A 55,982-nucleotide genomic window follows, 5' to 3' on the forward strand; every position below is an offset into this window, starting at 1 on the left:
GCCTCCTCACTCAGCTCGTCGTCCCGACCGCGTTGCTCGTGGAAGGCGAGGATCTGCAGCTCGGTCGCGAGGTCGACCTTGCGGACCTCGACACCGTCCGGGACGGTGATCACGCAGGGCGCGAAGTTGAGGATGGAACGCACACCGAGCTCGACCACCCGATCGGCCGCCTGCTGCGCCGCGTGCGGCGGCGTGGCGAGCACCGCGATGATGCTCTCCGGCGCCTGGTCCGCGAGTTCGGCGAAGTCGATGACCTGCAGTCCGGCGATCTCGGTGCCGATCACGGCCGGGTCCTCGTCGACCAGCCAGCGGACACTGAAACCGCGCGTCGCGAAACCGCCGTATGCCGCGAGCGCGTGACCCAGGTTTCCCATGCCGATGATCGCGACGGACCAGTCGTGCTGCAGGCCGAGCTCGCGGGAGATCTCGTCGGAGAGACGACTGACGTCATAGCCGACGCCCCGCACGCCATACGAACCGAGATGGGAGAGGTCCTTGCGCAGACCGGTGGACCGGACGCCTGCTGCTTCGGCCAGGGCTTCGGAGGAGACGACCTCGACCCCGCGGGAATTGAGGGACACGAGCGCACGCAGATACAGAGGTAGCCTGGCCACGGTGGCTTCCGGGATCTCCCGGCGGGCGGCCGATGCGGTGCTCACGTGCGCTCCGACTCCTCCATGCGCTGCGGGACAGGCGTATACCAAACGCCGGCCACAGAGGATCAATGACCCCCTGACTGTAGGTCTTTGTGAACGCAGGCACAAAGTCGCTAATTCCGACCAAAAGTGCTAGACGGGGGTGGCGTCACCCGTCGGCGGTGCTCGTGGTAGCGATGTGGCGTTGTTGGCACAGCGTCAATACGTGAGACGGCAACGGTTTCGGTGGTTGACACGCCCGTCTCGCGGACTGAGCGGTCGAGTGGTGGCCGGCATCGAGGGCGAGCCCGCCGTGGCCTGCAAATGGTGCGCGACGTTATCTGCACCATCTGCAGGTCCAGGGTCGGAGTTGAGCGTTGCCCGGATAAGGACCTGCAACAGGTGCGCTCCAGCGCACGTTCTGCTGGCCCTCAAAGCGAGACCTCGCATATCACGTCGAACATGTTCCCGCGGCGGTGAAGCGTGCCCAGGACGCCGGCGCCGAACTGTTAGAGGGTCCGCTCACCACGGATTGGGGAACACAAGCGGCATACCTGCGCGGCCCGGGCAACCTGATCGTCGATGTATGCCGCGATGCCTGACCTCAGCTCGCCGAGAGGTCAGTAGATGTCGTGAGAGGGCGGCCCTCACAGCATCTGGTGACCTCTCGGTGAGTGGCGGGGTGAGTGGCGGGCGGGTCAGCGCCGGCCGAAGACCCGCCGCCGCGCCAGTGCCTTGCGCAGCCGGGCCTCGTCGACCCGCCAGTAGTCGTGCTGCTTGCCGTCGACCAGGGTGACCGGGATCTGCTCGGCGTATGCCGCCATCAGCTCCGGCTCGTCGAGGATGTTCCGCTCGGCGAAGCTCTCCCCCGTCTCGGCACAGACCCGCTCGATGATCGCGCGGGCGTCCTCGCACAGGTGGCAGTCGGGCTTGCCGATGAGGGTGATCCGCGGGCCCGACATCGCTTAGAAGAAGACCGAACGGCGTTGCAGCAGCAGCGAATACAGCGACTGCTGGATGGTCTCGCGCACTTGGTCGGTGAGGTCGAAGACCAGCATCGGGTCGTCCGCGGCCGCGGCGCCGTAGGTGTCGGTGTTGACCGGGGCTCCGAATTCGATGATCCACTTGCTGGGCAGCGGGATCATCCCGGCCAGCCCGAAGAGCGGGAAGAACGGCGTCACCGGGAAGTAGGGGAAGCCGAGCACGCGCGCGAGGCTCTTGACGTTGCCGATCATCGGGAAAATCTCCTCGGCCCCGACGATCGCGCACGGGATGATCGGCACCTCGGCCCGCAGGGCGGCGGACACGAAACCGCCGCGGCCGAAACGCTGCAGCTTGTAGCGCTCGGAGAACGGCTTGCCGACGCCCTTGAACCCCTCGGGGTAGACGGCGGCCAGCTCACCCGCGGCGAACAGCCGCTCGATGTCCGGGTTGGACGCAAGGGTGGTGCCGGACTTGCGGCTGAGCTCACCGATCAGCGGCGACTCGAAGACCAGGTCGGCCCCCAGCATGCGCACGTGCCGGTGCTTCGGGTGCTCGTCGTGTATGGCGACCTGGGTCATCAGGCCGTCGATCGGCAGTGTGCCGGAGTGATTGGCGACCACGAGGGCAGCGCCTTCGTCCGGGATGTTCTCGATGCCGCGGACCTCGACGCGGAACCACCGCTTGTAGAGCGGCCGCAACAGTGGCAACCAGACCTGATCGGTGAACTCCCGGTCGAAGCCGAAGTCGTCGATCTCGTAATCGCCGGTCAGCCGGCGCCGCAGGAACGCGAGCGCCTCGGCGATCCGGCGCTCCAGGTCGTCGCCCTCGATGCCGACCAGGTTGCCGGCCTTGCGCAGCCCTTCGACGATGACGTTGACGATGCCCTCGAAGTCGGCGGCACCGGAACCCTGGAGGCTCGGTGTCTCCGGTGGATCGGGCACCACGCGCAGCGACGGCGCTCCGCCGGATGGCGCCGGGCTGCGATGCCCGGGAGTGCGCCGCGCGGTCGCGCTGATGTTCTTGCGTGACGGGCGGCTGCTCGTGGCAGCAGCGGTATGACGGGGGCTCGCCGCCGGAGCGGGCGTGGCCGGCTTCGGTGCCGACCGCTTCAGCGGCGGCGCGGCCTGCACAGCCGGAGTTGCCTTCTTCGCGGTGGCCTTCTTGGCAGGGGCCGTCTTCTTCGCAGTCTTCTTGGCCGCGGTCTTGGCGGCCGGACCGGACTTCGCGGCCGCGGATTTCGCGGGCGCGGTCTTCTTGGCCCGCGACTTCGCCGCGGCCGAGGTCGTGGACTTCTTCGCTGCGGGTCGGCGCGGGCCGGTGGTCCCACCGGCGCTCGCGGGCTGGTCGTCAGACACGGGCTTCTCCCAGGTTGGCGGCGTGGCGGCGACCGGGCGCGCCGAGAACCTCACGGAACGCGTCGCGAGTGGTGTGCTCCGGCGTGAAGTCGAGCATGGTGCGCATCCGGGTGGTGTCCATGCCGCGACCGAACTGCAGGAACTGCATCTGCTCGGCATCGAAGGCACCGCTGCCGCCGAGCATTCCGGTGAGTTGCTGCATCATCGGCGCGGTCTGTGCCAGCACCGGTATGACGGGCTTGCCTGCGATGCGCGCGGCCTGCCGCACCGTGAGCATCCCGTCACCCGCGACGTTGATGGTGCCGGACAGGTTCTCGGCGCCTGCCGCCCGCTGCAGCACGGCGACGGCATCCTCGATGTGCAGGACCTGGAACCGGCCGTCGAAACCCAACGGCACCGGAAGGGCCGGGAGCGAGAAGTATTCGGAGAAGGTCGTCCGCAGGCCCTGGCCGACGAGGTTCGCCATACGCAGCATGGTGACGTCGATGTCGGGACGGCGCCGGGCGAGCCCGCGCACGTAGGTCTCGACCTCGACCGAGTCGCGGCCGAAGCCGCCGGTCGGGTTGCGCCGGGCGCCCATGTCCTCGGTGAACATCGCCGGGTCGCGCGGCGAGGCACCGTAGACGGACGAGGAGGACTTGACGATCAGTCGCTCGACGGAGTCGGCCTTCTGGCACGCAGCGAGCAGCTGCATCGTGCCGATGACGTTGATCTCCTTCTGCAGGGTGCGCCCGCCGGCCTGCTTCGGGGTCATGATGACGCCGAGGTGCAGGACGGTGTCGACCTTCTCCTGCGCGAGGATCTTGCCCATGATCGGGTTGCGTATGTCGGCCCGGATGAAGTCCGCGCGGCCGAGACTGTGCAACGGCGGCACCGTGTCGACCGCAATGACGCGCTCGAGTGTCGGGTCGGCCGCGAGAGCGCGGCACGTCATACCGCCGACCAGCCGGGACACACCGGTGACCAGCACAACCCGACCCATTGGCCCTCCTCGGTATCGACCTACTGTGCGCCCGATCCTATCCGGCGCAGATGTGCACTTCGTCAACGTCCGGGTATGACGAAGCCCCGGGACCGCTGAGGCTGTCCGGGGCTCCTGACACGTCTGTTGTGGGCGACCTGACGGCCGCGCACAGCGCTTACTTCTTGTTGCGACGCTGGTGACGCGTCTTGCGAAGCAGCTTGCGGTGCTTCTTCTTTGCCATCCGCTTACGGCGCTTCTTGACGACTGAACCCATGCGTACGCTCTTCCTGAATCTGCTGAATGGAACCGGTGGGCTGTAGCGCCGCAACCGGCACGCGAAGCCTCGATGTCATCACATCCGCGGTGGGACGCGATTCGCCGCCCAAGGCTACGCCATCACTGCGACCACCGACGAATCGAGGGCGGCCGGCCCGGGCTGCCGCTGTCAGGCGGTGCCCATGTAGGACTGGCTGAGATATTCGGACACCGCGTCCTCGGGCACCCGGAAGGATCGACCGACCCGCACCGCGGGCAACTCGCCGGAGTGCACCAGCCGGTAGACCGTCATCTTCGAGACCCGCATGATTGCGGCGACCTCGGCGACGGTCATGAAAGTGACCTCGCCCGGCTGACGCTCTTCGGTCATGTCTATTGCCAACCCTTCTATTGGCGACACGTGTGTCGACCCGAGCTGTGGGCCGCTCGAGGCGTCCCACAGGTGTTCTGCTGGGCAACGATAGAGGGTCAGGCGTGTCTGTGGAAAGTCTGAGTGGACGAAAAGTCCACCTGACACGCCGATACGGGTGAGAAAAATGTGGCGTTTCGGCCCTTGAGCCCTGTGTTTCTGGCGTTACCGGTGTGACCGAGCTTCGTCCCGACAGACCGACCGTCGGCACTTAAGGACCGCCCCAACGCGATCCGCCGCCCCGACAGACCGACCGTCGGCACTTGGGGACGGCTTATGGCGGCAGCGCACGACAACGAGTCCGAACGACGAGCCCGCGCAGGCGACAGCGCACGAGAAGCCAACCGCACGACAAGCCGACCGCCGCGAAGACGACGACCGCGGCGGGTGGGCGGCGCGAGCGAGCTCGCGAGCCGCGCCGCCCACCCGCCGCGCGAGGAGTCTGAGCAAACGACTCAGTCGAACCAGACGTCCAGGCCGTGCGACGGGAAAACTGCTTCCCGGGTGGCCAGCACGGACTGGTCGATCGCGTCGTCGGGGTCGACGCCCGACTCCCACGAGCGCCACCAGACGTGGCCGTTCTCGGCCTGCCCGTCCCCCATCCGCGGCGGACCGGGACGGTCGAAGGTGCGCCGGACGTGGTCGCGCCATACGGCAGGGACCTCGGTGTCGAGGTCGATCGGGCGGTGCGCCGCGATCGCCGTCAGGTGGGTCCAGGCGCGCGGAACGACGTCGATGAGTTCGTAACCGCCGCCGCCGAGCGCGACCCACTTGCCGCCGGTCAGTTCGTGGGCGAGCTCGTGCAACGTCTGGTATGCCGTGCGCTGTGCGTCGATCGATAGGGCCATGTGCGCGAGCGGGTCGGCGTAGTGCGAGTCGCAGCCCTGCTGGGTGACCAGCACCTGCGGCTCGAAGGCCCGCAGCAGCGACGGCACCACGGCGTGCAGCGCCCGCAGCCAGCCGGCGTCGCGAGCGCCCGGCGGCAGGGCGATGTTGACGGCACTGCCCTCGGCGTCCGGGCCGCCGGTGTCACCGGGAAAACCGGTGCCGGGGAACAGGACTCGGCCGGTCTCGTGGATCGAGATGGTCAGCACCCGGGGGTCGTTCCAGAACGCCCGCTCGACACCGTCGCCGTGGTGCACGTCGACATCGACGTAGGCGACACGTTCCGCGCCGTTGTCCAGCAGCCACTGGATGCCCAGCGCGGCGTCGTTGTAGATGCAGAACCCGGCCGCCTTGCCGGGCATCGCATGATGCAGGCCGCCGCAGAAGTTCACGCCGTGGTCGATCTCGCCCCGCCATACGTCCTGGGCGACCCGCACCGTCGAGCCGGCGATCAGCGCCGACACATCGTGCATGCCGGCGAACGCAGGGTCGTCCTCGGTGCCCAGCCCGTATGCCGGGTCCGCCGCCGACTGGTCGGCCGACGCAGCACGCACCGCGTCGATGTAGTCCGCGTGATGGACCCAGGACAGAAATGCGTCGCTGTCTTCGGGCATGGACGGCGCCACGATCTCCACACCCGGGGCGTCGAACACGCCCAGCGCACGGCACAGCCGCGCCGTGAGATCGAGTCGGATCGGGTTCATCGGGTGCTGCGGGCCGAAGTTGTAGGCCGACAGCTGCTCACCCCATACGACTCGTACCCGGGGGTCGGCGGCGGTCACTGCGGGACCGATCAGAGCACCGAGCTCGGCACCGCGCCCGGGTCGTCACCCAGCGGGTAGACCATTGCCATTTCGTTCTCGGAGACGTCCTCGTCGTCGGAGGTGGATGTCTGCATCGGGCGACGGCCGTCGGTCGGGCGGAAACCGAAGCTGGACGCGAACGCGACGGCGCGGCCGTTGTCGGTGCCGACCCAGTAGAGGACGAAGTCGAAGTTGTCCTGGCGCGCCTGCCGCACACCGGCGTCGACGAGCTTCCAGGCGACACCCTTGCCGCGCAGCTCCGGGTTGACCCAGAGGCCGAACAGCTCACTGACACGGTCGTCGTCGTTCTTCGGATTGCTACCGACCGAGACGACTCCGACGACCTTCTCGCCGTCCTCCGCGACCAGTCGGCGGGACCGCTTCACACGGGCCTGCCACAACTCGTCGTCGAACTTCTCCTCCTGCGAAACCGAGGCCGCGAAGGCGTCGGGCGCTTCGCGCAGGGCAGTCAGTCGAACGTCCCGGTAAACCTGCCATTCCTCATCCCCGAGGGCGCGCACCGTGATGTCAGTCATGGACACAACTCTCCCATGTATCCCTTCGCGCCGGTCACCAGGTGCGGTGAACGGAGCGCGGGAGCTCGATAACGATTGGTCTTCAGTGCTGTTCTGCCGCAAGCTCCGCCGAGCGCGTGGCGGCCGCTTCCATGGCGGTCACGAACGCCGCCCGCACCTTGTGATCGTCCAGCTGTCGCAGCGCCGCGACCGTGGTGCCACCGGGGCTGGAGACCCGCTCGCGCAGCAGCGTGGGGTGGTCCCCGGTCTCGGTCAGCATGGTGGCTGCGCCATACAACGTCTGGACGACGAGTTCGGTCGCGGTGGCGCGGGTGATGCCGAGCAGCACGCCGGCCTCGACCATCGCCTCCACGACGTAGAAGACGTATGCCGGGCCGCTGCCGCTGATCGCGGTGACCGCGTCCAGTTGGCTCTCCGGCACGGCGAGCACCTTGCCGGACGGACGGAGCAGCTCCTGCGCCGCAGCCAGCTGGTCGTCGCTGCAGTGCGTGCCGGCGGAGACGGCCGTCATACCTTCGCCGACCAGCGCCGGGGTGTTGGGCATGGCACGCACGACGGGTGTGCCGTCGGGCAGCCGCTCCTCCAGGTATGCCGTGGTGAGTCCGGCCGCCACCGAGATGACCACCGTGCCCGGCTGCAGGTGAGCACCGACCTCCCGCAGCAACGCGCCCATGTCCTTCGGTTTGACCGCGAGTATGACGCTGCTCGCGCCGTCCACCGCTTCGACGGCGGTGCCGGCCTGCACGCCGTACTTCTCGGCAACCGCCGCCTGCCGCTCGGCACTGTGGTCGGACACGACGATCCGGACGTTGCTGCCGGCCCGGGCCACACCCGCCAGCAGCGCCTCACCCATCATCCCGACGCCGAGGAACGCGATACGGGAGTCGCTCGGCTGCTCTGCTGCTTCGGACATCTCGATCAACCTTTCGTGGAGCTGGAACGGCGGACGAACATCGTGTCGGCGGGGCGCTCGGCCATCCGGTGCATGGCGTAGCGGTACCAGCGGCGGCGGTCGCCATACGGGACGTAGACGCGTACGGCGACGCCGGCGCGGGTGAGTCGCAACTGTTCGTCGGGACGGATGCCGAAGAACATCTGGAACTCGAAGGACTCCGGAGACCGCAACTCCTTGTCGGCCAGCGAGCGGGTGATGTCGATGAGGTCCGCGTCGTGGGTGGCGAGCATCGGATACCCCTTGCCCTCCAGCAGCACCTTCGCGCAGCGCACGAACGACAGCCGCACCTCCTGCTGTGCCTGGTAGGCAACGGAATCCGGCTGCTGGGCGGTGGACCCCTTGCACAGGCGGACCCGGCTGCCGGCGGTCGCCAGGTCACGGCAGTCCGCCTCGGTGCGGCGCAGGTCGGCCAGCAGCACCGCCCCGACCCACGGGAAATCCGCGCGCAGGTCGCGCACGACGTCCAGGGTCGCGTCGACCGTGGCGCTGTCCTCCGTGTCGATCGTGACGGTGGTTCCGGCGGCAGCTGCCGCCTCGCAGATCTGGCGGGCGTTGTCGAGGGCGATCTTCGCGCCGTCCTCCGGCAGTGCCCGGCCCAGGGCGCCGAGCTTGATGCTCACCTCGGCGGCACCGGCCTGCGTCGCACCAGCCTCCCGCAGCGCGCGCAGCATCGCCAGATGCGCGTCGCGGTTGCGGCTGGCGTGCGCGACGTCGAGGGTGTCCTCACCGAGGAAGCTCAGGGTCGCGAGCCGCCCGGTCGCGAGCAGTTCGGTCGCCGCCGCGACGCCGGCGGCGGTGTCCTCCCCCGCGACGAGGCGCAACAGCGCGGACCGGCTCACCGGCGCACGTTCGACCACCCGCCGCACGGAATCGCTGCGACCGAGGCCGAGCAGTCCCTGTCGCAGCGCTGCGCGGGGGTCGATCACGGGAGGCTCCTTCACGGTCTTGACTGTCGAATCCGAGCGTATGGCGCGCCGGGCGCCCGGGGCCGACCGGCATACCTCCTGCCGGTCAGTGCGCGGCGGGGGCGGCGAAGTGCAACCGCGCGAACGCGAGCGCCTCGGCCAGGTCCAACTCGCGCTGCTCGGCCGAATGCTTGCGGGTGCCGACCTCGAGCACCACGTCGCCGGTGTAACCGCGACCGGCCAGCGACTCCAGCAGGTCGGCGCACGGCTGCGAACCGCGACCGGGCACCAGGTGCTCGTCCTTGAACGATCCGGACCCGTCGGCCAGGTGGATGTGGGCCAGTCGGTCACCGAGACCTTCGGCCATGTCCATGGCGTCCGAGCCGGCGGTCGCCGTGTGTGACAGGTCGAGCGTGACGTGGTCGTAGTCCAGCTCGACCGGGTCCCAGCCGGGCAGGTAGGCCTGCATCTCCCGACCGCGGGCGCGCCACGGGAACATGTTCTCGACCGAGATCCGCACGTCGGTGCGAGCGTTGCGCTGCGCGACGCCCTCGACGAACTCCGCGGCATACTCCCGCTGCCACCGGAACGGCGGATGGACCACCACGGTCTGCGCGCCGACCTCCTCGGCGAGCGCGACCGAGTTGTCGATCTTCGGCCACGGCTCCGGGCCCCAAATGCGTTGGGTGAGAAGGAGCGTCGGCGCGTGGATGGACACGATCGGTATGCCGTAGTGATCGACCAGCTTGCGCAGCGCACCCGACTCCTGACTGACCGGGTCGGTCCAGACCATCACCTCGACGCCGTCATAGCCGAGGCGCTCGGCCATCGCGAAGCCGTCGACGACACCCAGTGGGTAGACCGACGACGTGGACAGGGCGATGCGCCCCTGAGGCACGGTGAGTCCCGGCGCCATCACGCCTCTCCAGAAGCAACGTCCATCAGGCACCCAGCCAGTCGAGTCGTCGCAGGATGACTCCTTCGCGCAGCGCCCACGGGCACAGGTCGAGGGATTCGACGTCCAGGACGTCCATCGCCCCGTGGACGACGATCGCGCCGGCCAACAGCTGACCGGCCCTGCTGGCGGAAACGCCTGGCAGTGCTGCACGTTCGGCGGCCGACATTTCAGCGAGGCGGGAGACCAGGTCACCGAGCGCGTCGCGGTCGAGGACACGCTTCACGCGGGGGCCGTCACCGCGTGGCGCCGCGCCCAGGACGCGTGCCAGCGATCGGATCGTCTTGCTCGTGCCGACCACCAGATCGGGGGTGCCGACCTTGTGCAGGTCGCGTACGACGCGTGCGATGTCGGAGCGCACCTGCTTGCGCAACACCTTCAGGTCGGCGGCCGACGGCGGATCGCCGGGCAGGCTGCGGGTCAGCCGTCCGGCACCGAGCGGCAGGCTGAGCGCGACGTCGGGCTCCTCGTCGATGCCGGCGGCGAACTCCAGGGAACCGCCACCGATGTCGACCACCAGCAGCCGCCCGGCCGACCAGCCGAACCAGCGGCGGACCGCGAGGAAGGTCAGCCGCGACTCGTCGGCGCCGGACAGCACCTCCAGCTTCACTCCCGTCGCCGCGTGCACGTCGGAGAGCACCTGGTCGCCGTTGGGCGCCTCGCGGATCGCGGAGGTGGCGAACGCGAGCAGGTCCTCGCAGCCCTGGTCATCGGCGATGGCGAGGCACTCGTGGACGAAGGTGGTCAGTTGTTCGACGCCGTCGGATGCAATGGAGCCGTCCGGGGACGTGTGCTCCGAGAGGCGCAGTTCCCGCTTGTGCGAGGTCGCCGGGAGCGGGTGGGCGCCGGGGTGCGCGTCGACCACGAGCAGGTGGACCGTGTTGGATCCCACGTCGATCACGCCGAGCCGCATGGTCCCAACGCTATCTGACGTCGAGCTTCGTTCCTCATCTCGACGTCAGCTACTGATGTTTGATAGCCGTCCTTCGGCCGGGCCGTACGAGCTCCGCCTACCATGTGGCGCGTGGTCGAGACAGCACTGGAAACCGCGCGTACCTGGGTCGAGTTCGACAATCCGGACGACGCCGAGGAACGCTTCCGCTGCGACCTGACGTGGTTGACGTCGTCCTGGACCTGCATCTTCGGCGCCGGATGCCAGGGCATCTACGCGGACGCCCCGGACGTCGGCTGCTGCACCCTCGGCGCACACTTCTCGGACAAGGACGACCTGAAGAACGTCAAGGCCGCTGTCAAGGAGCTCGGCCCCGACGAGTGGCAGTACTACGACGAGGGTCACTCGCCGGACGGCTGGCGGGAGAAGGAGGACGGCGACTGGAAGACACGGGTCGTCGACGGCGCCTGCATCTTCCACAACCGGCCGGGTTTCCCCGCCGGTGCGGGATGCGCGCTGCACCAGCACGCGATGCTGACCGGGGTCCCGCCGCACACGATCAAGCCCGACGTGTGCTGGCAGCTGCCGATCCGACGCACCTTCCGGACGGTCGAGCAGCCGGATGAGACGTCATACCTGGAGATCTCGATCGGTGAGTACGACCGCCGCGGCTGGGGTCCGGGCGGGCACGACCTGGATTGGTACTGCTCCGGCAATCCCGAGGCGCACGTGGGGAAGTCGCCGGTCTACGTGTCCAACGAGGGCGAGCTGAGACACCTCATGGGCGACAACGCGTATGACGAGCTGGCCCGTCGATGTGAGGCGCATCTGCTCCAGGCGACGGCGTTGCGGGAAGCCGGTCCGGGCGGTCGGAAGCTGTTGCCGCTGTTCGTGCACCCGGCGACGCTGCTGGCCGAGGAAACTGCCGAGCAGGCGGCGAAGCCGCGGAAGAAGAAGTGACGCAACCGGATTCACCGGTCGAGGCGATCCCGTCGCCGAACATCTGGAACGCCCCGGACACCTACGAGATCGAGAACCGCGGCGTCGACCCGGACGGTGCCATCTGGGCGGCGATGCGCCGGGTGCGTGACTGGCAGGACGCCGACGTGCTCGACATCGGCTGCGGCACCGGATTCCACCTGCCGTTCTTCGCCCGGACCGCGCGCTCGGTCGTAGGCGTCGAACCGCACCCTCCGTTGGTCGAGGCTGCCCGTGCGCGTGTGCTGCGCGAGGACCTGGACACAACGGTGTCGGTGCGCCAAGGCAACGCGGAAAGCCTTCCGATGGAAGCGAATTCGGTCGATGTCGCGCATGCTCGGTGGGCGTATTTCTTCGGCGCAGGTTGCGAGCCCGGGCTGGCCGAGCTGGAGCGGGTCATGCGCCCCGGCGGCGTCGCGTTCGTGATCGACAACGACGCTTCCCGGTCGACCTTCGGCGGCTGGTTCCGGAACGCCCTGCCGTCATACGACCCGGTCGGCGTGGAGCGCTTCTGGCGGCGGGTCGGCTTCACGTCGGTGCCGGTGATGATGCGCTGGCAGTTCGACAGCCGCGCCGACTTCGAGGCAGTGGTGCGCATCGAGTTCACGCCGGCGAATGCCGACCGGATCCTGGCCGAGCACGCCGGCACCGGTGTCGACTACGCCGTCGTGGCGCGCTGGCGCGCCTACTGACCGGTCCTGTCCGCCCCACCGTCTATCGTCCGGCGTATGGCGAGCAGTACACGCAAGAAGGCACCCGCCCCGACATACCGCTGCACGGAGTGCGGCTGGCAGGCGATCAAATGGGTCGGCCGCTGTGGCGAGTGCCAGGCGTGGGGCACGGTGACCGAGGTCGGGCAACAGCAGGTCCGCACGGCACCGGCCGCCACCATCGAGCGACCTGCACTGCCGATCGGCGAGGTCGACGCGAGCCGGGCGCAACACCGCGCCACCGGTGTCGGCGAGTTCGACCGGGTGCTCGGCGGCGGGCTGGTGACCGGCGGCGTCGTGCTGGTTGCCGGCGAGCCCGGCATCGGCAAGTCGACCCTGCTGCTCGACGTTGCCGCGCGCGCTGCGCGTGACGGCCAGACCGTGCTCTACGTCAGCGGCGAGGAGTCCGCCGCCCAGGTGCGACTGCGCGGCGAGCGCATCGAGGCGCTCGCCAAGGACCTCTACCTGGCCAGTGAGACCGACCTGGGCACCGTGCTGGCCCAGATCGACAAGCTGCAGCCGGACCTGTTGATCATCGACTCGGTGCAGACCATCGCGTCGGCCGAGGTCGATGGCGCACCGGGCAACGTGAGCCAGGTGCGCGAGGTGGCGGCCGCGATCATCCAGGTCGCCAAACGCCAGGGCATCGGCACTCTGCTGGTCGGCCACGTCACCAAGGACGGTTCGATCGCCGGGCCGCGGGTGCTGGAGCACCTGGTCGACGTCGTCGTGCAGTTCGAGGGTGAGCGGCACTCGCGGCTGCGACTGGTCCGCGCGGCCAAGAACCGTTTCGGCCCGACCGACGAGGTCGGGTGCTTCGACCTGACCGAGATGGGCATCACCGGCCTGCCGGACCCGAGCGGACTGTTCCTGTCGCACATGCAGGAGCCGGTCCCCGGCACCTGCGTGACCGTGACGCTGGAGGGCCGCCGACCCCTGGTCACCGAGGTGCAGGCGCTGCTCGTGCCGGGCAACGGCGGCTCGGCCCGCCGCACCACCAACGGCGTGGACAGTTCCCGGACCGCGATGATCCTGGCCGTCCTCGACCGGCGGGCGGGCGTGCGACTGCGTGACGACGACTGCTACGTCTCGACCGTCGGTGGGGCGAAGCTCTCCGAGCCGGCGGCCGACCTGGCGATCGCACTGGCCCTGGCGTCGGCCAAGGACGGCTGCCCGGTGCCGTCCGGGATGCTCGCAGTCGGCGAGGTCGGTCTCGCCGGGGACGTCCGTGGCGTCGGCGGCGTCCCGCGCCGGCTGGCCGAGGCGGCCCGCATCGGGTTCAAGCGGGCGATCGTGCCGGCCGGGTCGATGGGCACCGAGAGTGCTCCGCCCGGGATGCGGGTGCTCGAGGTTCGCGACGTGCACGCGGCGACGCGCGCCATCGCGATGCCAGTGAGCGCCGACCGAGGCGAGCACACGAGCGAGGCACGAGCGAGGCGCGCAGCCGAGGGAAGAGGCGCGACAGAGAGCTTCAACGGCTGAGCGTCGGCCTGATCTCCCCGGACCCGCGCTCGATGAGGCTCGTCGACAACACGATCTGTTGGTGCGGCGAGTCCTCGCCGCCGAGCCGGCGCAGCAATTGCTCGGCCGCGAGCCGTCCCAGTGCGGTCACGTCATGGTTGACGACCGACACCGCGGGCTGCAGCAGGTCGGCGAACGCGAAATCGTCGAAACCGACGAGCGCGATGCTGCTGCGACGGGCGCCCAGCGCTTCCAGCACGCCACGGGTCAGCAGGTTGTTGCCGGCGAAGATCGCCGTCGGTGGTTCGTCGAGTGCGAGCAACTGCTGGGCCGCCTCGCGTGCCGCCACGACGTCGTGGACGCGGTGCACGTAGCGCCGGTCGGCGCGAATGCCGGCTTTTCGCAACGCATTTCGGTAGCCCTTCATCCGCTCGTCGCCGGTGTGGTGCGCGGTGTCGCCGATGAATCCGATGCGTCGGTGGCCGATTGCGGCGAGCCGCGAGACTGCGTCCCGAACGCCCTCGGCGTTGGCGACGGTGACCGTGTCGACGTTGATCCCGCGTGCGGGGCGGTCGATGCTCACCACGACGGTGCCGTGTTCGAGCTCGTCGGCCAGGTAGGCCAGGTCGCCGTTGCTCGGCACGATGAGCAGGCCCTCCACCCGCCGCGCGCACAGGTCGCGCACGATCTGCCGCTCGTCCTCCACGTCGCCGTGTGAGCTGGCGGTGACCAGCAGGAAGCCGTTGGCCCGGGTGACGTCCTCGATGGCCTTGGTCAGGGTGGCGTAATAGGGGTTCGAGACGTCCTCGATGACCAGCCCGACGCTGTGGGTCCGCCCGCCGGACCGACGCAGCATCGCCGCCGACTCGTTGCGACGGAAGCGCAACTCGCGTGCCGCCTGCTCGACCGCTTCCGCGGTCGCAGGCCGCACCCCGGACTCGCCGTTCAGTACCCGCGACACGGTCTTCAGGCTGACGCCGGCCTGCCGGGCCACATCGACCATCGTCGGCCGCCGCCCGCCTGGCACCGGCTCGTCCGTGACTTTCGTTGTCATCCAAGTTCCTCGCGTGTTCGCCGCCCTCAGCATCGCTGGTCAGCGCGGTCGGGTGGACCGAACCTTACAGTTGCCAAGCCTTTTCGCTGCCTTTATCCGCCAAAGACGATCGGGTATGGCGCCGCCCGGCGCTGCGGCCGCCATACATTCACCGTTCTCTTCACCACACGGGGCGTATGTCGCGGGTCTACTTTGACAACGTTGTCTCACTGTTTCCAGCTCGTCCCCTGAGGCGACAACCTCCCGACCCCCCTCGGGAGGCTCCGTTCGGCCGGCACGACCGGTCAGGACCGAAGGAGCAGAAGTGAAACCAACCAGACGCCCTCGCCGCTGGCTTCGTACAGCGGGAGTGCTCGGCGGATCCGTCACCCTGGCGGCCGGAGCACTGGCGGCAACCGGACCGGCACGAGCGGCGGACGCGACACCGAAGGCGGTGTCCAGCCCCGCGTCGCTGGTCAACACCATCGTCGGCACGTCCGGCGCGGTCGACACGTTCCCCGGCGCGGACGTGCCCTTCGGGATGATGCAGTGGAGTCCCGACACACCGAGCCGCCCGGCCGGCGGCGGTTACGAATACAACGATTCCGACATCACCGGCTTCAGCCTCACCCACATCTCCGGACCGGGCTGTGGTGCCGGCGGCGACATCCCGATCCTGCCGTTCGTCGGCGACGTCGGCAGCAACCCCGGGTCGCTGAAGACGCCCTTCAGCCACACCGGCGAACAGGCGAAAGCCGGCTACTACCAGGTGAAGACGGGCACCGGCGACAACGCCGTGACCACCTCGCTCACCGACAGCCTCCACTCCGGCATCGGCAAGTTCGCGTTCCCGTCCAGCAAGGCGGCCAACCTCGTCGTCAAGCTGAACGGATCCGCCACCACGGTCGACGGCACCAGCGCAACGGTCGTCGGCAACAAGGAACTGATCGGCTCGGTCAAGAGCGGCCACTTCTGCGGCTCGGGCCAACAGAACGACTACACACTGCACTTCGATCTGAAGTTCAACGCACCGTTCACGGCGTCGTCATACGGCACGGCGTCCGGCGGCGGACCGGCCGGCGAGGTGCTGACCTTCGACACGACCGCCAAGCAGACCGTGACCGCCAAGGTGGGCATTTCCTACACCAGCGACACGAATGCGGTCGCCAACCTCAGCTCGGAGATCCCGGACTGGAACTTCGCCAAGGTGCGCAGCGCCGCGACCGCGTCGTGGGACCAGATCCTCGGCAAGATCGAGATCGGCGGCGGCTCCCGCACGCAGCAGTCGCAGTTCTACACCGCGCTCTACCACGCGCTGTTGCACCCGAACGTCTTCAGCGACGTCAACGGCGACTACATGGGCTTCGACAACAAGGTGCACCAGGCGGCGTCCGGTCACGCGCAGTACGCGAACTACTCCGGCTGGGACATCTATCGCAGCCAGGTCCAGTTGGCGGCGATGGTCGCGCCGAAGGAGACCAGCGATGTGGTCACCTCGATGCTCAACGAGTATGACGAAATCGGCCAGATGCCCAAGTGGTCGCAGAACAACGGCGAGAGCTACGTAATGGTCGGCGATCCCGCCGACGCGATCATCGCGGACGCATACGCTTTCGGCGCAAGGGATTTCGACACCTCGCACGCACTGTCGGCAATGGTCGACCAGGCGACGCAGACCAGCAACGTCCGCCCCGGACAGTCCACCCGTGACACCTACGGTTACCTGCCGTACGACAAGTCCTACGGCTGCTGCAACTTCTACGGCCCGGTGTCGACCCAGCTCGAGTACGACTCGGCGGACTACTCCATCGCGGCGTTCGCCGACTCGCTCGGGAACAACAGCGTCTACAACCAGTTCGCCACCCGGGCGCAGGACTGGCAGAACACCTTCAACCCAGCGACCGGCTACGTCCAGGCGAAGCAGGCCGACGGCCAGTGGGTCCCGGGCTTCTCCCCGTCGACCGGCACCGGCATGGTCGAGGGCACCGCGTCGCAGTACACCCCGATGGTTCCGTTCAACATCAAGTCACTCGCAACCGCCAAGGGCGGCAACGCGGCATACGGGAAGTTCCTCGACAGCCTCTTCACCTCGATCACCGAGCCGAGCGGCACCAACGCCGACCTGTCGAACGAGCCGAGCGTGGACATCCCCTGGCAGTACGACTACATCGGTCAGCCGTGGCGGACCCAGCAGGTCGTGCGCCAGGCGCAGCAGCAGCTGTACTTCGACAAGCCGGTCGGCCAGTTCGGCAACGACGACCTCGGCGCGATGAGCTCGTGGTACGTCTGGTCGGAGCTGGGTCTCTACCCGTCCACCCCCGGCACACAGACCCTGGTCATCGGAAGCCCGGTCTTCCCGCTGGCGCAGGTGCACCAGGCGAACGGGAAGACAACGACGATCACCGCTGCCAACGCGGCGACCAACGCGCCATACGTGCAAGGTATGACGATCAACGGCAAAGCGAACGCCAAGCCGTGGACCACCTTCACCAAGCTCACCAAGGGCGCCTCCCTGGACTTCGATCTGGGCACCGCGCCGAACACGACCTGGGGCACGGCCGCGAGCGCTGCACCTCCGTCGGACGGCACCGGCCAGACACCGGCGTTCACCAGCGTCGGCCCGTCGAGCCTGATCGAGGAGCCGGGTGCGACGCAGGCCGGGAACGTCTCGGTGACCAACGTGTCGTCGCGCAAGCTGACCGTGAAGTGGAGTCTGACCGCCGAGAAGGGAGTGACCGTGTCGCCCACCTCGGGCAGCATCACGGTCGCACCCGGAGCGACGGAGACGGCTCCGCTGAAGGTCACCGCGGATGCGACGTCCGAAGGCCGGTACTCGATCGGCGCGACCTTCAAGACCGCGAGCGGTCGGCACCTGCCGTCCTCCTCGGTCTCGGTCAGCGTCGCGAAATCCGGTGAGGTGTGGCCGTACTACACCAACGCCGGCGTGACCGACGACAACAACACGAGCGCGGCGTCGTTCGACTCCAGTGGCTTCAGCTATTCGGCCGACGCCTTGTCGGCTGCCGGTGTGACGCCGGGTTCGACGGTGAAGTCCGGTGCGATCAGCTACACCTGGCCGAACGTGCCGAGCGGGACGCCGAACAACATCGAGGAGTCCGGTCAGACGATCCCGTTGAACGTCCCGGCCGGTGCCACGTCGATCGGCCTGCTGGGTTCCGCGACCAACGGTGACCCGGAGGCAGGAGCCGGCGGCGACGTCACGGTCCACTACACCGACGGCACCTCGTCGACGTTCAGCGCGAACTTCAGTGACTGGACGCTCAACGCCGGCGGCTCGAAGCCGGTCGAGGGTGACACCACCGTCGCAACGCTGCCCTACCGCAACGGTGCGGGCAACCAGCACGACAACGTGAACACCTACCTGTTCAGCGTGTCCGGTGCGCTCACGGCCGGCAAGACGGTCGCGAGCATCACCCTGCCGAAGGCGACGGGCGGTGACGCGCACGTCTTCGCGATCGGCTTCGACGGCACGACATCGGCCAGCTCGCAGGCGCACGCCAAGGTGCCGCACATCCCGGCGGCCCCGCACATCACGGCGAAGGGCCAGCACGTGCAACCGCAGGAGGTCCGCCGGCACTGAGCGGGTCCACTGACCGAAACGAAAGAGGAGCAGATGCGGGTGCGATCAACCGATCGCACCCGCATCGCGCTGGGCGGATACATATCATTCCGACAGGTCCGGCCCTCGCGTGGTGGCGGTCCGCAGTGACGGGGCCCACTTACACTGACCGGGTGAGTCGCTCCCCCGAAGTCATCCTCCGCGAGACCCTCGCCGCCGTCGCGCCCGGCACGGACCTGCGCGACGCGCTCGAGCGGATCCTGCGCGGACGCACCGGCGCGCTGATCGTGATGGGCCATGACGCCGTCATCGAGGACATGTCGTCCGGTGGTTTCCCCATCGACATCGAGTTCACCGCGACCCGACTGCGCGAGCTGGCCAAGATGGACGGAGCGATCGTCGTCAACGGCGACGTGTCCCGGATCCTGCGCGCCGGCACGCAGTTGATGCCCGACCCGAGCATCGAGACCAAGGAGTCCGGCACCCGCCACCGCACCGCGGAGCGCGTCGCCAAGCAGACCGGTTTCCCGGTCGTCTCGGTGAGCCAGTCGATGCACATCATCGCTTTGTATGTCGGAGGCGTGCGCAAGGTCATCGAGGGCTCCAACGCGATCATGTCCCGGGCCAACCAGGCGCTGCAGACCCTGGAGCGCTACAAGGCCCGGCTCGACGAGGTCACCGGCACGCTGTCCGCGCTGGAGATCGAGGACCTGGTCACCGTCCGCGACGTCGCCAGCGTGCTGCAGCGTTTGGAGATGGTGCACCGGATTAGTGAGGAGATCAGCGAGTACGTCGTCGAGCTCGGCACCGACGGGCGGCTGATCTCGCTGCAGCTGGACGAGCTGGTCGGCGGGCTCACCGACGACCGCGAGCTGGTCGTGCGCGACTACGTGGACCCCGATCGTTCCGACATCACCGTCGACGACGCCATCACCCGGCTCGCCGAGATGAGCTCCACCGAGCTGCTGGACCTGTCGGCCGGCGCACGCGCGGCCGGCTTCTCGGTCATCGGCGACATGCTCGACCTGTCGGTCAGCCCGCGCGGCTTCCGCCTGCTGACCAAGGTGCCGCGGCTGCCCGGCGCCATCGTGGACCGCCTCGTCGAGCACTTCGGCACGCTGCAGAAGCTGCTCGCCGCGGACTTCGACGACCTGATGGCCGTCGAGGGCGTCGGCGAGAGCCGGGCACGCGCCGTGCGCGAGGGGCTGTCCCGCCTGGCGGAGAGCAGCATCCTCGAGCGCTACGTCTGACTACCCCACATGAGACCCGGTCGAGCGCCGATGAGGGACGTCGAGGCGCTGCACGACACCATCCTGCGCTGGTATGACGCAACCGCGCGCGACCTGCCGTGGCGCGTGCCCGCAGACCGGTGGCCCTGGCCGGAGGTGGACCGGCCGTGGGCGGTCCTGGTCTCGGAGGTGATGCTGCAGCAGACCCCGGTCGCCCGGGTCGAGCCGGTATGGCGCCGCTGGATGCAGCTCTGGCCCACCCCGGCAGCGCTTGCGGCGGCATCCCCCGGTGACGCGGTCCGCGAATGGGGCCGTCTCGGCTACCCCCGCCGGGCGCTGCGCCTGCACGGTGCTGCCACCGCGGTCACCGGCGAGCACGATGGCGTCATACCCGCGGATCTGCAGCAGTTGCAGTCCCTTCCGGGCATCGGCAGCTACACGGCGGCGGCTGTCGCGGCGTTCGCGTTCGGCATCCGGGCAACGGTCGTCGACGTCAACGTGCGCCGTGTCGAGGCCCGCCTGGTGACCGGTGACGGGCATCCGGCACCGAGCCTGACCGCGGCCGAGACCCGACTCGCAGAAAGCCTGCTGCCGGCGGACGACGAGCGCGCAGCCCGGTGGAACGTCGCGGTCATGGAGCTGGGCGCACTGGTCTGCAAGGCAGCGACACCGGATTGCGACAGCTGCCCCGCGACGGACCGGTGCGCGTGGGTGATCGCCGGCCGGCCCGAGCACGACGGGCCGCGCAAGAAGGCACAGAAATGGCACGGCACCGACCGCCAGGTGCGCGGCAAGCTGCTGGCCGTGCTGCGGGACGCGACCGGTCCGGTGCCGCGCGCCGACCTCGACATCGTCTGGCACGACTCCGGCCAGCGCGACCGCTGCCTTTCCTCGCTCATCGAGGACGGACTCGTCGAGGCGCTCCCCCGCGAACGTTTCCGGCTACCGGCCTGACCGGACGGTCGCTCGGTGCCGCTGGTTAGAGTTGCCGCATGACCGAGCCCGCCGCAACGAGTGCCGCCCACGACGCCCAGTTCCTCATCGTGATGGGAGTCTCCGGCTCCGGGAAGACCACACTGGCCGAAGGGATCGCCGAGGCGATGGGCTGGCTGTATGCCGAGGGCGACGACTTCCACTCGCAGGCCAACGTCAGCAAGATGGCGTCGGGCGTCCCGCTCACCGACGAGGACCGTTGGCCGTGGCTGCGGGCGATCGGCACCTGGATCGACGAGCACGAACGCGACGGTCGCAGCGCCGTGATCACCTGCTCGGCCCTGAAGCGCGCCTACCGGGACCTGCTCCGCGAAGGTCGCGACCATGTGCGCTTCGTCTACCTCGACGTCCCGCAGCAGGTGCTCGAGGAGCGGCTCGCCAAGCGCACCGGCCACTACATGCCGCCGTCACTGCTGCCCTCGCAGCTCGAGACACTCGAGCCGCTCCAGGACGACGAGGCCGGCGTCGTGGTGCACGCGCACCAGTCACCGGAGGCGTCCGTGACGGAGGCCCTCGAGTTGTTGGGTCTCACCGCGAAGAATTGATGCCGCAATAAGGGTTGTCGCGAGACCCCGCACCGGGTAAGTTCTTGCGTTTGTGCGTGCGGTTGGCATTGACCCCTCCCTCCCACTTCGTCCCCACAACCCCAGGCCGGCAATGCTGGCCTACTTCCGCCTGCTCACGGCCGGCTTCCGCGAGCAGGCCGCCTACCGGCTGGCGATGTTCGGCGGCCTCGTCGCCAACCTGACCTTCGGCTTCCTGAAGGTCGCGATGCTCTTCGCCACCGTGCGCGCCGCAGGCGGCACCGTCCAGGGGTATGACGTCGGCAGCATGAGCGCCTACATCTGGGTGTCCCAGGGGCTGCTCGGATCGATCAACCTCAACGGCCGGCTCGACCTCGCCGACCGGATCAAGAACGGCGACGTCGCGATCGACTTCTTACGCCCGGTCAACGTCCAATTGGCAACAGTCGTAACGGAAGTCGGCAAAGCGATGTTTGCCCTCATCCCCCGCGGCGTGCCGAGCGTCGCCATCGGGGCGCTCGTCGTCGGTATGACGATGCCTGCCTCGCCCGCGCCATACCTGCTGGGTGCGGTGAGCCTGCTGATCGGCATCACCATCTCGTTCTCGACCGTGTACCTCGTTGCCGTTGCGGGGTTCTGGTTGATCGAGACCCGAGGCATCCAGATCCTCTACATGGTGCTCTCCGGCTTCTTCGCCGGCCTCTTCGTGCCGATCTCGCTCTTCCCCGATTGGCTGCTGGTCATCGCGGAGGCCACGCCGTGCCCGTCGATGATGATGTACCCGATCGACATCCTGACCGGCCGCACGACCGGCGGCGCGGCATACGGGCTGGTCGGCGTCCAGCTCGCCTGGCTCGCCGGAACACTGCTCATCGGACATCTCATGACGAACGCGGGCCAACGCAAGCTGGAGGTGCAAGGCGGGTGAACACGTTGACCGAAATAAACCACACACCAACGCAATTCGACGGCTACCGCGCCGTGCTCTCCTCTCGAATGCGCTCCCAGCGCAGCTATCGCAGCAACTTCGTCATCGACCTGGTGAGCTCGGGACTGATCGGCCTGATCGAGTTGGCCGAGGTCTGGCTGCTCTTCCATCAGGTGAGCGTGCTGGGCGGCCTGGACTTCAAGCAGGTGTTGCTCGTCTTCGGTCTGGCCGACATGTGCTACTCGATCGCGGACATGTTCGTCGGCCACTGCGACACGCTGCCGAAGTACATCCGCGAAGGGACGCTGGACGTCTTCTACCTGCGGCCGCAGCCGCTGCTGTTGCAGCTGATGACCAGTGACATCTCGCTTCGCCGACTGACGCGCGCCGGAATCGGCCTGGCATCGTTGGCGATCGGGCTCTCGATCAACGACATCCACTGGTCAGCAGCGCACCTGGCGTTGCTCGTGCTGACCATCGTCTGCGCGATCGCGATCTTCTCCGCGATGTACATCTGGGCGGCCGGGATGCAGTTCTTCCTGATCCAGGGCGCCGAGTTCACCAACGCGTTCGTGTATGGCGGACGCTACGCGTCGACCCAACCGGCAGCCGTGTGGTCGATGCCGCTGAAGGCGCTCTTCGGTTTCGTCTTCCCGATGGCGCTGGCGGCATACGTTCCGGCGCTCTACCTGCTCGACCTTCCCGGACCAGCCGGCCTGCCGACCTGGCTCGCGTGGTGCACGCCTGTCGCTGGGGCGTGGATGTGGGGCTTTGCATTGATCATGTGGCGCTTCGGCGTGCGACACTACCAAGGAGGCGGAGGCTGATCATGACAGACCTGATCATCGAAACCGACGGGTTGACAAGGGAATTCACTCGTCGCGGCAAGGGGCGTGACGTGCTGCACCGGACGACCCTACGGGCGGTCGACGACCTGCGGCTGACGGTGCGACCCGGGGAGTCCGTGGGCTACATCGGAGCGAACGGCGCCGGGAAGTCGACCACCATCAAGATGCTGGTCGGGATCCTCGTCCCGACCGGCGGCACGGTCCGGACCTGCGGCATCGACCCGCACAAGGAGCGTCGCCGGCTGGCCGCGCAGGTCGGTGTCGTCTTCGGCCAGCGTTCGCAGCTGTGGTGGGACCTGCCGGTGCGGGAGTCCTTCGAGATCCTCGCCGCGATCCACCGACTCCCGGGTGCCGACGCCAAGGCCCGGACCGGCGAGCTCATCGAGCAGCTCGAGCTGGCGGAGTTCCTCGCGACGCCGGTGCGCCAGCTCTCGCTCGGCCAGCGGATGCGTGCCGAAGTCGCCGCCGCGCTGCTGCACCGGCCACGGCTGGTCATCCTCGACGAACCGACGATCGGCCTGGACGTGCTGTCCAAGCAGCGGCTGCGCGAATTCCTCATCACCGAACGCCGCGAACACGGCACCACCCTGCTGCTCACCACCCACGACATGGGCGACATCGAGCGGCTCTGCGAGCGCGTGCTGGTCGTCGACCACGGTCGCACCGTGTATGACGGCAGCCTCGACGGGCTCGCCCGCGCCGCCGGCGCCGACCGGACCCTGGTACTCGACTTCGCCGATGCCACGCCGGACCTGACCGGCATACCGGACACGACCCACCTGGGCAGTGAGGTCGCGGGAGCGCGCCAGCGGCTGGCGTTCGACTCCGACCGGACGACTGCTGCCGCGGTGCTCGCCGCCGTCGGCGAGCAGGCGCAACTGCGGGACCTGTCCATCGAGGAGCCCGACATCGAGGACGTCGTACGCCGCATCTACCGCGCCGCGCGCTGACGCCCGTCAGCGGTGGATGAGCTCCATCCAGTTGGCCGGCACCCGATCCTGCGGCGCCGGAACACCTTGGTCGGCGGGGTGGCTCGTCGGCTCGGCAAGTGCCGGCCCGTCGACCAGTTGTTGCGAGACGTAGTCGAAGAACCAGTCCTCGCCCGGCTCGAAACTCTGGATGAACCGATGCCCGGTGTCGGTCGCGTGCCCGGTGGCGTGCTGGCCGGGCGACGAATCGCAGCAACCGATGTGCCCACACGCCGCGCAACGACGCAGGTGCACCCACCACCCGCCGGCGGATTCGCAGTCCTGGCAACCGGTCCCGCTGGGCATTGCGTCGACGTCGATCTGACCGTCCGTGGAATCACTCACCCCTGGAACGCTAGTCCGCTGCACCGCTGAAACGAAGCGCGTCATACGTTCGTCGTCATGGCGATGATCGAAGTACGCAGGGCTCGCGCGGGCGACGAGGCAGCCCTCGTCGAGTTGCGAGTGGAGATGTTCCGCTCGATGGACATTCCCACGGACGACCACCTCTGGCGGGCCAACGCCTTCGCGTGGTTCGAGAGCCGGCTCGACGAACCGGCGTACGGGATCTTCGTCGTCACCGACGGCGAGGCGGTGGTCGCGAGCGCGATGGGCTGTGTGCGCGACGCGGCACCGTCGCCGACGTCACCGAACGGTGGCGACGTCCTGGTCAGCAATGTCTGCACCGCGCCGGAACACCGCGGCCGCGGTCACGGCCGCGCCGCGTTCGAGGCCGTGATGGCCTGGGCCCGCGCGCAAGGTGTCGGCCGGGCCGAACTGATGGCGACCGAGGCCGGCCGCGGGATGTACGAGCGCGCCGGGTTCGAAGCGCGAAGCGCCCCGCTCATGCGTGTGCGGCTCGGCTGACGCGTTGCCTCATACGGCTCGAGCTCGGTGCCGTCGCACGGCATCGCGGTTGGCGCAGCGCACCGAGCAGTAACGCTGCCGCCCGTTGCGGGTGACGTCGACGACGACGTTCGTGCAGGCGTCCCCCGGAGCGTCACCGGCGGCACACCGCCCGAGACGGTGCATGCCACGCGTGGTCAGGTGCAGCGCCGTTCCGACACTGATCACGGCTCGCAGCACGTGCGGCATCGTCTGGTCCTCGTCGCGGTAGTGCAGATGCCAGCCCTCGTTGTCGTGGTCGACCAGCCGCGGGTATGCCGTGGCGCGCTTCATCAGCACGTTGAGCAATCGGGCGCGTTCATCCGGATCCCGGGCGTCGACCACCGCCAACCACCGGTCGATCACCCGTCGCGTCTCCAGGTGATCACCGGGCGCCTCCGGGAAGCGCATCGTCATGCCGAACTCGCGAGTGCGTGCATCGATCTCCGTGCGGTCGGCCGGCCAGTCGTTCGCGAGGGACGCGGCCAGCAGGACGGCATACTCGCCGTAAGGGTTGAGATGCATAAGCCCATTACAGCACGCTGAGGGTATGACGCCCCGAAGCCAACGCCAGACCCTCGAAAGAGCAACGACGACAACCGAACACGCGTGGGTCACCGAGTCTCGGCATCCGACTTCACTCGGGGTGGTGCGCTACGTGCGCTGCATCGACTGTGGCGCACGTAGGGTGGATCTGCACGAGGCCACAGCGGTCGCCCCCGAAGGGATCAGCCGCGTCATGTGAGCGCGCCGGATCGTTCAGAACGTGAGAAGCATGCGGTGGTTGCCCAGGGTGTTGGGCTTGACGCGATCGAGGTCGAGGAACTCCGCGACACCCTCGTCATACGACTGCAGCATCTCGGCGTAGGCGTCCGGCTCGACCGGTTCGCCGTCGATCACCGAGAACCCGTGCGCCGAGAAGAAGCCCACCTCGAACGTCAGGCAGAAGACCCGACGCACGGCCAGGTCGCGCGCCCGCTGCACCAACGCATCCAGCAGCGTGCTGCCGATCCCCTGACCCTTCTCGTCGGCGTCGACAGCCAGTGTGCGGACCTCGGCGACGTTCTCCCACATGACGTGCAGTGCCCCGCACCCGACCAATCGGCCCTCGCGTTCGACGACGAGGAATTCTTGGACTCCCTCGTAGTAGGCAACGGCGGGTTTGGGCACGATCGCTCGGGACTCGACATACGGCTTGGTGAGCTCGCGGATCCCGCGCACGTCCGTCGCTCGCGCCGGCCGGAGCTGCAGTGCGGGATCCGTCAATGTCATGGGTCCATCCTTCCGCACGCCCGGTCCGCGGACGCGACGGCGTACCCAACCGGCGACCGTTGCCACTTACGCACGGCCGAAGTCCCAACCCACCCCAGCGGAGCGGGTATGACGAAGGGGCCGAGCGTAAAACGCTCGGCCCCTCTCGCCATACAGCTACCCTTCGATACGCCCGCTCGTCCCTCGCGGGCTACTCAGGGCATCGCTCAGTCAGCAGCCGGCTCACTCCTTGCCGAGGTCGACCCCGCCACCGCCGGCGGTCTCGACCGGCAACGAGTCCGGCGCCTCCGGCTTCGGGCTGCCGGTGAAGGTGAACGTGGCGTCCTTGCCCTCGCCGTCAACGTCGACCAGGACGATCTCGCCGGCACCGATCTCGCCGTAGAGGATCTTCTCGGACAGCACGTCCTCGACCTCGCGCTGGATCGCACGACGCAACGGACGGGCACCGAGGGCCGGGTCGTAGCCACGCTCGGCCAGCAGCTTCTTGGCCGCCGGCGTGAGCTCGATCGCCATGTCCTTGTCCTTGAGCCGCTCGTCCAGGTCGGCCACCCGCAGGTCGACGATCTGCACGATCTCCTCCTGCGTCAGCTGCGGGAAGACGATCGTGTCGTCGACACGGTTGAGGAACTCGGGCCGGAAGTGCTGCTTGAGCTCGTCCTGGACCTTGGCCTTCATCTTCTCGTAGCCGGTCGAGCTGTCGTTGCCCGACGCGAAGCCGAGCGAGACGCCCTTGGCGATGTCGCGTGTGCCGAGGTTGGTGGTCATGATGATCACGGTGTTCTTGAAGTCGACGACCCGGCCCTGGCTGTCGGTCAGGCGACCGTCCTCCAGGATCTGCAACAGCGAGTTGAAGATGTCCGGGTGTGCCTTCTCGACCTCGTCGAAGAGCACCACCGAGAACGGCTTGCGCCGCACCTTCTCGGTCAGCTGGCCACCCTCCTCGTAGCCGACGTAGCCGGGAGGCGAACCGAAAAGCCTTGAAACAGTGTGCTTCTCGGAGAACTCCGACATGTCGAGCGTGATCAGGGCATCCTCGTCGCCGAAGAGGAACTCCGCGAGCGACTTGGCCAGCTCGGTCTTACCGACACCGGTCGGACCGGCGAAGATGAACGAGCCGCCGGGGCGACGCGGGTCCTTCAGGCCGGCGCGGGTACGGCGGATCGCCTGCGACAGACCCTTGATGGCGTCGTCGTTGCCGATGACGCGCTTGTGCAGCTCGTCCTCCATCCGCAGCAGCCGGCTGGACTCCTCCTCGGTCAGCTTGAAGACCGGGATGCCGGTCGAAGCAGCCAGGACCTCGGCGATCAACTCCTCGTCGACCTCCGCGACGACGTCGATGTCGCCGGCCTTCCACTCCTTCTCGCGGTGCTCCTTGGCCTGGATCAGCTTCTTCTCGTCGTCGCGCAGGGACGCGGCCTTCTCGAAGTCCTGACCGTCGATCGCGGATTCCTTCTCACGACGGACGTGGGCGATCTTCTCGTCATACTCACGCAGGTCCGGCGGAGCGGTCATCCGGCGGATGCGCAGTCGCGCGCCCGCCTCGTCGATCAGGTCGATCGCCTTGTCCGGCAGGTGCCGGTCGTTGATGTAGCGGTCGGCCATGTTGACCGCGCCGACCAGGGCCGCATCGGTGATCGTCACCCGGTGGTGCGCCTCGTAGCGGTCACGCAGACCCTTCAGGATCTCGATCGCGTGCGGGATCGTCGGCTCCTGCACCTGGATCGGCTGGAAACGACGCTCCAGCGCGGCGTCCTTCTCGATGTGCTTGCGGTATTCGTCGAGCGTCGTCGCACCGATGGTCTGCAACTCACCACGAGCCAGCATCGGCTTGAGGATCGACGCAGCGTCGATCGCACCCTCCGCGGCACCCGCACCGACGAGCGTGTGAATCTCGTCGATGAACAGGATGATGTCGCCGCGCGTGCGAATCTCCTTGAGAACCTTGCGAAGTCGCTCCTCGAAGTCACCTCGGTAGCGGCTGCCCGCGACCAGTGAGCCGAGGTCGAGCGTGTAGAGCTGCTTGTCCTTCAGCGTCTCCGGCACCTCGCCACGGACGATGTCCTGGGCGAGCCCCTCGACGACGGCGGTCTTGCCGACGCCCGGCTCGCCGATCAGGACGGGGTTGTTCTTGGTACGTCGGGACAGCACCTGCATGACCCGCTCGATCTCCTTGTCACGCTGGATGACCGGATCGAGTTTGCCGTCGCGGGCGGCCTGGGTCAGGTTGCGACCGAACTGGTCGAGCACCAGCGAACCGGCGGGGGTGCCGCTCTCCTGGCCGGGCTGGCCGACACCGGCGCCCTGCGGCTCCTTGCCCTGGTAACCCGACACCAACTGGATGACCTGCTGGCGGACACGGGACAGGTCGGCGCCCATCTTGACCAGCACCTGGGCCGCGACGCCTTCGCCCTCGCGGATCAGGCCGAGCAGGATGTGCTCGGTGCCGATGTAGCTGTGACCGAGCTGCAGCCCCTCACGCAGGGACAGCTCGAGGACCTTCTTGGCGCGCGGAGTGAAGGGAATGTGCCCGGACTGGGTCTGCTGGCTGGGGCCGATGATCTCCTGCACCTGCTCACGCACGGCGTCCAAGGAGATGCCCAGGCTCTCCAGTGCCTTCGCGGCCACACCTTCGCCCTCGTGGATCAGCCCGAGCAGAATGTGTTCGGTGCCGATGTAGTTGTGGTTGAGCATGCGCGCTTCTTCCTGGGCGAGCACCACAACTCGCCGTGCGCGGTCGGTGAACCGTTCGAACATCTCTAACTCCTCGGGTAGCTCTCGCTACATCGATGCTAACCGCAGCAATGGATGCCGCCAGAGTTGACCACAGGGCGGTCCACGGTGCTGCAGCAGGTCTTGGTGCGGACAACGCCGGCGGCGGCCAGCATGTTCCGCCGCCGGCCGCCATGGAGCGTTGTTCGCGCAGAGCGAACAAAACTGCCGCCGGGGAGCAGATAGCATCCCCGGCATGACGGCCGTCCACATCGAAGTCCTGGGTTCGGTCTTCGCGGTCGACATACCCGCTGCGGACGACGTACGACGGATTCGCACCCAATGGTCGCGCTGTATGGCGCCCGCCGAAGCTCCCGTTGCATCGACGGTCCCCTACAGCCCGTTCGACGATCCGGACCTGCGCGACTACAGCCTCGCCAGCGCGCTGACGCTGGCCGGGATCACCGAGTCCGCCGGGTCGCGGCTGATGCTGCACGCGGCGGGTGTCGCCGACCGGGACACCGGGCGGGTGGCGGTGCTGGTGGCCGCGTCCGGGACCGGCAAGACCACTGCCGCGCACCGGCTGTGCGCTGCCGGGTTCGGCTATGTGACCGACGAGACGGTGTCGATCGGCGCCGACGACGACGTGCTGCCCTACCCGAAGCCGCTGTCCGTCGTCATCAACGGCGACGCACCGCATCACAAATCCCAGCACGGGCCGGACGACCTCGGCCTCGAACCCTGCCCGCCGCAAGCTCGCGCCGGCCTGGTCGTGCTGCTGGACCGCGACCGGGACCCGGCGACCGACCCTGCGACCGATTCGGACGCCGGCCCGACACTGGAGCAGGTGCCACTGCTGGACGGTCTGCTCGAGCTGATCCCGCAGACCTCCGCACTGCCCGCGATGCGGCGGCCGCTGCAGTCCCTGGCGGGCACCCTGCAGCGGGCCGGCGGCGTATGGCGGCTGCGCTACCGCGAGATCGAGGACACCGCTCCGCTGCTACGGGAGGTGCTCCACTCGCGCACCCCGGACCCGAGTGACGTCGTGGCGTTCGAACCCTTCGACGACCGGTCCAGTCGCCCGACACCCGAGCCGGTCGCCGACACCGAACAGGATCCGGAGCTGAGCGACACCGCCTGCGTCATACGCGCTCCGTATGTCGACGCCGTGGGTATCGACGACGAGATCGTGGTCCTCAGCGGTGCCCACCCGATCCGGCTCAGCGGCTTGGGCAGCACGATCTGGGCAGGCTGCGCGCGAGCGACGTCGGTCGAGCAGCTGACCGAGCTGAGCGTGGCCGAGCACGGCCATCACCCGCGGGCCGCGCACCTGGTCCGCGACGCCATCCGGGAACTGCTGCTGCACAACGTTCTGCAGCGGACGGCCTGACGCGACCTCAGTCGCCCAGCCGCGGCACCAACTCGTCGAGCAGTTCGCTGATCCGGCCGGCCACCTCGTGCGCGAGCTCCGGGCCGCGACGGTAGGGGTCGGGTATGTCGTCCTCGTCCCGCGCCCGCTGCCGGAACGCGCCGATCTGCGCGAGCAACTCGCGGCCGTGGACCTCCGCCGGGTGGTCGCGGGCGATCCGCGCCAGTTGCCCGAGGGTGAAGGTGCGCCGGACGAGACCCGGGAAGTCGTCCAGCACCACCGAGCGATGGAAGGTCTCCATCGCCACGATCAGGTCGGCTCCCTCGATGATCTCCCGGCTCAGCGACTGTGCCCGGAACCCGGACGGATCGCCGCCGAGAGCCCGCAACTCACCGGCCATGGTGGGTTCCATCGCCGAGCCGACCAACGCCCCCGCGCCGGCGCTCGCGAACGTCCACCCGGTGATGCCGCTGCGCTCGGCCACGTGCTGCGCGTAACGCTCGGCGAACGGCGAGCGGCAGATGTTGCCGGTGCAGACGAACAACAGGTGCGACATGGAGGGGAACTCCTCGTACGGCGGGCAGGGCGATTATTTTCGCACGGCGGGCAGATCCGCCCTGCTCGGATATACTCGCGCCGTTCTGTGGAAGTGCGGGGGGCACCACATCGTCACCCGTTCGCCGGAAACTGCACCGCATCATCGATCCGGCGCCGACCCGGCTCTGATACGTGGTCATGGAGACAGACGTTGACACTGGAAGACCTGTGGAAGCTCACGCGCCGCTACTGGATCATGCTCGCGGCGTGCGCCTGTGTCGGCCTCGCCCTTGCCGCGGCATACACCTGGACCCGGACCAAGCAGTACACCGCCTCGGCGCAGGCGCTCGTCGCCGCACCGAGCAACTCCCATGACACCGCCTCCAGCGGCGCGGCATACAGCAGCGGACTCGTCGCCCAGCAGCGCGCCGCGGTCTGGGCCGACCTCGCGACGTCGCGTCAGGTGACCGGCGAGGTCATCAAGCAGGAGAAGCTGTCGATCTCCAAGGATCAGCTGGCCACCCAGATCACCGCCACGGTCCCGCAGGACAAGCCGATCATCACCGTGACGGTCACCGCCGAGGACCCGGCCCGCGCGAAGTCCATCGCCAACTCGGTCGTCAACGTGCTGACCACTTATGTGCAGAAGGCCGACCCGGGCACCGGCGTCGCGATCAAGAACACCTCGAGCGCTGTCCTGCCGAGCGCTCCGTCCTACCCGAAGCCGGCCAAGATCCTGCCCATCGGCGTGCTGGCCGGCCTGGTCATCGGCTACCTGCTGGCCCTGATCCAGCACCGCCGCGACACCCGCGTGCGCACCACGGAGGACGTCGAGGAGAACCTCGGCTCGAGCGTGCTGGGCGTCATCCCGGCGACCCGACAACTCGCCGCCGCCGACCGTTCCCTGCACAGCAAGCAGGACTTCGCGACCCGCGAGGCACTGCGGCAGTTGCGCACCAACCTGCGCTTCGTCGACGTCGACCACGACCCGCGCAGCATCGTCATCACCAGCGCCCGGATGAGTGAGGGCAAGTCGACCGTCGCGGCCGCGCTCGCCTGGGTGATCGCCGATTCCGGCGACAAGGTCATCCTGGTCGACGCCGACCTGCGCCGACCCGCCGTTGCCGGCATCTACGACCTGGACTCCTCCGTCGGGCTGACCCAGGTGCTTGCGGGCACCGCCTCGGTCGAGGACGCACTGCAGCCCACGGACAAGCCGGGCCTGTTCGTGCTGACCGCCGGGCAGATCCCGCCCAACCCCAGTGAACTGCTCGGGTCGCAGCGGATGCGGCAGCTGCTGGAGTCGCTCACCGACACCTACCGGGTGATCCTGGATGCACCGCCGCTGCTGCCGGTGACCGACGCCGCGCTGCTGTCGGCGAGCGCCGATGGTGCGGTCGTCGTGGTCGCCGCCTCCGACACCCGCGTCGAGCACGTGCAGCGCGCACGGCACAACCTCGAGGCCGTCGGCGGCCGGGTGCTCGGTGGCGTGCTCAACCGCGTCAACACCCGCCGGATCAACCGGATCATGTATGGCGACACGCAGTACGGCCACGGCGCCTACGGCACGTATGCCGGTGAGAAGTACTACGGCGACTCGCACACCGACGGCACCCACGCGGCAAGTGACAAGCGTCCCGCCCAGGGCAAGCGGCCCGGGTCCAAGCCGTCGACCAAGCCGGCCAATCGCTCCGACGTGCCAGAGAGCCGGCGGATGCGCCGCCGCGAGCGCGCCCAGTAGCTAGCCGGCCTTCTTGGCCTGCTTCTTGGTGGTCTTCTTCGCCGCCTTCTTCGGGGTCGCCTTCGAGGCGGACTTCGACGTCTTCGCGGCAGTCGTCTTCTTGGCAGTCGCCTTCTTGGCGGGCGCCTTCTTCGCTGCCTTCTTCGTCGAGGCCGACTCGGCCTTGGCCGCGGCCTTCGGCTCCTCGTCGGCAGACTCGTCGACCGGCTCGCCGCGGGACTTCTTCGCGCGGTTGACGCTCTGCTGCAGCGCAGCCAGCAGGTCGAGCACCTCGCCGCCCTCGTCCTCCTCCTCGGGCAGCGCGGTCACCTCGTTGCCCTCGACCTTGGCGCGCACGACCTCCTTGACTGCCTGCTCGTAGTCGTCGCGGTAGTCGCTCGGGTCGTAGTCGCCGGACAACGAGTCGACGAGCATGCCGGCCATCGCCAGCTCCGCCTCCCTGGGCTCGACGTCGCTCGCGTCGTCCAGCACGCCGAAGTCGGCACTGCGGATCTCGTCCGGCCACAGCATCGTCTGCAGCACGATCACGTCGTCGCGCACGCGGAGCAACGCCACCGTCGATCGGGTACGGATCGACACCGTCACCAACGCGACGCGATCGGTGGACCGCAGCGCGTCGCGCAGCAGCACGTAGGGCTTGACCGAGCCCTTGTCGGGCTCCAGGAAGTAGCTCTTGTCCAGCAGCATCGCGTCGATCTGCGCGCTCGGGACGAACTTGTCGACCGCGATCTCCTTGCTGCTGCTGACCGGCAACTGGGCCAGGTCCTCATCGGTCAGCACGACCATCTGGCCGTCCTCGGTCTCGAAGCCCTTGGCGATGTCGTCATACGACACCTGCTCACCGTCGATCGAGCAGACGCGCTGGTATTTGATCCGGCCGCCGTCCTCGCGGTGCACCTGCCGGAACTGCACGTCGTGGTTCTCGGTCGCGGAGTAGAGCCGCACCGGCACGTTGACCAGACCGAAGGAGACTGCGCCCTTCCAAATTGCCCGCATTCGTCGATTGTGCTGTGTCGGTGTGACAGCCAGCAAGCGGTGCGGCTGCTGTTGCCCGCGAGTTCAGGGCAAGATTGACGCCATGCGCCCCATGCTCGCGACCCCCGCGGACACCGTGCCCGAGGGCGACGACTGGCTGCACGAGGTGAAATGGGACGGCATGCGCGTGCTGGCGCACATCTCCGGATCGTCGGTGCGACTCACCTCGCGGACCGAACGCGACGTGACCGTCGCCTTCCCCGAGCTGATCCGGCCGGACGCCGGATTGCAGGGGTATGACGACCTGCTGCTCGACGGTGAGGTGGTGGTGCTCGCCGACGGCGTTCCGTCATTCGCCGCACTGGCCGAGCGGTTCAACGTCTCGGACGCGTCGATGGCTGCGCGGCTCGCGGCCGCGGCACCCGCAAGCTTCCTGGTCTTCGACGTGCTGCAGGCGATGAACCGGCCCACCCTGGCGATGCCGCTGCGGCAACGCCGGCAGTTGCTGGAGGGCCTCGAGCTGGCGACCCGGTACGTCCAGGTCCCCGCCACCTTCACCGACGGTGCGCAGTTGGCCGAGGCGACCGCCGCCAAGGGCCTGGAGGGCGTGGTGTCGAAACGAGCCGGCTCGCCATACCGACCGGGGCGACGCAGTCCCGACTGGCGCAAGATCGTGCATCGCCGCACGGACTCGTTCGTCGTGTGCGGGTGGCTGCCGGAGCGCGACAACGATCGTGTCCTCGGATCGCTCTACCTGGCGACCCCGACCCCGCACGGGCCGCTGCTCTACCGCGGGCGCGTCGGCTCCGGGCTCGCAGGCGCACGCGGTGCACAACTGCTGGAGCGGTTGCGCGGACTGGCCACTGACGAGTCACCGTTCGACGAGACGCTGCCGGTGGAGGCCGACCGCGGCGCGATCCGCTGGGTCCGACCCGAGCTCGTCGCAGATGTGGAGTTCCTCGGGATCTCCGAGGGCGGCCAGCTACGCCAGCCGAGCTGGCGCGGGATCCGGCACGATCTGACTCCCGACGAGCTCGCCACGACCGAAAGTGCGGACCCATCGTGAATCGCCGGCGGACAGGACCCGGTGTCCCCGCGATGTATCGGAGGGGCGAAGCGGCGGAGAACGTAGTGGGGTGGGGCTGATGGTCGACGGGCAGATCACCACCGAGGTCGGTGGCCGCCGGCTGAAACTGGGCAATCTGGACAAGGTGCTCTACCCGGGCACCGAGACGACCAAGGGCGAGGTGCTGCACTACTACACACAGGTCGCGGAGCCGCTCCTGGCGGTGCTCGCGGACCGTCCGGCAACTCGAATCCGTTGGCCGCACGGCGTTTCCGACCTGTCCTTCTTCGAGAAGAACCTCCCGCCGGGTGCGCCGTCCTGGCTGCCGCGGGTGGCCCTGCCGTCGTCCGGTTCACGCGGCACCGGTGACGAGGTCGTCTATCCGGTGATCGGCGATCTCGCCGAGCTGGTCTACCTCGTCAACCTCGCGTCCTTGGAGTTCCACGTGCCGCAGTGGCGGTTGGTGGACGGCCGACCCGTCGCGCCGGACCGTCTGGTGATCGACCTCGACCCGGGCGCACCGGCCGGGCTCACCGAGTGCGCGCAACTGGCGCTGATCGTGCGCGAGCGGTTGGCCGACATCGGCCTGGACCGGTGCGTGCCGGTCACGTCCGGCAGCAAGGGCATGCAGGTGTATGCCGCCCTCGACCCCGGCCCTGGAGGCGCTCGGAGCAGCGACGCCATACGGGATGCGACCCGCGAACTGGCACAGCAACTCACTCGCGAACACCCGGACCTGGTGGTGTGGAAGATGACCAAATCGAAGCGACCCGGAAAGGTGCTGCTCGACTGGTCGCAGAACACCGCGGCGAAGACAACGATCGCCCCGTATTCACTGCGCGGGAAGGACCGGCCGACCGCGGCCGCACCGCGCACTTGGACTGAGATCGAGAACGGCGCCCGAGAATCCGGCAGTCTGCATCAAATACTGTTCGACGAGGTGCCGGAAAGACTGCAGGAGTATGGCGATTTGTTCGCCGACGGACTGCGTCGGAGTTGACACATGTCACACACATGAAAACGCCGTTCGGTGCATGGAATCCATGCACCGAACGGCGTTGCCGAGAGCTTCGGACCGCCTTCGAGGAAGGCTCTGCTCAACCGTTGGCCCGCGCGTAGGCTTCCTGCACCTCGGCGGACACGCGACCGCGGTCGCTCACCTTGAAGCCGTTCTTCCGGCCCCATTCACGCACCTTGTTGAGATCATTGCGACCGGCCGCCCGCACCGGGGCGACACGCGCACGACCGCCGCGCACGGGTCGGGCATGCCCGACCCACTTCGCGAAGTCGTCACGCAGCTGCGCGGAATTCGCCGCAGAAAGATCGATCTCGTAGGCCTTGCCGTCAATGGAGAAATTGACGGTCTCGCTCGCTTCGGACCCGTCCAGGTCGTCCTCGAGCAAAATCTGCACACGCTGCGCCATTACGTTTACTCCTGCCAGGGGGTTTCCAAAAGACCGGAAACAACGCTAACACAGGGCATGTGTAAGAAGCAGGGCGAAGAAGGGCTTATTGCCGGTGTCTTTTTGTATCGCCGAACGATCTTTTGTCGCGGTCAACGCCACGAATCACTGCTGCGGATCGTGCTTTTCCGACACCGTTGCCGTGGCCTCGGCCTGCGCACGCTCCCACTGAGCGTGCGCGATCCGCTCGCGCCGGTCGCCTTCCATCATGTGCTTGAGGATGATGTAGAGCAGATAGAGCAACCCGATGGACGGGATCAGAGTCTCGATGTAGGGCCACACGCCATCCATGGTAAGCCCTTAAAACAGAGCGCCTTCCGCAGCACCGGACTCGTGCGACAGCAGCCAGCGCTTGCGCTCGATGCCACCGCCGTAGCCCGTCATACTCCCGTTGGCACCGATCACCCGGTGGCACGGGATCACGATCGAGATCGGGTTGCGGCCATTGGCCAGTCCGACGGCGCGGCTGGCGGTCGGACTGCCGATGTGCTCGGCCAATTCGCCATAACTCCAGGTCTGCCCGAAGGGTATGTCGCGCAACGCCTGCCATACGCGCCGCTGGAATTCGGTCCCGATCGGGCGGAGCGGCAGATCGAACTCGGTCCGCTCGCTGGCGAAGTACTCGGTCAACTGCCGGGCAGCTTCGTCCAGCACCGGGTCGCTCTCGACCCGCACGCCGTACTCGTCCGGGTCCGGTGCGTACTTGTGGACCTCCATGTAGACCGCGATCAACTCGTCGCCGTCGGCGATCAGGGTGACCGGACCGATCGGGGTCGGGACCACTTCGTGACGCTTGTTCATGACGCACTCCTTGCGTTCTCGGGAAGCTGGTTGATCTCGTGCGGGCCGCTGGCCCAGAGGTGTTGTACGGCGTAGGCGCGCCAGGGGCGCCACGGCTCGGTGGCGGCGACGGCCGCTCGCCCGCTGTCGGGTATGCCGAGGCGCGCCATCGCCTGCCGGACGCCGAGATCGGTCGCGAGGAACGCGTCCGGGTCGCCGAGTGCGCGCATCGCGACACCCTCGACAGTCCACGGCCCGATCCCGGGCAGGGCCAGCAGGTCCCGACGGGTGTCGTCCCAGTTGGCGCTGGTCGAGACGTCGATCTCCCCCTCGGCGAGGGCAGCGGCGAGGCCCCGCAACGTCGCTCGCCTGCTCTGGGGCATGGCGAGGGTCTCGTCCGACGCGGTCGCGATCACCGCAGCGTCCGGGAAGGTCGCGGTCAGGCCGCCCTCCGGATCGTCGAGGGGTTCGCCATACGCCTCGACGAGCCGGGCGGCATGGGTTCGCGCCGCGCGGGTCGAGATCTGCTGCCCCAGGACGAGGCGCAGGGCGAGCTCCGCCCCGTCGACGGTGCGCGGCACGCGCCGGCCGGGAGCGGCTGCTACCAGCGGTGCGAGCACGGCGTCCTCCGACAGATGAGCATCGATCGCTTCTGGGTCCGCGTCCAGGTCGAGTAGCCAGCGGCAGCGGCTGATCGCCACGGGCAGGTCGGCGAGATCGCGCAGCCACACCCGAGCCGCCACGAATCCGTCGTCCGGCCGCAGCGCGACGACAGCCGGACCGTGCGGCAGCTGCATGGTGCGCCGATAGGCACCGTCCCGCCATTCCTCGACACCCGGAACGGCCGTGGCGACCAGGTGCCCGAAGAGGTTGTCCACTCGCAGCGGCCGGCGGAACGGCAACCGCAACTGCAGGTGGTGCCAGGCGCTGCCGGCGACCGCGTCATCAGCGGAAAGCCTTGATTTCGAACGAAGTTCACGCGGCGCCATGGCGAAGACCTCACGCACCGTGTCGTTGAACGACCGAATGCTGCCGAATCCGGATGCGTGGGCGACCTGGGTCAGCGGCAGGGTCGTCGTCTCGATGAGCACGCGTGCCGTCTGCGCGCGCTGGGCGCGGGCGAGCGCGACCGGTGACGCTCCGAGCTCGGCCCGGATCTGCCGCTCGATCTGCCGCGTGCTGTAACCGAGCCGCCGGCTCAACCCGTCGACGCCCTCCCGATCGACGACACCGTCCGCGATCAGGCGCATGGCTCGCGCCACCAGGTCCGCCCGGGCGTTCCACTCCGGCGAGCCGGGACTCGCGTCCGGCCGGCATCGCTTGCAAGCGCGAAAACCGTTGGCCTGTGCGGCAGCCGCGCTCGGGTAGAAGGTGATGTTGCGCGCCTTCGGCGGAGTCGCCGGACAACTCGGCCGGCAGTAGATGCCGGTGGTGCGGACACCCGTGACGAACCAGCCGTCGAAGCGGGCGTCGCGCGACCGCACGGCCGTCATACACGTCTGGTGATCGGTGAGCATGCGTCCAGTCTGCGCCGGACCACTGACAATGACTAGCGAAAATTCGACATGTCGGTTTTTGGCTAGTGAGTGTCGGTCGTCGGGCCGACCTCGAGGGGCTGGTTGTCGATCAGCCGGGTGGTGCCGACCTTGGCAGCCACCGCGAGCAGGGCCTGTCCGCGGTACCACTCGGGCACCTGCTCCAGGGTCTCCGGATGCACCAGGACCAGGTAGTCCACCAGCGCGAGCGGCTCGCGCACAAGCACCTCCCGCGCAGCCCGGCGGACGGCCGCAGGACCGTTGATCGCCTGCTCGGCGCCCGCTCGCAGCGCACGCGAAAGACTCAGTGCCACTTCGCGATCCGCCGGGCTCAGGTAGGTGTTGCGACTACTGAGTGCGAGACCGTCGGTCTCGCGAACGGTGGGGACCGCGATGACCTCGACGGGGAAGTCCAGGTCACGCGCCATCCGCCGGATCAGCAGCAGTTGCTGCGCGTCCTTCTGCCCGTAGAAGGCGAAATCCGGCTGGACGAGGTGCATCAGCTTGGCGACCACGGTCAGCACCCCGTCGAAATGTCCTGGGCGGGAAGCACCTTCGAGGACCTCGCCCAACTGGCCGGCGGAGACCCGCACGCCCGGTTCACCCTGGGGATAGACCACATCGGGGGTGGGTGCGAAGACGAGGGAGACACCCTCTCGCCCGCAGATCTCCAGGTCGTCCGCGAGCGTCTGCGGATAGCGGGACAGGTCTTCGCCGGCCGCGAACTGCAGCGGGTTGAGGAAGATCGTCACGACGACATGGTCGGCCGATTTCCTTGCGGTTCGGATCAATTCGGCGTGGCCTTCGTGCAGCGCACCCATCGTCATGACGGTGGCGACGGTGCCCTCCAGCGACTTTCGCGCGTTGAGCAGGTCCTCACGGCTGTGTGCGACCACCGGTTGCGACGTCATCGATCTTCTTCCTTTGCGAACAGGTCGAGCATGGGCTGGACGGACTCGGCCGGCATCGCGCGGCGCGCGGCCGACCGCCTCGTGGTGGCGGCACCGAGCGCGCGATAGGCCCGGCGGATGTCCTCGGGCTGATCGTCGAGCGCACGCAGATGCGCCGCGACGGTGCCGATGTCGCCGCGCACGACGGGGCCGGTGAGTGCCCGGTCGCCACGCTGCAGGCTGTTCTCCAGAGCCGCTTCCAGCAACGGGCGCAGCAGCACTGCCGGATCGTCGACGCCGATGCCGCGCAACAACTGCTCGGACTGCGCGACGATGGTCGTCAGGTGATTGGCGGCGTGCGAGAGGGCCGCGTGATAGGTCGCCCGGTCCTCGTCGGCCAGCCGGAACGGTTCACCGCCGAGATCGAGCGCCAGCGCATCGGCCAACAGGTCGGCACCCATGGATGCGGTGACTGCGATCGGTGTGCCCGTGATCCGGTCGACATCTCCGGGCGCTCCGGTGAAGGTCATGACCGGATGGAGCACCACTGCGTCACCACCGGCATCGACGACCGGCTGCAAGACATCGAGGCCACGGAAACCACTGGTGTGTATGGCGACTCGGCCACCCTCCCAGGCGCCGTTCGCCGCCAGCCCGGAGACCAGCGGGCCGATGGCGTCGTCCGGGACGGTCAGCAACACGACGTCGGCCGACGCCACCACGTCCTGGACGTCCCGCACCGGAACCCCCGGCAACAGCTTCGCCGCGCGCTCGCGCGACTCCTCGCTGACGGCGCTCACCGCCACCACCTCGTGGCCGGCCGCGCGCAGTGCCGCTCCGAGCACCGACCCGACCCGGCCGGTGCCGACGACACCAACGCGCAGGGTCGGTCGCTCCAGTTGACTCACCCGAACGACGCTAGCCGAACGCCTCCGACCGCGTGGAGCAGGTCCACCTAGGCTGATCGGGTGGTGTGGCAGTCATGGGCGTCGGCGTGGCACGACGCGCTCTACGGACCAGGCGGCTTCTACCGGCAACCGTCCGGTCCGGCCGGCCATTTCGCAACCTCGGCACAGGGCATCCCCGGTGGCGGACGGTTCCTGGCTCGTGCTCTCGCCATACTCGCCGAACGCAACGAGTGCACCGGGCTCGTCGACGTCGGCGCGGGCCGAGGCGAACTCCTCGCCGAGGTGGCCGCCATCGCGCCGGCCCTGCAGCTGACCGGTGTCGACGTCGTCGAGCGGCCCGGGCGCGTGCCGGACGATGCGGACTGGTTGCGCACCCCCGGGGGCGTCGGACTGCCGGAGGAGCTGCACGGCCTGCAGGACACCCTGGTCATCGCGCACGAGTGGCTCGACGTGGTGCCCTGCACGGTGGCCGAGCACGACGGCGCCGTATGGCGGACCGTCGAGGTCGACGAGGCCGGTGAGGAGCGACTCGGCGACCCCCTCGGATCGGCGGACCTGCAGTGGCTGCAACGGAATTGGCGGTTCGAAGCATCGGAAGGTGACCGAGCCGAGATCGGCACGTCACGTGAGGTGGCATACGACGCGCTGCGAGCGCGCATCGACTGCGGGTTGTTGGTGGCAGTGGACTATGGCCACCTCGCCGACGACCGTCCTCGCTGGGGCACCCTGACCGGCTATCGCGACGGCACGCTGTGTCCGCCACGTCCGGACGGCAGCACCGACATCACCGCGCACGTCGCGATGGACACCCTCGGAGCGGACGAATTGGTGCGCCAACGCACGCTTTTCGACCGACTCGGGCTACGAGCGGAGGCACCCGACATTTCCCTGGCCAGTGCCGACCCTCCGGCATACCTGCGCGGGTTGGCGGACCGCGGCAGTTACGCCCAGCTCACCGCACCGGGCGGCCTGGGCGACTTCTGGTGGGCCATCAGCACGATCCGCCGCCGACGAGTCGTCAGTTGCTCGGACGGAAAGTGCTGATGACCTCGTCGACCGTCGTGTCCGCGAGCTTCCGCGGCGAGTCCAGGCTGCGGACCAACACCAGCTGATATGACTTGCCGCCGGACGAGAACGTGACCGTCCGGACCTCGATCTTCGAGCCCGGGCAGCCGTTCGGATCGCCGATGGCCGTCGTCATCGTGTACTGCAGTGCCGGAATCGTCCCCTGATTCACCTTGACCTGCTTGGCGGCGGACAGCTTGCTCTCCTTCGCCTTCTTGCCGTCCTTCTTGAGCGCGATCGCATCGGCGAATTTCTGGGTGAGGTCGGGGCCGGCATCGGAGGGGTCGCGCTTGCCGACGTTGACCAGACCGAACCAGGCGATCTCGTCGTTCTTGTCCTTCGAGCAGTAGCCGACACCGAACTGCGCCGGCGCCTTCGCGACCACCAACGCCTTGCCGCTCTTCGGGTCGGCGTATCCGAAGAGCGTGTCCTTGCTCTCCAGCTTCCAGTCCTTGTTCTTGGGTACGTCGAACACGCCGCGATCGTCGTCCGCCTGTTGCGCCTGCCAGCCGGGCTTCAGCGCGCGGGCGCCGACCGCGAGGGTGGGGTTGGTCCAGGTCGTGGCCTTGACCGGCGGCAGGGCGCTGGTGGAACTGGAGCCGACGGCCTTCTTCGGGGAGTCGTCGCCACGGGTGAAGGCGAAGATCGCGACTGCCGCGATGACCACCACGAGCGCGGCCGCCAGCCCGAGCAGGACCTTGCCGCGGCCGCCGCCATCGCCGCCCTGCGGCACCTTGAGACCCTCACCGGAAGCTTCGGAGAAGCGGTCGTAGTAGGAACTCTGTGGGTTATTCATCGTCGGGCCGACATTCGGCCCGGTCTGCCCCGTCGACCACGACGGCGGCTGCGCATCCTGCCCACCGGTCGCCCACGGTTGCTGACCGCTCCAGGACTGTTGACCGCTCCACGGCTGCTGGCCGCCGGTCCACTGGCCGCCCGTGTTCCCGCCGGGCGCCTGCTGGCCGCCCGTGTTCCCGCCGGGCGCCTGCTGGCCGCCCGTGTTACCGGGCGCCTGCTGACCGCCCGTGTTACCGGGCGCCTGCTGGCCGCCGGTGTTGCCGCCCGGGAGTCGATGCCCTCCGGTGTTCGGTCCGGGACCCTGCTGTGGTGGCTGCCCCGCCGAGCCGTTCCCCTCGTGCCCGCTCTGGGGGTCCGGCTGCTGCGGCCACTGGCCGTTCCCTTGATCGCTCACGGCTGAAGGCTACCTATCTCGTCGTCATGGGGATGACCGGCGGCATACGGACGCCGCAGGTCAGCTGTTCGGTCGGAAGGTCGAGATGACCTCGTCGAGCGTGGCGGCCGACAGCGAGTCGGCGACACCGAGGAGCCGCACGGTGACCAGCTGATACGACTTGCCCGCAGCCGAGAAGTTGATCGTCCGAACTTCGTACTTCTTGCCCTTGTCACAACTGTTCTGGTCGCCTGCCTCGGAGGTGGCGGTGTACTGCACGGCCGGGATGGTCCCCTGATCCACCGTGATCTTCTTGGCGTCGGACACCTTGCCGGGCTTGGCGTCCTTGCCTCCCTTGGAGGCCGTGGCGATGCCCTTGATGAACTTCTCGGTCCACTTCGGACCGGCCTCGGTCGGATCCGACGTGCCGATCCCGCGGATGCCGACCCACGCCGACTGCGCCTTCTTGTCGGCCGAGCAGAAGCCGAGCTTGTACTCCGCGACGCCGCCGGCCATGGCGGTCGGCGTCCCGTTGGCGTCCGCATAGCCGAGCGCGTAGGAGTTGGAGTCGACCTTCCAGTCCTTCGACTTGGGTACGTCGTACTGGCCCCCGACTCCCGACTCGTACGAACTCTGGGTCACCCAACCGGCCTTGAGGGCTCGCGCACCGACACCAAGAGTCGGATTGGTCCAGGTCGTCGCTGTCACGGGCGCGAGTGCAGCGCTGCTCGCGCTCGACGGACCGGCCTGCTTCGGGGAGCCGTCGCCACGCGTCAACGCGAAGATCGCGACAGCCGCGATGACCACGACCAGGGCGGCCGCCAGCCCGATCAGGACTTTGCCCCGACCACCGCCACCCCCATGCGGCACCTTGAGTCCCTCGCCGGACGCCTCGGAGAAGCGGTCGTAGTAGGAGCTCTGTGGGTTGTTCATCGTCGGGCCGACATTCGGCCCGGTCTCCCCCGTCGACCACGACGGCGGCTGTGCGTCCTGCCCGCCGGTGGCCCACGGCTGCGATCCGCTCCACGGCTGCTGCCCGCCGGTCCACTGACCGCCGGTCTCCCCCTGCGGCCCGCCGTTGTGCTCCGGCCCCTGGCCGTCCCCTTGGTTGCTCACGGCTGCAGGTTACCTTCCGACGGGACCTCGGCCCTCGATGTGAGACGGGCCCGGTAGGCCGCGACGTTGAGCCGATTGCCGCAGCCGAGCTCGCAGTATCGCTTCGACCGGTTGCGCGACAGGTCGACCAGCACGCCGTCGCAGTCGGGGGCCGCGCACCGGCGCAGCCGGCGCAGTTCGCCCGCACGCACCAGATCGACCATCGCCATCGCGGTCTCGACACCCCACCGGGTCGCGAGCGGTGCGTCGTTCGGCGTCGCGTGCAGGTGCCAGTCCCAGCTGTCGTGCTTGACGAGCCGTGGCAATGCCGAAGCCCGACGCAGCAACTCGTTGACCCGCTCCACGACACCGACCTCGTCGACCGTCCACAGTTCACGCAGCTCCGGCCGCAATGCCCGGACTGCTGCACGCTCGGCGTCGTCGCCGGTGATCGGTCCACTCCAGTCGATGCCTCGGACGAACTCCAGGTATGACGCCTCGTCCATCAGCGGATCGGGGTCCTCCAGCGCGGTGTTGACCAGCGCCGCGGCGTCAACCAACGCCACTTCCGTGTCATGAGCAAAAAGCATTTTGACTCCTGTCTGCGGCACACCCTACGATCGATCCACTGTCACGAGCAAAACAACTTTTTGCTCATTACTCACCGAATGACCCGCGAGGAGGCTCTTGTGACCACCGACGTCCTGACGACGCCCGGCGTTCCCTCCGACCTGGGAGCCACGGCCTCCACCCCGCGCGTCGGGCCGAGCCTCGGCACCATCGGCATCGCGCTACTGTCTGCAGCCGCCTTCAGCACGTCGGGCAGTTTCGCCACGGCATTGCTCAAGGCTGGCTGGTCCCCCGGGGCGGCCGTGACCGCCCGCATCGGACTAGCCGCCCTCGTGCTCGCGCCGCCGACGATCTGGTCGCTCCGTGGTCAGTGGGGGCTGGTCCGGCGCAGGGCGGTGTCGATCATGCTCTACGGGCTGACCGGGGTCGCCGGCTGCCAGCTGGCCTACTTCTACGCCGTGCAGCATCTGTCGGTGGGTGTCGCGCTGATGCTCGAGTACCTCTCACCGGTGCTGCTCGTTCTCGGCTACTGGGCGTGGACCCGCGTCCGCCCGTCGACGCCGACCATCGTCGGCGCCGCGGTCTGTGTCGCCGGACTGATGCTCGTCCTGGACGTCTTCGGGGACGCGCACCTGTCCCTCACCGGCGTGCTGTGGGGCCTCGGCGCCGCTCTCGGGTCGGCCGGCTACTTCATCATCGCCGGTCGCTCCGACGACGACCTGCCGCCGATGGCCCTGTCCGGAGTCGGTATGGCGGCCGGTGCCGTCGCCCTCGGCATGCTCGGACTCGTCGGTGTGCTGCCGATGCACGCGAGCACGCATGAGACGACCTTCGTCGGCCATCAGCTGCCGTTCTGGCTGCCGCTCGGTGCGCTGGCCGTCATCTCCACCGCGTTCGCCTATTTCACCGGGGTGATCGCGGCCCGCGGCCTCGGTCGCACCATCGCGTCCTTCGTTGCTCTTGCCGAGGTGCTCTTCTCGGTGTTCTTCGCCTGGTTGCTGCTCGGGCAACTGCCTCTCGCCATACAGCTGCTGGGTGGTGTGTTGATCGTCGGCGGCGTCGTCCTGGTGCGCCTGGGCGAGTTGCGGCCGCGTGCCGTGACCCCGCAGTAGGTCACGACTGGCAGACTGGCCCGCATGCCAGAACGCGAACTCACCGTCGGAGTCGGCGCCGGTGGTCTGGCGACCGCGGACATGGTCCTCAACATCGGGCCGCAGCATCCCGCGACGCACGGCGTGCTCCGATTGCGCGTCACCCTGGACGGCGAGCGCATCAAGCACGCCGAGCCGATCGTCGGCTACATGCATCGCGGCGCGGAGAAGCTCTTCGAGGTCCGCGACTACCGGCAGATCATGGTGCTGGCCAACCGGCACGACTGGCTGTCCGCCTTCAGCAACGAGATCGGCGTCGCGCTCGTCGTCGAGCGGATGCTCGGCATGGACGTGCCGGAGCGGGCCACGTGGACGCGCACGCTGCTCGCCGAGCTCAACCGGGTGCTCAACCACCTGATGTTCCTCGGCTCCTACCCGCTGGAGCTCGGGGCGATCACGCCGATCTTCTACTCGTTCCGCGAGCGCGAGGAGTTGCAGGCGGTCATGGAGGAGATCTCCGGCGGCCGGATGCACTACATGTTCGGTCGCGTCGGCGGCCTGCGGGACGACCTGCCGGTCGGTTGGCTGGGCCGGGTCAGCGAGGCGATCGCAGCGGTACGACGTCGTATGCCCGACCTGGAGAACCTGCTGGTCGGCAACGAGATCCTGCGCGCACGAACCCACGGCGTCGGGGTGCTCGACGCGAAAACCGTTGCGGCATACGGGATCACGGGGCCGATCGCCCGGGCCTCGGGCGTCGACGTCGACCTGCGACGTGACCAGCCCTACCTCAACTACGCCGAGCTCTTCGCGCCCGGCGGCCCTGGCCGGGTCGTCACCCGCACCGACGGCGACTGCCTGGCGCGGCTGGAGGTTCTGCTCGAGCAGGTGCACGTGTCGCTCGACATCGCGCAGGCCTGTGTGGACCGGATCGGCGCGCTGCCGGCCGGCCCGATCAACGTGAAGCTGCCGAAGGTCCTCAAGGTCCCCGAGGGCAGCGATTACCTGGCGACGGAGAATCCGCTCGGCTTCAACGGTTACTACCTGGTGTCACGCGGCGAGAAGACCCCATGGCGGCTGAAGCTGCGGTCGGCGTCGTTCAACAACATCCAGGTGCTCAGCGAACTGCTGCCCGGCACCCTGCTGGCCGACATGGTCGCGATCCTCGGGTCGATGTTCTTCGTCGTGGGGGACATCGACAAATAGGCAGTTGCAGGCGACAGCGCCCGACAACCCGACTTGTCGACAAGCCGACCCGCCGCGGAGACGACGACCAGAACGGCCGGTGGTCGGCAACGAGCTTGCTCGTGCCGACCGCCGGCCGTTCTGTGAGGAGTCGCAGCAGAGAACTCAGCTTCCGCGGATCAGCCGGTCGCCATACACGTCCTCGAGCTTCTGATTGCGCTCGTGTCCACCGGGCACGTTCGCCGAGATGTAGACCGGCGGCTCGCCGGCCGCCGCGAGCTTCTCGATGGTGCCGATGGTGAGCAGCTGCGCGATGAAGGCGGCGGTCATCGACGAGACCGCGCCACAGCCGTAGCCGTCGACCTCCATCGTCGAGTCGCCGTATGGCGCGAGGTTGTCGATCACCACGTCGGCGATCTCGGACAGGCGCTTCCCACTGGGGTGCTTCGGCTCGACGGCCGCGGTGTGCTCGAGGCTGGTCACCGCGATGACCGGATAGCCGTGTTCCTTTGCCTGCAGGGCGAATCCGACGATCGAACCATTCACCCCGGAGTTGGATGCGATGACGATGACGTCACCGGGAGTCGCAGGCACGAGCGCCCACAACTTCTCGGCGATCTGCGGGTCGCGCTCGAGCAGACTGCTGCCCAGCATCGACCGGTCCTCGTCGCCGCGCAGGACCAGATCGCGCAACGCGATCTTGTTGGTCGGAATCAGCCCACCGGCCCGGCCCGCGACCTCCATCGCGAAGGCCTCGGAGTGCCCGGTGCCGAAGACGTGGACAATCCCGCCGTTCGCGATGGACGTCGTCAACAACTCGATGGCGGGATCCAGGCCGCCTTCCTGTGCATGAGCGGCGATGCGCTCGAGACGGTTCGTGGTCTGACCCAGGAATTCGGCGGCGTGGCTCATCGAGTGGCTCCAGAGGTGGTGGCGGGTGGGCCCCGGACGGGACGCTTCGATCGTACGGCGCGAGGGATGAACGGCCCTGCGGTACCCGTGGTTTCACCGTATCGGTTGCAGCACCCCGGCAAAGGGGTCACTGTTGTCCCGGACCCGTGTGCGGTTGCCCGGGCGGGACAGTTTGCGAGGACTCACGATGAGCGGATCAACCGGCCACGAGCGGGTCGCCACCCGACGTCTCGGAACGACGCGGGCACTGTCCGCCTGCGGCGCACTCGGCATCGCAGCCGGCCTGACCATCACCGGCATCGCCGTCTCGGGCCCCGCGCACGCCGCCACGACCACCACGCTCGCGTACACGTGCTCCCTGCCCCAGCTCGGTCTCACCTTCACCGATCCGTGGTCGGTGACCGTCGGGACGAACTACCCCGCGACCGTGCAGGCGGGTTCGTCGTTCACCAGCTCGCAGCTCAGTGCCGCCGTCACCGCGGGCGACGACGGCGCGACGCAACTCCGGGCGATCGGAATCACCTCGTGGTCCGGTTCGGTGGCCTTCTCGTATGCCGTCAGCGGCGCGGTCGCGTCCCCCGGGGATCGGACGAGCACGTTGACCGTGCCCACGACGACCGTGCCTGCGGACGGGCCGATCGTCACCAATGCCACCGGCAGCGCGAAGAACGAGCGGGCCGGTGACGCCGCAGGCACCGCGACGGTGACCGCAGGGAAGTTCACCGCATCCCTGACCGCGGACGCCGGCCAACCGGTCACGGTCGACTGCACGCTCGCCGCCGATCAGGACGCGAAGGTCGCCACAGTCGACGTGACGGCTGCGTCGTCGTCGAGCACCAGCTCGTCATCATCATCTTCCTCGTCGTCATCGTCGTCATCGTCGTCGAGCAGTACGTCGTCGAGCAGCTCGGCGTCCGGCACACCGACGGAGACGGTGACCAGCACCTCTGCGACCACGGGTCCGCCGATCATCACCGACGGCGGTTCGTCGGACGGCGGCCTGAACACCGGCGTCCTGGTCGGCGCAGCGGTCGCGGCGGCAGGCGTCGGCGCTCTCGGCTTCGGCACGGCACGGCGACTGCGCACCAACCGTCGCTGACCTCCCCTGACTCCATCGGGCAGCACGACTCTCGGCCTCAATCGACATACAAACAGCCTTGACTGTTTGTATGTCGATCGTCGATGCTGGCGGCGTGACTTCGGCCCCGCAGCGCACCCCTCAGACGGAACGCACGCGCGCCATGCGCACCCGGCTGATGCAGGCCACCATCGACTGCCTGATCGAACGCGGCTGGGCGGGTACGACGACCACCGTGGTGTCCCAGCGCGCCGGAGTCTCGCGCGGTGCCCAGTTGCACCACTTCCCGTCCAAGCGAGAGCTGGTCGTCGCATCGCTCGAACATCTCAGTGAGCAACTGACGATGGAGCTCCAGCGGCGTCACGATCAGGCGACGCACGGCCGGCGACGGAGCACTCGCAGCGTGTTGACCATGCTGGCCGACTACTACACCTCGGACCTGTTCGTCGCGTCCCTCGAGCTCTGGGTGGCTGCCCGGACGGACGAGCCACTGCACGCGGTCGTGCTGCCGATGGAACGTCGGTGGGGCCGCAACGAGCACGACCTGGCCGTGGCGATGCTCGGCGCCGACGATACCGACCCGACGACACGCGCGCTGGTCCAGGCCACCCTGGACATGCTGCGTGGCTTCGGCCTGGCCAACACACTCAGCGACGACAGCCGGCGCCGCAGCCGCATCCTCGCCGAGTGGTCCAAGGTCTTCGACACCGCCGCTCGACGAACCACAGGGAGTCCGTCATGAACCTCGAACCACTGCTCGCCGACCTCGAGGCGGAGTCCGACGTCTTGCGAGCGATGGTCGGTGCCGCCGGTCCGGAGGCATTGCAGCGGGACACACCGGCTGCCGGCTGGACCGTCGCGCACCAGCTCGCCCATCTCACCTGGACCGACGAAATGTCCACCAGCGCAATCGCTTCCGTCGTTCCTTCGGTCACTGCCCCGCGCGACTGGGACAGTGTGCTGGCCGAGGCTGCCGCAGCCCCCACGACATACGTGGACGAGGCTGCGAACGTCCTCGCCGCGTTGGACCCGACCGAGCTGATGACGCGCTGGGACGACGGCCGTGCCGCGCTGGTCGCTGCTCTGCGTGCAGCACCGACCGACATACGCATCCCGTGGTACGGCCCGCCGATGAAGTCCACCTCGATGGTCACGGCACGGTTCATGGAGACCTGGGCGCACGGCCTCGACGTCGCCACCGCCCTTGGCGTCGACCCCGAACACACGGATCGGGTGCGGCATGTCTGTCACATCGGCGTCGCCACCCGTCGGTTCGCGTATGCCGCCCGCGGCCGGATCGCACCCGAAGCACCGGTGCGGGTCAGCCTGACGGCGCCCAGTGGCGAGTCGTGGACCTGGGGCGACGCCGTCGCGACACACGAAATCAGCGGTCCTGCTTGGGAATTCGCGCAGGTGGCCGTCCGCCGGTTGCATCCGGACGACACCTCACTCATCGCCACCCCGGGCCCCGCGCAGGAGTGGCTCGAGATCATCCAGGCCTTCGCCGGACCGCCCGGAGCGGACCCGCAACCGGGGCGACGATGACCGGCCCCCGTCTCGATCGACCGGTGCGGATCGCGAATGCATCCGGTTTCTACGGGGATCGGCAGTCGGCCATGCGCGAGCAATTGGAAGGCGGTGAGCTCGACTACATCACGGGTGACTACCTGGCCGAGCTCACCATGCTCATCCTCGGTCGCGACCAACTGAAGGACCCATCTCTCGGTTACGCCAAGACGTTCCTCCGTCAGCTCCAGGACTGCCTGGCACTCGCCCTCGAGCGCGGTGTTCGCATCGTCAGCAACGCCGGAGGGTTGAATCCCTCAGGACTTGCCCGCCGGATCGAACAGTTCGCCGACACTGCCGGACTCGACGTCTGCGTGGCGTATGTCGACGGCGACGACCTGCGTTCTGCCGCAAGCGACTTCGGATTCGGCAAAGCGCTCACCGCGAACGCCTACCTCGGCGCTTTCGGCATCGCCGAGGCGCTGAACTGCGGCGCGGACGTCGTGGTCACCAGTCGGGTCACCGACGCGTCGCTCACGATGGGGCCGGCGATCGCCGCACACGGTTGGGGGCGCACGGATTTCGATGCCTTGGCGGGGGCGCTCGTGGCCGGCCACGTCATCGAGTGCGGCGCGCAGGCGACAGGTGGCAACTTCAGCGGATTCGACGATGCCGTGCCCGGCGGCCGCGCCGGTTTCCCGATCGCCGAGATCGCCGCCGACGGAAGCAGCATCATCACCAAGCACGCCCGGACCGGCGGCGCGGTGACCGCCGACACGGTCACCGCCCAGCTGGTCTACGAGATCGGCTCCCCGGCATACCTCAACCCGGACGTAGTCGCCCACCTCGACACACTTCGGGTCAGTCAGGACGACACAGATCGCGTTCGTATCGAAGGGACACGTGGCAGCGCGCCGCCACCCACGACGAAGGTGTGCCTGAACCACCTTGGTGGTTATCGCAATTCGGTCGACTTCGTGCTGACAGGGCTGGATGTCGAGCGCAAGGCCGAGCTCGTGCGGCGGCAGCTGACGGACGCGCTCGCAGCGGATCCCCCGCAGCAGATCGGCTGGCGCCTCGACGCGGTGGCGACCGAGGACCCGCAGAGCGAGTGGGCCGCGACCTCCCTGCTCCGCTGCCACGTCCGCGACGACCGCGAAGCACCGGTGGGGCGCGCCTTCAGCAGCGCCGCCGTCGAACTCGCACTGGCGTCATACCCCGGCTTCACCACGACCGCCCCGCCGGCGCGCGCGACACCGTTCGGGATCTACCGGGCGGCATACGTCGATCAGGCGCAGGTGCCGCACCGGGTGACTGTCGGCGACCGGACGGTGGATATCCCGGCACCGATCGAGTTCGCCATACCCGAATCAGCAACTCCCCCAGCGAGTTCGGCTCGCTCCGATGGACCGACCTTCCGCGCGCCACTTGGCACTGTCGCGTTCGCGCGCAGTGGCGACAAGGGCGGTGACGCGAACGTCGGCGTCTGGATCCCCACGAGCTGTGCCCGACGTGACCTCGGTTTCGACTGGCTCGCCGGCCTGTTGACCCCGAGCCGGGTCCGCGAGCTTCTCCCCGAGGCGCGCGACCTCGACATCGACGTCTGGCCGCTGCCGAATCTGTATGCCGTGAACGTGGTCATCCATGGACTGCTCGGCGACGGCGTCGCTGCTTCCACCCGATTCGACCCGCAGGCGAAGGCGCTCGGTGAATGGCTGCGGGCGCGCGTCGTCGACATACCCGAGGAGCTCGCGCCGTGAGCGACCGTTGGAATACCGCCGAGCGGCAGGCACTGCGGACCGCAGTGGGTGACTTCACCCGTCGCGAACTCACGCCGCACCTGGCTGAGTGGGAGGACGCGGGCGCAGTGCCTCGAGAGGTGCACCGCCGTATGGCGCAGGCCGGCTATCTCGGAGTCGGCTTCGACCTCGGTGTCGGAGGCGCCGGCGGCGACATCATCGACAGCTCCCTCGTCACCGAATCCATCATCACCGCAGGCGGATCCAGCGGCCTGGTCGCCGCTCTCCTCACGCACGGCATCGCGCTACCGCACATCGTCGCCGCGGGCGACCGGGCGCAGGTCGACAGGTATGTGCGTCCGACCCTCGCGGGAGAACTCATCGGTTCGCTGGCCGTCACGGAGCCGGCCGGCGGATCCGACGTCGCGGCGGTGACCACCCGAGCGGTGCGCGACGGCGACCACTACCTGGTCACCGGGTCGAAGATGTTCATCACCAGCGCGACACGCGCCGATTTCGTCACCGCTCTCGTCCGCACGGGCGGCGACGGCCATGACGGACTCAGCCTGCTCGTCATCGACCGCGAGTCGCCAGGGTTCGACGTGTCGCCGCCGCTGCGCAAGATGGGTTGGCTCTGCTCGGACACTGCCGAGCTCTCCTTCGATCGCACACCGGTGCCGATGGGCCACCTGGTGGGTGGCGAGGGCGACGGATTCGTCGCGGTGATGCGGCAATTCGTGCACGAACGACTGAATCTCGCCGTGCACGGCTACGCGGTCGCCGAGCGAGCCCTCGCGCTCGCCGCAGACTACGCGCGTGGGCGGACCACCTTCGGCCGTCCGATCATCGACCGACAGCTGATCCGGCACAAGCTGGTCACCATGCACCGGCGAGTCGCCGAGGCGAAGACCTTCACCAGGTCAGTCATCGAGCGGACCGCGGACGGCGCGGAGACGACGGCCGACGCCTGCCTGGCGAAGAACTCGGCGGTGGCCGCCTGCTCCTACGTGGTGGACGAGGCCGTGCAGCTCTTCGGCGGTGCCGGGTACCTGCGCGAATCGGAGGTGGAGCGGCACTACCTCGACGCCCGCATCCTCGGTATCGGTGGCGGTACGACGGAGATCCTCGACGACCTCGCCGCGCGACTGCTCGGCTACACCTCACAGGGAGTGCGATGACGGCACTGAGATCGGCGGTGGACGCGAGTTCCCCGTCATACCAGGAGAATCGGGCCGCAATGTCGGCCCGGGTCGACGACCTGCACGCCGAGCAGGCCAAGGCGCTGGCGGGCGGCGGAGAGAAGTCGGTCGAGCGCCACCGACAGCGCGGGAAGCTGCTCGCCCGGGAACGCATCGAGCTGCTGATCGACCAGGACAGCGCGTTCCTCGAGCTCTCGACACTCGCCGCGTGGGGCACCGACTTCCCGGTCGGCGCCAACCTGGTCACCGGCATCGGCGTGGTCGAGGGCACCGAGTGCATGATCGTCGCCAACGATCCGACCAGCCGTGGTGGCGCGTCCAATCCGGCAACGCTGAAGAAGAGCGCCCGGGCCGCGCAGATCGCCGCCGAGAACAACCTGCCGACGATCAACCTGGTCGAGTCCGGCGGCGCCGATCTGCCGACCCAGAAGGAGATCTTCATCCCCGGTGGTGGCGGCTTCCGCAATCTGACCCGGGCCAGCGCCGACCGACGCCCCACGATCGCCCTGGTGTTCGGCAATTCGACCGCGGGCGGCGCGTACATCCCCGGCATGAGTGACTACACCGTCATGGTTCGCGGTGGGGCGAAGGTTTTCCTGGCCGGACCGCCCCTGGTGAAGATGGCCACCGGCGAGGAGTCCGACGACGAGACCCTGGGCGGCGCCGAAATGCACGCTCGCACCTCGGGATTGGCCGACTATCTGGCTGAGGACGAGCGCGATGCCATCCGCATCGGTCGCTCCATCGTGCGGCGGCTGGGTCGGCACAAGCACGGGCTCGTCCCCGACCTCACCTACCCCGAACCGGCGTATGACGCCGAGGAGTTGCTCGGGCTGGTCCCGACGGACCCGAAGGCGCCGTTCGACCCGCGGGAGGTGATCGCGCGGATCGTGGACGGCTCCGACTTCGACGAGTTCAAGCCGCTCTACGGGTCGAGTCTGGTGACCGGATGGGCGCAGCTGCACGGCTATCCGATCGGCATCCTCGCCAATGCGCAGGGCGTCCTGTTCAGCGAGGAGGCGCAGAAGGCCGCGCAGTTCATCCAGCTCGCGAACCAGATCGATACACCGTTGCTCTTCCTGCACAACACGACCGGCTACATGGTCGGCGCCGAGTATGAGCAACAGGGCATCATCAAACACGGTGCGCAGATGATCAACGCGGTCTCCAACTCGACCGTCCCACACCTGAGCGTGGTGATCGGATCGTCATACGGTGCAGGCAATTACGGCATGAGCGGGCGAGCCTACGACCCGCGTTTCATGTTCAGCTGGGTCAATGCACGATCCGCGGTCATGGGTGCGGCCCAACTCGCCGGCGTGATCTCCATCGTGTCGCGGGCATCGGCCGAGAGGAAGGGCGTGCCCTTCGACGAACAAGCCGACGAGCAGATGCGCCGGATGGTCGAGGCGCAGATCGACGCGGAGTCCACGGCATACGCCATCTCCGGGATGTTGTACGACGACGGGGTGATCGATCCACGGGACACCCGGACCGTGCTCGGCATCTGCCTCTCGGTGATCAACACGCGCCCGTCCCGCGGCGCCGACGGATATGGGGTGTTTCGCCTGTGACCGCTGTGCCGACCATCAGCCGTGTCCTGGTGGCCAACCGAGGCGAGATCGCCCGCCGGGTGTTCCGCACCTGCCGCGACCTCGGCATCGAAACCGTTGCCGTACATTCGGATCCGGATGCCGACGCGCTCCATGTCACGGAGGCCGACTTCGCGGTCCGACTGCCCGGTGCGACCGCGGCGGAGACCTACCTGCGAGCGGATGTCATCGTTGACGCCGCCCGGCGCTCCGGGTGCGACGCCGTTCATCCGGGTTACGGATTCCTCTCGGAGAACGCCGATTTCGCCGCCGACGTGTTGGCCGCCGGGCTCGTCTGGATCGGTCCGCGCCCGGAGACGATCTCCGCGATGGGTTCGAAGATCGAGGCGAAGGCCATCATGCGCAAGGCCGGTGTGCCGACCCTCGACGTCGACCCGGACTCGGTCGGGGACCACGAATTTCCGGTGCTGATCAAGGCTTCAGCAGGCGGTGGCGGCAGGGGTATGCGGGTTGTCCGGTCAGTGGACCAGCTCGACACCGAGATCGCCGCCGGCCGTGCCGAGGCGCTGTCGGCGTTCGGTGACGACACCGTCTTCGTCGAGCCCTACCTGCCGACCGCCCGGCACGTCGAAGTGCAGGTCCTCGCCGACCAGCACGGGACCTGTTGGGTCCTGGGCGACAGGGACTGCTCGATCCAACGGCGGCATCAGAAGGTCATCGAAGAGGCGCCGGCACCGAATCTCCCCCCAGCAGTGCGGAATCGGCTGCACGCTGCGGCCCGGTCGGCGGTCGAGGCCGTCGGCTACGTCGGCGCCGGGACGGTCGAGTTCCTCGTGCAGGATGAGCAGTTCTACTTCCTGGAGATGAACACCCGGCTGCAGGTGGAGCATCCCGTCACCGAGTGTGTGATGAGTGTCGACCTGGTCGCCGAGCAGCTGCGGGTGGCGGACGGCCTACCACTGCCCCAGCGCGACTTCACACCACGTGGTCACGCTGTCGAGGTCCGGCTGTATGCCGAGGACCCGGCCCATGACTGGGCGCCACAGACCGGCCGGATCGAGGAATTCGTCGTCGCCGGAACGCAGTTCGAGACACTCGCCGACCACGGCATCCGGGTCGATTCAGCCGTCGGAACCGGTTCCTCGGTCGGGATCCACTACGACCCGATGCTCGCCAAGGTCATCGCGTGGGCACCCGACCGTGCGCGGGCCTGTCGCTTGCTCTCGGACGCCCTGCGGCGCAGCAGGATCCACGGTCTGACCACGAACACCGCACTGCTGCGGACGATCCTGGCGGACCCCGACTTCCGCTCGGGACGCATGCACACCTCGCTGCTGGACGAACGACTCGACACCTGGCTGCAGGCGAATCGGATCGACCTGGCCGTGGTCGCGGCTGCCGCCGCATTGGCGGATGCTGCGTCCGCATCCGCCGAAGGCACTGTGCAGCAACGGATCCCATCGGCGTGGCGGAATGCGCCGTCGGCGGACCGCACCCGGCGCTACCGCGTCGGTGACACAGAGCTGCAGGTCGACTACCGCTCCGTGCGCGGTCGGCTACAACTCACCGACTCCTCACTCGAGGTGGTCCAGGTGACACCGGACGAGGTGCGCCTGGCGATCGATGGCGTGGCGGCCACGTACCGCGTGACACGCCGTGGGACCACGACATTCGTGGATGGTCCGAACGGCAGCGTCGACCTGGAGCAGATCCCGCAGTTCACCCCTCCCCGGTCGACGACTGCGGGCTCGCTGCTCGCGCCGATGCCCGGCGTGGTGACCTCGATCCAGGTCGATGCCGGCGCCGAGGTGACCGCGGGTCAGCACCTGATGGTGCTCGAGGCAATGAAGATGCAGCACACGATCACCGCCCCGACCGACGG

Annotated in this window: 55 protein-coding genes (2 of these 55 cut by a window edge); 26 read left to right on the plus strand and 29 right to left on the minus strand. The window is 68.4% G+C overall.

Annotated features, from left to right (window positions below; translation table 11 throughout):
• Positions 1–659, minus strand: partial view of a redox-sensing transcriptional repressor Rex gene (locus ACZ50J_RS19160; protein ID WP_464298751.1) — the 5' portion only. The gene continues 10 nt to the left of window position 1, outside the view; the window shows 659 of its 669 coding nt (coding positions 1–659); the start codon lies at positions 657–659; the stop codon falls past the left edge of the window.
• Positions 660–1,111: 452 nt separating this feature from the next.
• Between ACZ50J_RS19160 and ACZ50J_RS19165 the strand changes: the two genes are divergently transcribed.
• Complete coding sequence (locus ACZ50J_RS19165; RefSeq protein ID WP_464298752.1) at positions 1,112–1,237, plus strand: hypothetical protein; 126 nt, start codon at positions 1,112–1,114, stop codon at positions 1,235–1,237.
• A 96-nt stretch (positions 1,238–1,333) separates the two neighbouring features.
• On the opposite strand, the gene ACZ50J_RS19170 is transcribed toward ACZ50J_RS19165, so the two are convergent.
• The 11 genes from ACZ50J_RS19170 to ACZ50J_RS19220 all read right to left on the minus strand — a co-directional run bounded on the left by ACZ50J_RS19170 (position 1,334) and on the right by ACZ50J_RS19220 (position 10,575).
• Positions 1,334–1,597: a glutaredoxin family protein gene (locus ACZ50J_RS19170; RefSeq protein ID WP_464298753.1), complete on the minus strand. Its 264-nt coding sequence runs from the start codon at positions 1,595–1,597 to the stop codon at positions 1,334–1,336.
• A gap of 3 nt (positions 1,598–1,600) precedes the next feature.
• Positions 1,601–2,974 carry a lysophospholipid acyltransferase family protein gene (locus tag ACZ50J_RS19175; RefSeq protein WP_464298754.1) on the minus strand — a complete coding sequence of 458 codons (1,374 nt, stop codon included), beginning with the start codon at positions 2,972–2,974 and terminating at the stop codon, positions 1,601–1,603.
• On the minus strand, positions 2,967–3,956 hold the full coding sequence (locus ACZ50J_RS19180) for an NAD-dependent epimerase/dehydratase family protein (protein ID WP_464298755.1): 990 nt from the start codon (positions 3,954–3,956) through the stop codon (positions 2,967–2,969). Before ACZ50J_RS19180 ends, ACZ50J_RS19175 begins: the two co-directional genes overlap by 8 nt.
• Before the next feature lie 157 nt (positions 3,957–4,113).
• Positions 4,114–4,212, minus strand: coding sequence for a 30S ribosomal protein bS22 (locus ACZ50J_RS19185; RefSeq protein ID WP_082775156.1), 99 nt, complete (start codon positions 4,210–4,212; stop codon positions 4,114–4,116).
• A 171-nt stretch (positions 4,213–4,383) separates the two neighbouring features.
• Entirely contained in the window at positions 4,384–4,584 is a 201-nt protein-coding gene (locus ACZ50J_RS19190) for a helix-turn-helix domain-containing protein (RefSeq protein ID WP_382398018.1), read from the minus strand.
• 494 nt (positions 4,585–5,078) lie between these two features.
• A complete protein-coding gene (locus ACZ50J_RS19195; RefSeq protein WP_464301373.1) occupies positions 5,079–6,212 on the minus strand; it encodes an acetoin utilization protein AcuC in 1,134 nt (377 codons plus the stop codon).
• Positions 6,213–6,301: 89 nt separating this feature from the next.
• Complete coding sequence (locus ACZ50J_RS19200; protein WP_464298756.1) at positions 6,302–6,847, minus strand: GNAT family N-acetyltransferase; 546 nt, start codon at positions 6,845–6,847, stop codon at positions 6,302–6,304.
• 82 nt (positions 6,848–6,929) lie between these two features.
• A complete protein-coding gene (gene proC / locus ACZ50J_RS19205) occupies positions 6,930–7,760 on the minus strand; it encodes a pyrroline-5-carboxylate reductase (protein WP_464298757.1) in 831 nt (276 codons plus the stop codon).
• 5 nt (positions 7,761–7,765) lie between these two features.
• Positions 7,766–8,728, minus strand: a complete 963-nt coding sequence (locus ACZ50J_RS19210; RefSeq protein ID WP_464298758.1) for a proline dehydrogenase family protein — start codon at positions 8,726–8,728, stop codon at positions 7,766–7,768.
• 85 nt (positions 8,729–8,813) lie between these two features.
• Positions 8,814–9,623 (minus strand): sugar phosphate isomerase/epimerase family protein, encoded by an 810-nt coding sequence (locus ACZ50J_RS19215; RefSeq protein ID WP_464298759.1) that lies wholly within the window; start codon positions 9,621–9,623, stop codon positions 8,814–8,816.
• Between the two features lie 25 nt (positions 9,624–9,648).
• Positions 9,649–10,575, minus strand: a complete 927-nt coding sequence (locus ACZ50J_RS19220) for a Ppx/GppA family phosphatase (protein ID WP_464298760.1) — start codon at positions 10,573–10,575, stop codon at positions 9,649–9,651.
• Positions 10,576–10,686: 111 nt separating this feature from the next.
• On the opposite strand from ACZ50J_RS19220, the gene ACZ50J_RS19225 reads away from it, so the two are divergent.
• Genes ACZ50J_RS19225 through radA form a run of 3 tightly spaced genes read left to right on the plus strand, consistent with a single transcriptional unit; the run spans position 10,687 to position 13,724 of the window.
• Positions 10,687–11,514: a DUF3109 family protein gene (locus ACZ50J_RS19225; RefSeq protein ID WP_464298761.1), complete on the plus strand. Its 828-nt coding sequence runs from the start codon at positions 10,687–10,689 to the stop codon at positions 11,512–11,514.
• Positions 11,511–12,224 (plus strand): class I SAM-dependent methyltransferase, encoded by a 714-nt coding sequence (locus ACZ50J_RS19230; RefSeq protein WP_464298762.1) that lies wholly within the window; start codon positions 11,511–11,513, stop codon positions 12,222–12,224. Before ACZ50J_RS19225 ends, ACZ50J_RS19230 begins: the two co-directional genes overlap by 4 nt.
• Before the next feature lie 36 nt (positions 12,225–12,260).
• On the plus strand, positions 12,261–13,724 hold the full coding sequence (gene radA, locus ACZ50J_RS19235) for a DNA repair protein RadA (protein ID WP_464298763.1): 1,464 nt from the start codon (positions 12,261–12,263) through the stop codon (positions 13,722–13,724).
• On the opposite strand, the gene ACZ50J_RS19240 is transcribed toward radA, so the two are convergent.
• Positions 13,714–14,757, minus strand: coding sequence for a LacI family DNA-binding transcriptional regulator (locus ACZ50J_RS19240; protein WP_464298764.1), 1,044 nt, complete (start codon positions 14,755–14,757; stop codon positions 13,714–13,716). The two genes, radA and ACZ50J_RS19240, sit on opposite strands and share 11 nt — an antisense overlap.
• Positions 14,758–15,061: 304 nt before the next feature.
• Here ACZ50J_RS19240 and ACZ50J_RS19245 point away from each other — a divergent pair, with 304 nt between their 5' ends.
• From ACZ50J_RS19245 to ACZ50J_RS19275, 7 genes are all read left to right on the plus strand, one after another.
• Entirely contained in the window at positions 15,062–18,337 is a 3,276-nt protein-coding gene (locus ACZ50J_RS19245) for a GH92 family glycosyl hydrolase (protein WP_464298765.1), read from the plus strand.
• A gap of 152 nt (positions 18,338–18,489) precedes the next feature.
• Positions 18,490–19,566, plus strand: a complete 1,077-nt coding sequence (gene disA / locus ACZ50J_RS19250) for a DNA integrity scanning diadenylate cyclase DisA (RefSeq protein WP_464298766.1) — start codon at positions 18,490–18,492, stop codon at positions 19,564–19,566.
• 30 nt (positions 19,567–19,596) lie between these two features.
• Complete coding sequence (locus tag ACZ50J_RS19255; protein WP_464298767.1) at positions 19,597–20,499, plus strand: HhH-GPD family protein; 903 nt, start codon at positions 19,597–19,599, stop codon at positions 20,497–20,499.
• A gap of 38 nt (positions 20,500–20,537) precedes the next feature.
• Entirely contained in the window at positions 20,538–21,083 is a 546-nt protein-coding gene (locus ACZ50J_RS19260) for a gluconokinase (protein WP_464298768.1), read from the plus strand.
• Positions 21,084–21,195: 112 nt separating this feature from the next.
• On the plus strand, positions 21,196–21,990 hold the full coding sequence (locus ACZ50J_RS19265; protein ID WP_464298769.1) for an ABC transporter permease: 795 nt from the start codon (positions 21,196–21,198) through the stop codon (positions 21,988–21,990).
• Entirely contained in the window at positions 21,987–22,817 is an 831-nt protein-coding gene (locus ACZ50J_RS19270) for an ABC transporter permease (RefSeq protein ID WP_464298770.1), read from the plus strand. Before ACZ50J_RS19265 ends, ACZ50J_RS19270 begins: the two co-directional genes overlap by 4 nt.
• Positions 22,818–22,819: 2 nt before the next feature.
• The gene (locus ACZ50J_RS19275) at positions 22,820–23,788 is read left to right on the plus strand and encodes an ABC transporter ATP-binding protein (RefSeq protein ID WP_464298771.1); all 969 of its coding nucleotides are present in this window, start codon (positions 22,820–22,822) and stop codon (positions 23,786–23,788) included.
• Between the two features lie 6 nt (positions 23,789–23,794).
• Here the strand turns inward: ACZ50J_RS19275 and ACZ50J_RS19280 are convergent, their stop codons facing one another.
• Positions 23,795–24,112 (minus strand): UBP-type zinc finger domain-containing protein, encoded by a 318-nt coding sequence (locus ACZ50J_RS19280; RefSeq protein ID WP_464301374.1) that lies wholly within the window; start codon positions 24,110–24,112, stop codon positions 23,795–23,797.
• Between the two features lie 96 nt (positions 24,113–24,208).
• Here ACZ50J_RS19280 and ACZ50J_RS19285 point away from each other — a divergent pair, with 96 nt between their 5' ends.
• Positions 24,209–24,673 carry an N-acetyltransferase family protein gene (locus tag ACZ50J_RS19285; RefSeq protein WP_464298772.1) on the plus strand — a complete coding sequence of 155 codons (465 nt, stop codon included), beginning with the start codon at positions 24,209–24,211 and terminating at the stop codon, positions 24,671–24,673.
• Between the two features lie 9 nt (positions 24,674–24,682).
• On the opposite strand, the gene ACZ50J_RS19290 is transcribed toward ACZ50J_RS19285, so the two are convergent.
• The 3 genes from ACZ50J_RS19290 to ACZ50J_RS19300 form a co-directional block, all read right to left on the minus strand.
• Positions 24,683–25,216, minus strand: coding sequence for a CGNR zinc finger domain-containing protein (locus tag ACZ50J_RS19290; RefSeq protein WP_464298773.1), 534 nt, complete (start codon positions 25,214–25,216; stop codon positions 24,683–24,685).
• A 234-nt stretch (positions 25,217–25,450) separates the two neighbouring features.
• Positions 25,451–25,963, minus strand: a complete 513-nt coding sequence (locus ACZ50J_RS19295) for an amino-acid N-acetyltransferase (RefSeq protein WP_464298774.1) — start codon at positions 25,961–25,963, stop codon at positions 25,451–25,453.
• Positions 25,964–26,185: 222 nt separating this feature from the next.
• Entirely contained in the window at positions 26,186–28,717 is a 2,532-nt protein-coding gene (locus ACZ50J_RS19300) for an ATP-dependent Clp protease ATP-binding subunit (protein ID WP_464298775.1), read from the minus strand.
• A 211-nt stretch (positions 28,718–28,928) separates the two neighbouring features.
• Here ACZ50J_RS19300 and ACZ50J_RS19305 point away from each other — a divergent pair, with 211 nt between their 5' ends.
• On the plus strand, positions 28,929–30,062 hold the full coding sequence (locus ACZ50J_RS19305) for a hypothetical protein (protein WP_464298776.1): 1,134 nt from the start codon (positions 28,929–28,931) through the stop codon (positions 30,060–30,062).
• A gap of 7 nt (positions 30,063–30,069) precedes the next feature.
• Here the strand turns inward: ACZ50J_RS19305 and ACZ50J_RS19310 are convergent, their stop codons facing one another.
• A complete protein-coding gene (locus tag ACZ50J_RS19310; RefSeq protein ID WP_464298777.1) occupies positions 30,070–30,597 on the minus strand; it encodes an arsenate reductase/protein-tyrosine-phosphatase family protein in 528 nt (175 codons plus the stop codon).
• A 192-nt stretch (positions 30,598–30,789) separates the two neighbouring features.
• Between ACZ50J_RS19310 and ACZ50J_RS19315 the strand changes: the two genes are divergently transcribed.
• A complete protein-coding gene (locus ACZ50J_RS19315) occupies positions 30,790–32,319 on the plus strand; it encodes a tyrosine-protein kinase domain-containing protein (RefSeq protein WP_464298778.1) in 1,530 nt (509 codons plus the stop codon).
• On the opposite strand, the gene ku is transcribed toward ACZ50J_RS19315, so the two are convergent.
• Positions 32,320–33,315, minus strand: coding sequence for a non-homologous end joining protein Ku (gene ku / locus ACZ50J_RS19320; RefSeq protein WP_464298779.1), 996 nt, complete (start codon positions 33,313–33,315; stop codon positions 32,320–32,322). It abuts the gene before it with no gap.
• A gap of 82 nt (positions 33,316–33,397) precedes the next feature.
• Here ku and ligD (ACZ50J_RS19325) point away from each other — a divergent pair, with 82 nt between their 5' ends.
• Both ligD (ACZ50J_RS19325) and ligD (ACZ50J_RS19330) read left to right on the plus strand, forming a co-directional pair.
• Positions 33,398–34,360, plus strand: coding sequence for a non-homologous end-joining DNA ligase (gene ligD / locus ACZ50J_RS19325; RefSeq protein WP_464298780.1), 963 nt, complete (start codon positions 33,398–33,400; stop codon positions 34,358–34,360).
• 79 nt (positions 34,361–34,439) lie between these two features.
• Positions 34,440–35,360: a non-homologous end-joining DNA ligase gene (gene ligD / locus ACZ50J_RS19330; RefSeq protein WP_464298781.1), complete on the plus strand. Its 921-nt coding sequence runs from the start codon at positions 34,440–34,442 to the stop codon at positions 35,358–35,360.
• A 97-nt stretch (positions 35,361–35,457) separates the two neighbouring features.
• On the opposite strand, the gene ACZ50J_RS19335 is transcribed toward ligD (ACZ50J_RS19330), so the two are convergent.
• The 6 genes from ACZ50J_RS19335 to ACZ50J_RS19360 form a co-directional block, all read right to left on the minus strand.
• Positions 35,458–35,784 carry a histone-like nucleoid-structuring protein Lsr2 gene (locus tag ACZ50J_RS19335; protein ID WP_464298782.1) on the minus strand — a complete coding sequence of 109 codons (327 nt, stop codon included), beginning with the start codon at positions 35,782–35,784 and terminating at the stop codon, positions 35,458–35,460.
• A gap of 144 nt (positions 35,785–35,928) precedes the next feature.
• Positions 35,929–36,114 carry a hypothetical protein gene (locus tag ACZ50J_RS19340; protein WP_464298783.1) on the minus strand — a complete coding sequence of 62 codons (186 nt, stop codon included), beginning with the start codon at positions 36,112–36,114 and terminating at the stop codon, positions 35,929–35,931.
• Between the two features lie 9 nt (positions 36,115–36,123).
• Complete coding sequence (locus tag ACZ50J_RS19345; protein ID WP_464298784.1) at positions 36,124–36,624, minus strand: methylated-DNA--[protein]-cysteine S-methyltransferase; 501 nt, start codon at positions 36,622–36,624, stop codon at positions 36,124–36,126.
• Positions 36,621–38,120 (minus strand): AlkA N-terminal domain-containing protein, encoded by a 1,500-nt coding sequence (locus tag ACZ50J_RS19350; protein ID WP_464298785.1) that lies wholly within the window; start codon positions 38,118–38,120, stop codon positions 36,621–36,623. Before ACZ50J_RS19350 ends, ACZ50J_RS19345 begins: the two co-directional genes overlap by 4 nt.
• A gap of 62 nt (positions 38,121–38,182) precedes the next feature.
• Complete coding sequence (gene panC, locus ACZ50J_RS19355) at positions 38,183–39,049, minus strand: pantoate--beta-alanine ligase (protein ID WP_464298786.1); 867 nt, start codon at positions 39,047–39,049, stop codon at positions 38,183–38,185.
• Positions 39,046–39,936 (minus strand): Rossmann-like and DUF2520 domain-containing protein, encoded by an 891-nt coding sequence (locus ACZ50J_RS19360; protein ID WP_464298787.1) that lies wholly within the window; start codon positions 39,934–39,936, stop codon positions 39,046–39,048. Before ACZ50J_RS19360 ends, panC begins: the two co-directional genes overlap by 4 nt.
• Before the next feature lie 60 nt (positions 39,937–39,996).
• On the opposite strand from ACZ50J_RS19360, the gene ACZ50J_RS19365 reads away from it, so the two are divergent.
• Positions 39,997–40,980 (plus strand): SAM-dependent methyltransferase, encoded by a 984-nt coding sequence (locus ACZ50J_RS19365; RefSeq protein WP_464298788.1) that lies wholly within the window; start codon positions 39,997–39,999, stop codon positions 40,978–40,980.
• Here ACZ50J_RS19365 and ACZ50J_RS19370 read toward each other — a convergent pair.
• The 3 genes from ACZ50J_RS19370 to ACZ50J_RS19380 are packed head-to-tail and all read right to left on the minus strand — an operon-like array spanning position 40,955 to position 43,833.
• The gene (locus ACZ50J_RS19370) at positions 40,955–42,193 is read right to left on the minus strand and encodes a DUF8017 domain-containing protein (RefSeq protein ID WP_464298789.1); all 1,239 of its coding nucleotides are present in this window, start codon (positions 42,191–42,193) and stop codon (positions 40,955–40,957) included. The genes ACZ50J_RS19365 and ACZ50J_RS19370 overlap by 26 nt on opposite strands.
• 60 nt (positions 42,194–42,253) lie before the next feature.
• Positions 42,254–43,288, minus strand: coding sequence for a DUF8017 domain-containing protein (locus tag ACZ50J_RS19375; protein ID WP_464298790.1), 1,035 nt, complete (start codon positions 43,286–43,288; stop codon positions 42,254–42,256).
• Complete coding sequence (locus ACZ50J_RS19380; protein WP_464298791.1) at positions 43,285–43,833, minus strand: CGNR zinc finger domain-containing protein; 549 nt, start codon at positions 43,831–43,833, stop codon at positions 43,285–43,287. The genes ACZ50J_RS19375 and ACZ50J_RS19380 overlap by 4 nt, the downstream gene beginning before the upstream one ends.
• A gap of 123 nt (positions 43,834–43,956) precedes the next feature.
• Here ACZ50J_RS19380 and ACZ50J_RS19385 point away from each other — a divergent pair, with 123 nt between their 5' ends.
• Both ACZ50J_RS19385 and ACZ50J_RS19390 read left to right on the plus strand, forming a co-directional pair.
• On the plus strand, positions 43,957–44,949 hold the full coding sequence (locus ACZ50J_RS19385; protein ID WP_464298792.1) for an EamA family transporter: 993 nt from the start codon (positions 43,957–43,959) through the stop codon (positions 44,947–44,949).
• A 24-nt stretch (positions 44,950–44,973) separates the two neighbouring features.
• Positions 44,974–46,134 carry an NADH-quinone oxidoreductase subunit D gene (locus tag ACZ50J_RS19390; protein WP_464298793.1) on the plus strand — a complete coding sequence of 387 codons (1,161 nt, stop codon included), beginning with the start codon at positions 44,974–44,976 and terminating at the stop codon, positions 46,132–46,134.
• A 144-nt stretch (positions 46,135–46,278) separates the two neighbouring features.
• Here the strand turns inward: ACZ50J_RS19390 and ACZ50J_RS19395 are convergent, their stop codons facing one another.
• Positions 46,279–47,025 (minus strand): sugar isomerase domain-containing protein, encoded by a 747-nt coding sequence (locus ACZ50J_RS19395; protein WP_464298794.1) that lies wholly within the window; start codon positions 47,023–47,025, stop codon positions 46,279–46,281.
• A 187-nt stretch (positions 47,026–47,212) separates the two neighbouring features.
• Here ACZ50J_RS19395 and ACZ50J_RS19400 point away from each other — a divergent pair, with 187 nt between their 5' ends.
• The 7 genes from ACZ50J_RS19400 to ACZ50J_RS19430 form a co-directional block, all read left to right on the plus strand.
• Positions 47,213–48,124, plus strand: a complete 912-nt coding sequence (locus ACZ50J_RS19400) for a DUF6801 domain-containing protein (RefSeq protein ID WP_464298795.1) — start codon at positions 47,213–47,215, stop codon at positions 48,122–48,124.
• 94 nt (positions 48,125–48,218) lie between these two features.
• The gene (locus ACZ50J_RS19405) at positions 48,219–48,845 is read left to right on the plus strand and encodes a TetR/AcrR family transcriptional regulator (protein ID WP_464298796.1); all 627 of its coding nucleotides are present in this window, start codon (positions 48,219–48,221) and stop codon (positions 48,843–48,845) included.
• A complete protein-coding gene (locus ACZ50J_RS19410; RefSeq protein WP_464298797.1) occupies positions 48,842–49,648 on the plus strand; it encodes a TIGR03084 family metal-binding protein in 807 nt (268 codons plus the stop codon). Before ACZ50J_RS19405 ends, ACZ50J_RS19410 begins: the two co-directional genes overlap by 4 nt.
• The gene (locus ACZ50J_RS19415) at positions 49,645–51,369 is read left to right on the plus strand and encodes an acyclic terpene utilization AtuA family protein (RefSeq protein ID WP_464298798.1); all 1,725 of its coding nucleotides are present in this window, start codon (positions 49,645–49,647) and stop codon (positions 51,367–51,369) included. The genes ACZ50J_RS19410 and ACZ50J_RS19415 overlap by 4 nt, the downstream gene beginning before the upstream one ends.
• Positions 51,366–52,526 carry an acyl-CoA dehydrogenase family protein gene (locus ACZ50J_RS19420; protein ID WP_464298799.1) on the plus strand — a complete coding sequence of 387 codons (1,161 nt, stop codon included), beginning with the start codon at positions 51,366–51,368 and terminating at the stop codon, positions 52,524–52,526. Before ACZ50J_RS19415 ends, ACZ50J_RS19420 begins: the two co-directional genes overlap by 4 nt.
• On the plus strand, positions 52,523–54,121 hold the full coding sequence (locus ACZ50J_RS19425) for an acyl-CoA carboxylase subunit beta (protein ID WP_464298800.1): 1,599 nt from the start codon (positions 52,523–52,525) through the stop codon (positions 54,119–54,121). The genes ACZ50J_RS19420 and ACZ50J_RS19425 overlap by 4 nt, the downstream gene beginning before the upstream one ends.
• On the plus strand, positions 54,118–55,982 hold the 5' portion of the coding sequence (locus tag ACZ50J_RS19430) for an acetyl/propionyl/methylcrotonyl-CoA carboxylase subunit alpha (protein WP_464298801.1). Its footprint extends 109 nt past the window's final position; the window shows 1,865 of its 1,974 coding nt (coding positions 1–1,865); it begins with the start codon at positions 54,118–54,120; the stop codon falls past the right edge of the window. The genes ACZ50J_RS19425 and ACZ50J_RS19430 overlap by 4 nt, the downstream gene beginning before the upstream one ends.

It is taken from the genome of Flexivirga sp. G2, from assembly GCF_055397625.1.

Excerpts from the sequence above, each read along its gene's own strand:
- ACZ50J_RS19170 (WP_464298753.1), bottom strand. The coding sequence starts at position 1,597 with ATGTCGGGCCCGCGGATCACCCTCATCGGCAAGCCCGACTGCCACCTG.
- ACZ50J_RS19180 (WP_464298755.1), bottom strand. The coding sequence starts at position 3,956 with ATGGGTCGGGTTGTGCTGGTCACCGGTGTGTCCCGGCTGGTCGGCGGT.
- ACZ50J_RS19185 (WP_082775156.1), bottom strand. The coding sequence starts at position 4,212 with ATGGGTTCAGTCGTCAAGAAGCGCCGTAAGCGGATGGCAAAGAAGAAG.
- ACZ50J_RS19190 (WP_382398018.1), bottom strand. The coding sequence starts at position 4,584 with ATGACCGAAGAGCGTCAGCCGGGCGAGGTCACTTTCATGACCGTCGCC.
- ACZ50J_RS19195 (WP_464301373.1), bottom strand. The coding sequence starts at position 6,212 with ATGAACCCGATCCGACTCGATCTCACGGCGCGGCTGTGCCGTGCGCTG.
- ACZ50J_RS19200 (WP_464298756.1), bottom strand. The coding sequence starts at position 6,847 with ATGACTGACATCACGGTGCGCGCCCTCGGGGATGAGGAATGGCAGGTT.
- proC (WP_464298757.1), bottom strand. The coding sequence starts at position 7,760 with ATGTCCGAAGCAGCAGAGCAGCCGAGCGACTCCCGTATCGCGTTCCTC.
- ACZ50J_RS19215 (WP_464298759.1), bottom strand. The coding sequence starts at position 9,623 with ATGGCGCCGGGACTCACCGTGCCTCAGGGGCGCATCGCCCTGTCCACG.
- ACZ50J_RS19220 (WP_464298760.1), bottom strand. The coding sequence starts at position 10,575 with ATGCGGCTCGGCGTGATCGACGTGGGATCCAACACGGTCCACCTGCTC.
- radA (WP_464298763.1), top strand. The coding sequence starts at position 12,261 with ATGGCGAGCAGTACACGCAAGAAGGCACCCGCCCCGACATACCGCTGC.
- ACZ50J_RS19240 (WP_464298764.1), bottom strand. The coding sequence starts at position 14,757 with ATGACAACGAAAGTCACGGACGAGCCGGTGCCAGGCGGGCGGCGGCCG.
- ACZ50J_RS19255 (WP_464298767.1), top strand. The coding sequence starts at position 19,597 with ATGAGGGACGTCGAGGCGCTGCACGACACCATCCTGCGCTGGTATGAC.
- ACZ50J_RS19260 (WP_464298768.1), top strand. The coding sequence starts at position 20,538 with ATGACCGAGCCCGCCGCAACGAGTGCCGCCCACGACGCCCAGTTCCTC.
- ACZ50J_RS19265 (WP_464298769.1), top strand. The coding sequence starts at position 21,196 with ATGCTGGCCTACTTCCGCCTGCTCACGGCCGGCTTCCGCGAGCAGGCC.
- ACZ50J_RS19275 (WP_464298771.1), top strand. The coding sequence starts at position 22,820 with ATGACAGACCTGATCATCGAAACCGACGGGTTGACAAGGGAATTCACT.
- ACZ50J_RS19280 (WP_464301374.1), bottom strand. The coding sequence starts at position 24,112 with ATGCCCAGCGGGACCGGTTGCCAGGACTGCGAATCCGCCGGCGGGTGG.
- ACZ50J_RS19285 (WP_464298772.1), top strand. The coding sequence starts at position 24,209 with ATGGCGATGATCGAAGTACGCAGGGCTCGCGCGGGCGACGAGGCAGCC.
- ACZ50J_RS19290 (WP_464298773.1), bottom strand. The coding sequence starts at position 25,216 with ATGCATCTCAACCCTTACGGCGAGTATGCCGTCCTGCTGGCCGCGTCC.
- ACZ50J_RS19295 (WP_464298774.1), bottom strand. The coding sequence starts at position 25,963 with ATGACATTGACGGATCCCGCACTGCAGCTCCGGCCGGCGCGAGCGACG.
- ACZ50J_RS19300 (WP_464298775.1), bottom strand. The coding sequence starts at position 28,717 with ATGTTCGAACGGTTCACCGACCGCGCACGGCGAGTTGTGGTGCTCGCC.
- ACZ50J_RS19305 (WP_464298776.1), top strand. The coding sequence starts at position 28,929 with ATGACGGCCGTCCACATCGAAGTCCTGGGTTCGGTCTTCGCGGTCGAC.
- ACZ50J_RS19310 (WP_464298777.1), bottom strand. The coding sequence starts at position 30,597 with ATGTCGCACCTGTTGTTCGTCTGCACCGGCAACATCTGCCGCTCGCCG.
- ku (WP_464298779.1), bottom strand. The coding sequence starts at position 33,315 with ATGCGGGCAATTTGGAAGGGCGCAGTCTCCTTCGGTCTGGTCAACGTG.
- ligD (WP_464298780.1), top strand. The coding sequence starts at position 33,398 with ATGCGCCCCATGCTCGCGACCCCCGCGGACACCGTGCCCGAGGGCGAC.
- ligD (WP_464298781.1), top strand. The coding sequence starts at position 34,440 with ATGGTCGACGGGCAGATCACCACCGAGGTCGGTGGCCGCCGGCTGAAA.
- ACZ50J_RS19335 (WP_464298782.1), bottom strand. The coding sequence starts at position 35,784 with ATGGCGCAGCGTGTGCAGATTTTGCTCGAGGACGACCTGGACGGGTCC.
- ACZ50J_RS19340 (WP_464298783.1), bottom strand. The coding sequence starts at position 36,114 with ATGGATGGCGTGTGGCCCTACATCGAGACTCTGATCCCGTCCATCGGG.
- ACZ50J_RS19345 (WP_464298784.1), bottom strand. The coding sequence starts at position 36,624 with ATGAACAAGCGTCACGAAGTGGTCCCGACCCCGATCGGTCCGGTCACC.
- ACZ50J_RS19350 (WP_464298785.1), bottom strand. The coding sequence starts at position 38,120 with ATGCTCACCGATCACCAGACGTGTATGACGGCCGTGCGGTCGCGCGAC.
- panC (WP_464298786.1), bottom strand. The coding sequence starts at position 39,049 with ATGACGTCGCAACCGGTGGTCGCACACAGCCGTGAGGACCTGCTCAAC.
- ACZ50J_RS19390 (WP_464298793.1), top strand. The coding sequence starts at position 44,974 with ATGCCAGAACGCGAACTCACCGTCGGAGTCGGCGCCGGTGGTCTGGCG.
- ACZ50J_RS19395 (WP_464298794.1), bottom strand. The coding sequence starts at position 47,025 with ATGAGCCACGCCGCCGAATTCCTGGGTCAGACCACGAACCGTCTCGAG.
- ACZ50J_RS19400 (WP_464298795.1), top strand. The coding sequence starts at position 47,213 with ATGAGCGGATCAACCGGCCACGAGCGGGTCGCCACCCGACGTCTCGGA.
- ACZ50J_RS19410 (WP_464298797.1), top strand. The coding sequence starts at position 48,842 with ATGAACCTCGAACCACTGCTCGCCGACCTCGAGGCGGAGTCCGACGTC.
- ACZ50J_RS19415 (WP_464298798.1), top strand. The coding sequence starts at position 49,645 with ATGACCGGCCCCCGTCTCGATCGACCGGTGCGGATCGCGAATGCATCC.
- ACZ50J_RS19425 (WP_464298800.1), top strand. The coding sequence starts at position 52,523 with ATGACGGCACTGAGATCGGCGGTGGACGCGAGTTCCCCGTCATACCAG.